This window comes from Pseudoflavonifractor sp. 524-17, from assembly GCF_009935845.1.
In the GTDB taxonomy this organism is placed as follows: Bacteria; Bacillota; Clostridia; order Oscillospirales; family Oscillospiraceae; genus Pseudoflavonifractor_A.
Genome location: NZ_QWEK01000014.1, coordinates 1 through 55,754, shown reverse-complemented (window position 1 = coordinate 55,754; position 55,754 = coordinate 1). Strand labels below are relative to the sequence as shown.

At 52.0% G+C, this 55,754-nt stretch carries 69 protein-coding genes (1 of these 69 running past the window's edge); 66 read left to right on the top strand and 3 right to left on the bottom strand.

Translation table 11 applies throughout. From position 1 onward, the window contains the following. The 24 genes from D1159_RS20180 to D1159_RS05760 form a co-directional block, all read left to right on the top strand. Nucleotides 1-79, top strand: the 3' portion of a protein-coding gene (locus D1159_RS20180) for an N-6 DNA methylase (RefSeq protein WP_347563640.1). Its footprint begins 842 nt before the window's first position; the window shows 79 of its 921 coding nt (coding positions 843-921); its start codon lies beyond the left edge, outside the window; the stop codon is at nt 77-79. Between the two features lie 136 nt (nt 80-215). After that, on the top strand, nt 216-1,469 hold the full coding sequence (locus D1159_RS05870) for a hypothetical protein (protein WP_161844744.1): 1,254 nt from the start codon (nt 216-218) through the stop codon (nt 1,467-1,469). 82 nt (nt 1,470-1,551) lie between these two features. Further along, nucleotides 1,552-2,520 (top strand): hypothetical protein, encoded by a 969-nt coding sequence (locus tag D1159_RS05865; protein ID WP_243152136.1) that lies wholly within the window; start codon nt 1,552-1,554, stop codon nt 2,518-2,520. Continuing rightward, entirely contained in the window at nt 2,517-2,846 is a 330-nt protein-coding gene (locus D1159_RS19535; protein ID WP_243152135.1) for a hypothetical protein, read from the top strand. Before D1159_RS05865 ends, D1159_RS19535 begins: the two co-directional genes overlap by 4 nt. Then, complete coding sequence (locus tag D1159_RS05855) at nt 2,833-3,153, top strand: hypothetical protein (RefSeq protein WP_161844743.1); 321 nt, start codon at nt 2,833-2,835, stop codon at nt 3,151-3,153. Before D1159_RS19535 ends, D1159_RS05855 begins: the two co-directional genes overlap by 14 nt. Then, entirely contained in the window at nt 3,140-3,847 is a 708-nt protein-coding gene (locus D1159_RS05850; RefSeq protein ID WP_161844742.1) for a hypothetical protein, read from the top strand. The genes D1159_RS05855 and D1159_RS05850 overlap by 14 nt, the downstream gene beginning before the upstream one ends. Before the next feature lie 27 nt (nt 3,848-3,874). Then, the gene (locus tag D1159_RS05845; RefSeq protein ID WP_161844741.1) at nt 3,875-4,096 is read left to right on the top strand and encodes a hypothetical protein; all 222 of its coding nucleotides are present in this window, start codon (nt 3,875-3,877) and stop codon (nt 4,094-4,096) included. 110 nt (nt 4,097-4,206) lie between these two features. Beyond that, complete coding sequence (locus tag D1159_RS05840) at nt 4,207-4,407, top strand: hypothetical protein (protein ID WP_161844740.1); 201 nt, start codon at nt 4,207-4,209, stop codon at nt 4,405-4,407. Nucleotides 4,408-4,530: 123 nt separating this feature from the next. Continuing rightward, complete coding sequence (locus tag D1159_RS19135) at nt 4,531-4,845, top strand: hypothetical protein (protein WP_202620953.1); 315 nt, start codon at nt 4,531-4,533, stop codon at nt 4,843-4,845. Between the two features lie 104 nt (nt 4,846-4,949). Continuing rightward, complete coding sequence (locus D1159_RS05830) at nt 4,950-5,141, top strand: hypothetical protein (RefSeq protein WP_161844739.1); 192 nt, start codon at nt 4,950-4,952, stop codon at nt 5,139-5,141. A 117-nt stretch (nt 5,142-5,258) separates the two neighbouring features. Next, entirely contained in the window at nt 5,259-5,714 is a 456-nt protein-coding gene (locus D1159_RS05825) for a nucleoside triphosphate pyrophosphohydrolase family protein (protein ID WP_243152134.1), read from the top strand. Between the two features lie 115 nt (nt 5,715-5,829). After that, complete coding sequence (locus D1159_RS05820; protein ID WP_161844738.1) at nt 5,830-6,018, top strand: hypothetical protein; 189 nt, start codon at nt 5,830-5,832, stop codon at nt 6,016-6,018. A gap of 67 nt (nt 6,019-6,085) precedes the next feature. After that, entirely contained in the window at nt 6,086-6,493 is a 408-nt protein-coding gene (locus D1159_RS05815; protein WP_161844737.1) for a hypothetical protein, read from the top strand. A gap of 13 nt (nt 6,494-6,506) precedes the next feature. Beyond that, the gene (locus tag D1159_RS05810; protein ID WP_161844736.1) at nt 6,507-6,833 is read left to right on the top strand and encodes a DUF1599 domain-containing protein; all 327 of its coding nucleotides are present in this window, start codon (nt 6,507-6,509) and stop codon (nt 6,831-6,833) included. Nucleotides 6,834-7,073: 240 nt separating this feature from the next. Then, a complete protein-coding gene (locus tag D1159_RS05805) occupies nt 7,074-7,337 on the top strand; it encodes a hypothetical protein (RefSeq protein ID WP_347563639.1) in 264 nt (87 codons plus the stop codon). 271 nt (nt 7,338-7,608) lie between these two features. Next, complete coding sequence (locus D1159_RS05800; RefSeq protein ID WP_161844734.1) at nt 7,609-8,034, top strand: NADAR family protein; 426 nt, start codon at nt 7,609-7,611, stop codon at nt 8,032-8,034. A gap of 45 nt (nt 8,035-8,079) precedes the next feature. Next, nucleotides 8,080-8,751, top strand: coding sequence for a DUF3990 domain-containing protein (locus D1159_RS05795; RefSeq protein ID WP_202620952.1), 672 nt, complete (start codon nt 8,080-8,082; stop codon nt 8,749-8,751). Next, nucleotides 8,732-9,172, top strand: a complete 441-nt coding sequence (locus D1159_RS05790) for a transcriptional regulator (RefSeq protein ID WP_161844733.1) — start codon at nt 8,732-8,734, stop codon at nt 9,170-9,172. The genes D1159_RS05795 and D1159_RS05790 overlap by 20 nt, the downstream gene beginning before the upstream one ends. 535 nt (nt 9,173-9,707) lie before the next feature. After that, nucleotides 9,708-10,736 (top strand): hypothetical protein, encoded by a 1,029-nt coding sequence (locus D1159_RS05785; protein ID WP_161844732.1) that lies wholly within the window; start codon nt 9,708-9,710, stop codon nt 10,734-10,736. Nucleotides 10,737-10,987: 251 nt separating this feature from the next. Continuing rightward, nucleotides 10,988-11,287, top strand: coding sequence for a hypothetical protein (locus D1159_RS05780; RefSeq protein ID WP_347563638.1), 300 nt, complete (start codon nt 10,988-10,990; stop codon nt 11,285-11,287). Continuing rightward, nucleotides 11,259-11,816: a DUF2800 domain-containing protein gene (locus D1159_RS05775; RefSeq protein WP_161844731.1), complete on the top strand. Its 558-nt coding sequence runs from the start codon at nt 11,259-11,261 to the stop codon at nt 11,814-11,816. The genes D1159_RS05780 and D1159_RS05775 overlap by 29 nt, the downstream gene beginning before the upstream one ends. A gap of 3 nt (nt 11,817-11,819) precedes the next feature. Next, entirely contained in the window at nt 11,820-14,513 is a 2,694-nt protein-coding gene (locus D1159_RS05770) for a winged helix-turn-helix transcriptional regulator (RefSeq protein ID WP_161844730.1), read from the top strand. A 16-nt stretch (nt 14,514-14,529) separates the two neighbouring features. Beyond that, complete coding sequence (locus D1159_RS05765; RefSeq protein WP_161844729.1) at nt 14,530-14,793, top strand: hypothetical protein; 264 nt, start codon at nt 14,530-14,532, stop codon at nt 14,791-14,793. 411 nt (nt 14,794-15,204) lie between these two features. Then, entirely contained in the window at nt 15,205-15,525 is a 321-nt protein-coding gene (locus D1159_RS05760) for a hypothetical protein (RefSeq protein ID WP_161844728.1), read from the top strand. A 52-nt stretch (nt 15,526-15,577) separates the two neighbouring features. Here the strand turns inward: D1159_RS05760 and D1159_RS20175 are convergent, their stop codons facing one another. After that, nucleotides 15,578-16,093: a hypothetical protein gene (locus D1159_RS20175; protein WP_161844727.1), complete on the bottom strand. Its 516-nt coding sequence runs from the start codon at nt 16,091-16,093 to the stop codon at nt 15,578-15,580. A gap of 114 nt (nt 16,094-16,207) precedes the next feature. Here D1159_RS20175 and D1159_RS05750 point away from each other — a divergent pair, with 114 nt between their 5' ends. From D1159_RS05750 to D1159_RS05735, 4 genes are all read left to right on the top strand, one after another. Then, on the top strand, nt 16,208-16,510 hold the full coding sequence (locus tag D1159_RS05750; protein WP_161844726.1) for an SH3 domain-containing protein: 303 nt from the start codon (nt 16,208-16,210) through the stop codon (nt 16,508-16,510). Beyond that, nucleotides 16,500-16,856: a hypothetical protein gene (locus D1159_RS05745; protein ID WP_161844725.1), complete on the top strand. Its 357-nt coding sequence runs from the start codon at nt 16,500-16,502 to the stop codon at nt 16,854-16,856. Before D1159_RS05750 ends, D1159_RS05745 begins: the two co-directional genes overlap by 11 nt. A 116-nt stretch (nt 16,857-16,972) precedes the next feature. Continuing rightward, the gene (locus D1159_RS05740) at nt 16,973-18,853 is read left to right on the top strand and encodes a recombinase family protein (protein ID WP_161844724.1); all 1,881 of its coding nucleotides are present in this window, start codon (nt 16,973-16,975) and stop codon (nt 18,851-18,853) included. A gap of 19 nt (nt 18,854-18,872) precedes the next feature. Beyond that, nucleotides 18,873-19,229, top strand: a complete 357-nt coding sequence (locus D1159_RS05735) for a TnpV protein (RefSeq protein ID WP_161844723.1) — start codon at nt 18,873-18,875, stop codon at nt 19,227-19,229. Between the two features lie 57 nt (nt 19,230-19,286). On the opposite strand, the gene D1159_RS05730 is transcribed toward D1159_RS05735, so the two are convergent. Then, nucleotides 19,287-19,613 (bottom strand): helix-turn-helix domain-containing protein, encoded by a 327-nt coding sequence (locus D1159_RS05730; RefSeq protein ID WP_161844722.1) that lies wholly within the window; start codon nt 19,611-19,613, stop codon nt 19,287-19,289. Between the two features lie 192 nt (nt 19,614-19,805). Here D1159_RS05730 and acgA point away from each other — a divergent pair, with 192 nt between their 5' ends. The 18 genes from acgA (at nt 19,806) to D1159_RS05645 (ending at nt 31,420) form a co-directional block, all read left to right on the top strand. Beyond that, the gene (gene acgA / locus D1159_RS05725) at nt 19,806-19,967 is read left to right on the top strand and encodes an ACGX-repeat peptide (RefSeq protein WP_161844721.1); all 162 of its coding nucleotides are present in this window, start codon (nt 19,806-19,808) and stop codon (nt 19,965-19,967) included. A 91-nt stretch (nt 19,968-20,058) separates the two neighbouring features. Continuing rightward, entirely contained in the window at nt 20,059-21,093 is a 1,035-nt protein-coding gene (gene acgM, locus D1159_RS05720) for a radical SAM/SPASM domain protein, ACGX system (RefSeq protein ID WP_161844720.1), read from the top strand. Further along, nucleotides 21,090-21,674 carry a nitroreductase family protein gene (locus D1159_RS05715; RefSeq protein ID WP_243152132.1) on the top strand — a complete coding sequence of 195 codons (585 nt, stop codon included), beginning with the start codon at nt 21,090-21,092 and terminating at the stop codon, nt 21,672-21,674. The genes acgM and D1159_RS05715 overlap by 4 nt, the downstream gene beginning before the upstream one ends. 2 nt (nt 21,675-21,676) lie before the next feature. Continuing rightward, nucleotides 21,677-22,294 carry a 4Fe-4S binding protein gene (locus tag D1159_RS05710; protein WP_161844719.1) on the top strand — a complete coding sequence of 206 codons (618 nt, stop codon included), beginning with the start codon at nt 21,677-21,679 and terminating at the stop codon, nt 22,292-22,294. A 1-nt stretch (nt 22,295) separates the two neighbouring features. Further along, nucleotides 22,296-23,075 carry a protein-ADP-ribose hydrolase gene (locus D1159_RS05705; RefSeq protein ID WP_161844718.1) on the top strand — a complete coding sequence of 260 codons (780 nt, stop codon included), beginning with the start codon at nt 22,296-22,298 and terminating at the stop codon, nt 23,073-23,075. Then, a complete protein-coding gene (locus D1159_RS05700; protein WP_161844717.1) occupies nt 23,020-23,892 on the top strand; it encodes a Sir2 family NAD-dependent protein deacetylase in 873 nt (290 codons plus the stop codon). The genes D1159_RS05705 and D1159_RS05700 overlap by 56 nt, the downstream gene beginning before the upstream one ends. Nucleotides 23,893-24,270: 378 nt before the next feature. Next, the gene (locus tag D1159_RS05695) at nt 24,271-24,672 is read left to right on the top strand and encodes a sigma-70 family RNA polymerase sigma factor (RefSeq protein ID WP_161844716.1); all 402 of its coding nucleotides are present in this window, start codon (nt 24,271-24,273) and stop codon (nt 24,670-24,672) included. Nucleotides 24,673-24,782: 110 nt separating this feature from the next. After that, nucleotides 24,783-25,235: an RNA polymerase subunit sigma-24 gene (locus D1159_RS05690; RefSeq protein WP_161844715.1), complete on the top strand. Its 453-nt coding sequence runs from the start codon at nt 24,783-24,785 to the stop codon at nt 25,233-25,235. Nucleotides 25,236-25,242: 7 nt separating this feature from the next. After that, nucleotides 25,243-25,704 (top strand): sigma-70 family RNA polymerase sigma factor, encoded by a 462-nt coding sequence (locus D1159_RS05685; protein ID WP_161844714.1) that lies wholly within the window; start codon nt 25,243-25,245, stop codon nt 25,702-25,704. A 5-nt stretch (nt 25,705-25,709) separates the two neighbouring features. Next, complete coding sequence (locus D1159_RS05680) at nt 25,710-25,979, top strand: DUF3847 domain-containing protein (protein ID WP_161844713.1); 270 nt, start codon at nt 25,710-25,712, stop codon at nt 25,977-25,979. 161 nt (nt 25,980-26,140) lie between these two features. Beyond that, entirely contained in the window at nt 26,141-27,601 is a 1,461-nt protein-coding gene (gene mobQ / locus D1159_RS05675; protein WP_161844809.1) for a MobQ family relaxase, read from the top strand. Then, complete coding sequence (locus D1159_RS05670; protein ID WP_161844712.1) at nt 27,598-27,948, top strand: cysteine-rich VLP domain-containing protein; 351 nt, start codon at nt 27,598-27,600, stop codon at nt 27,946-27,948. Before mobQ ends, D1159_RS05670 begins: the two co-directional genes overlap by 4 nt. A 119-nt stretch (nt 27,949-28,067) precedes the next feature. After that, nucleotides 28,068-28,802, top strand: coding sequence for a replication initiator protein A (locus D1159_RS05665; RefSeq protein ID WP_347563637.1), 735 nt, complete (start codon nt 28,068-28,070; stop codon nt 28,800-28,802). Further along, nucleotides 28,799-29,626: an ATP-binding protein gene (locus D1159_RS05660; RefSeq protein ID WP_161844711.1), complete on the top strand. Its 828-nt coding sequence runs from the start codon at nt 28,799-28,801 to the stop codon at nt 29,624-29,626. The genes D1159_RS05665 and D1159_RS05660 overlap by 4 nt, the downstream gene beginning before the upstream one ends. Nucleotides 29,627-29,671: 45 nt before the next feature. After that, on the top strand, nt 29,672-29,842 hold the full coding sequence (locus D1159_RS05655; RefSeq protein ID WP_243149417.1) for a transposon-encoded TnpW family protein: 171 nt from the start codon (nt 29,672-29,674) through the stop codon (nt 29,840-29,842). 184 nt (nt 29,843-30,026) lie between these two features. Further along, nucleotides 30,027-30,863 carry a hypothetical protein gene (locus D1159_RS19130; RefSeq protein WP_202620951.1) on the top strand — a complete coding sequence of 279 codons (837 nt, stop codon included), beginning with the start codon at nt 30,027-30,029 and terminating at the stop codon, nt 30,861-30,863. Nucleotides 30,864-30,902: 39 nt separating this feature from the next. Beyond that, entirely contained in the window at nt 30,903-31,163 is a 261-nt protein-coding gene (locus D1159_RS05650) for a hypothetical protein (protein ID WP_161844710.1), read from the top strand. A gap of 59 nt (nt 31,164-31,222) precedes the next feature. Further along, a complete protein-coding gene (locus D1159_RS05645; protein ID WP_161844709.1) occupies nt 31,223-31,420 on the top strand; it encodes a hypothetical protein in 198 nt (65 codons plus the stop codon). Nucleotides 31,421-31,509: 89 nt separating this feature from the next. Here D1159_RS05645 and D1159_RS05640 read toward each other — a convergent pair whose 3' ends face one another. After that, entirely contained in the window at nt 31,510-31,803 is a 294-nt protein-coding gene (locus tag D1159_RS05640; protein WP_161844708.1) for a hypothetical protein, read from the bottom strand. Between the two features lie 219 nt (nt 31,804-32,022). On the opposite strand from D1159_RS05640, the gene D1159_RS05635 reads away from it, so the two are divergent. The 20 genes from D1159_RS05635 to D1159_RS05540 form a co-directional block, all read left to right on the top strand. Then, nucleotides 32,023-32,223 carry a hypothetical protein gene (locus D1159_RS05635; protein WP_161844707.1) on the top strand — a complete coding sequence of 67 codons (201 nt, stop codon included), beginning with the start codon at nt 32,023-32,025 and terminating at the stop codon, nt 32,221-32,223. Between the two features lie 87 nt (nt 32,224-32,310). Next, nucleotides 32,311-32,712 (top strand): hypothetical protein, encoded by a 402-nt coding sequence (locus tag D1159_RS05630; protein WP_161844706.1) that lies wholly within the window; start codon nt 32,311-32,313, stop codon nt 32,710-32,712. Between the two features lie 107 nt (nt 32,713-32,819). Continuing rightward, on the top strand, nt 32,820-34,466 hold the full coding sequence (locus tag D1159_RS05625; protein ID WP_243152131.1) for a terminase TerL endonuclease subunit: 1,647 nt from the start codon (nt 32,820-32,822) through the stop codon (nt 34,464-34,466). 11 nt (nt 34,467-34,477) lie between these two features. Next, complete coding sequence (locus D1159_RS05620; RefSeq protein WP_161844704.1) at nt 34,478-34,945, top strand: polymorphic toxin type 50 domain-containing protein; 468 nt, start codon at nt 34,478-34,480, stop codon at nt 34,943-34,945. Then, the gene (locus tag D1159_RS05615) at nt 34,946-35,176 is read left to right on the top strand and encodes a hypothetical protein (RefSeq protein WP_161844703.1); all 231 of its coding nucleotides are present in this window, start codon (nt 34,946-34,948) and stop codon (nt 35,174-35,176) included. A 90-nt stretch (nt 35,177-35,266) separates the two neighbouring features. Beyond that, the gene (locus tag D1159_RS05610; protein ID WP_161844702.1) at nt 35,267-36,523 is read left to right on the top strand and encodes a phage portal protein; all 1,257 of its coding nucleotides are present in this window, start codon (nt 35,267-35,269) and stop codon (nt 36,521-36,523) included. Further along, nucleotides 36,507-38,384, top strand: a complete 1,878-nt coding sequence (locus D1159_RS05605; RefSeq protein ID WP_161844701.1) for an HK97 family phage prohead protease — start codon at nt 36,507-36,509, stop codon at nt 38,382-38,384. Before D1159_RS05610 ends, D1159_RS05605 begins: the two co-directional genes overlap by 17 nt. A 14-nt stretch (nt 38,385-38,398) precedes the next feature. Further along, nucleotides 38,399-38,791, top strand: a complete 393-nt coding sequence (locus tag D1159_RS05600) for a hypothetical protein (protein WP_243152130.1) — start codon at nt 38,399-38,401, stop codon at nt 38,789-38,791. A 235-nt stretch (nt 38,792-39,026) separates the two neighbouring features. Then, a complete protein-coding gene (locus D1159_RS05595; RefSeq protein WP_161844700.1) occupies nt 39,027-39,713 on the top strand; it encodes a hypothetical protein in 687 nt (228 codons plus the stop codon). An 88-nt stretch (nt 39,714-39,801) separates the two neighbouring features. Further along, a complete protein-coding gene (locus D1159_RS05590; protein ID WP_243152129.1) occupies nt 39,802-40,227 on the top strand; it encodes a hypothetical protein in 426 nt (141 codons plus the stop codon). A 19-nt stretch (nt 40,228-40,246) separates the two neighbouring features. Beyond that, entirely contained in the window at nt 40,247-40,783 is a 537-nt protein-coding gene (locus D1159_RS05585; RefSeq protein WP_161844699.1) for a hypothetical protein, read from the top strand. A 32-nt stretch (nt 40,784-40,815) separates the two neighbouring features. Beyond that, on the top strand, nt 40,816-41,631 hold the full coding sequence (locus D1159_RS05580) for a peptidoglycan recognition family protein (protein ID WP_161844698.1): 816 nt from the start codon (nt 40,816-40,818) through the stop codon (nt 41,629-41,631). A 12-nt stretch (nt 41,632-41,643) separates the two neighbouring features. Further along, a complete protein-coding gene (locus tag D1159_RS05575) occupies nt 41,644-42,021 on the top strand; it encodes an HK97 gp10 family phage protein (RefSeq protein WP_161844697.1) in 378 nt (125 codons plus the stop codon). Further along, nucleotides 42,018-50,426: a tape measure protein gene (locus D1159_RS05570; protein ID WP_161844696.1), complete on the top strand. Its 8,409-nt coding sequence runs from the start codon at nt 42,018-42,020 to the stop codon at nt 50,424-50,426. Before D1159_RS05575 ends, D1159_RS05570 begins: the two co-directional genes overlap by 4 nt. A 1-nt stretch (nt 50,427) precedes the next feature. After that, nucleotides 50,428-51,189 (top strand): hypothetical protein, encoded by a 762-nt coding sequence (locus D1159_RS05565; RefSeq protein WP_161844695.1) that lies wholly within the window; start codon nt 50,428-50,430, stop codon nt 51,187-51,189. A 3-nt stretch (nt 51,190-51,192) separates the two neighbouring features. Next, entirely contained in the window at nt 51,193-53,493 is a 2,301-nt protein-coding gene (locus D1159_RS05560; protein ID WP_161844694.1) for a phage tail protein, read from the top strand. Then, entirely contained in the window at nt 53,490-53,861 is a 372-nt protein-coding gene (locus D1159_RS05555) for a hypothetical protein (RefSeq protein ID WP_161844693.1), read from the top strand. The genes D1159_RS05560 and D1159_RS05555 overlap by 4 nt, the downstream gene beginning before the upstream one ends. 11 nt (nt 53,862-53,872) lie before the next feature. Further along, nucleotides 53,873-54,802 carry a hypothetical protein gene (locus tag D1159_RS05550; protein WP_161844692.1) on the top strand — a complete coding sequence of 310 codons (930 nt, stop codon included), beginning with the start codon at nt 53,873-53,875 and terminating at the stop codon, nt 54,800-54,802. Nucleotides 54,803-54,805: 3 nt separating this feature from the next. Further along, nucleotides 54,806-55,378, top strand: coding sequence for a hypothetical protein (locus D1159_RS05545; protein WP_161844691.1), 573 nt, complete (start codon nt 54,806-54,808; stop codon nt 55,376-55,378). Beyond that, a partial coding sequence (locus tag D1159_RS05540) for a hypothetical protein (RefSeq protein ID WP_161844690.1) occupies nt 55,375-55,754 on the top strand: 380 nt, incomplete at its 3' end. The genes D1159_RS05545 and D1159_RS05540, both read left to right, overlap by 4 nt.

Here is a 55,754-nt window from a genome sequence, read left to right as displayed (position 1 = left end):
TTTTTCGGACGTTTGGGTCATGCGGCGAGCTATTCACCAGATGGATAGATTACTTCAGAAAGGAGAAGAGCCGGAATGATTGCACTTGTTTTATTGTACGGGATTGGAACCCAGTTGAGCGCTCCTACCTGGTACTTTGTACTCTTGGGTGTGTGTGGAATTATCAAGTTGATTGAGTTTGCCATTAAGGCGTTCAACTTGGGCCGGGAGTCCAAATGAGCATTACCCTTTTCGACCACCAGCAAAAAGCCCTCGCAAAAATGCACAATGGCTGTATCCTCTGTGGCGGGGTCGGTTCGGGTAAATCTCGGACTGGCCTCGCTTACTATTACCAGCAGCAGGGCGGAAATCTCGATGAAGCTGACAGCATCATGAAAAAGCCGAGAGACCTCTATATCATCACCACCGCGAGAAAACGAGATACCTGCGAGTGGGGAGAGGAGCTGGCACCGTTTCTGCTGTCGGTGCATTCAGAGGCCAACTACTACAAAAACACGGTGGTCGTAGACTCATGGAACAACATCGGCAAGTATAAGGGCATTAAAGACGCATTCTTTATATTCGATGAGCAGCGTGTTGTCGGATATGGTGCCTGGACAAAAGCATTCCTGAAAATCGCCAAGTCCAACAAATGGATACTGCTCTCGGCTACCCCGGGGGATACCTGGCAGGACTACATCCCCGTCTTTATCGCCAACGGGTTCTATCGCAACAAGACCGACTTCATCGACCAGCATGTTATCTATGACTGGCGGTCCAAGTATCCAAAGGTTGACCGCTATCTTAACACCGGCCGACTCATCCGACTCCGTAACCGTATTCTGGTGGAGATGAATTTCGAGCGCCACACGACGTCCAACCATCTGGACATTCCAGTCAGCTACAATATCTCGAATTACAAAGACATCACACGAAAACGCTGGAACATCTGGGAGGACCGGCCCATCGAAACCGCCGCTGAGTTGTGCTATTCACTTCGGAAAATTGTCAACTCCGATGAGTCCCGCAGCGTCGCAATTCTGGAGCTCATGGAAGACCATCCCAAGGTCATTATCTTCTACAACTTCGACTATGAACTGGATATTCTCAAATCTCTTGGTTATCCGGAAGGAACTGAAGTCGCTGAGTGGAACGGCCACAAGCACCAGGAAATTCCCAGCGGAGATAAATGGGTCTATCTCGTTCAGTACACCGCCGGGTGTGAGGGCTGGAATTGCATTACCACAGATACCATTATATTTTACTCTCAAAACTATTCCTACAAAGTTATGGTGCAGGCGGCCGGAAGAATCGACCGTTTGACAACACCGTATAGCAACCTTTACTACTACCATCTCAAGAGCTTTTCCGGTATCGACTTGGCTATCAGCAAGTCTCTCAAAGCAAAGAAGAACTTCAACGAGGGCAAGTTTGTTGGGTGGTCTACAAAACCCATACCTAAGATTACGTCGTTGCCGGAAGTCGCATAATTGAAAGGAGGACCTTATGGACTTGAAACAATTTTGTATTAACAACGGCATACCTACTGAGAAACTCGGCCCTATCGGTGAGGTGAGTGATGGCTTCCATACCTTTAACTCTCTCTATCACCAGCGGTTGATCCTCTTCGCCTCTTTGGTCAATACCTTCTCAGGCGCGGCATGGAAGTCTCACAAGCATTCGGACGGCGAGGTTCCGTTCGGCGGCGGGTGGTTTATCGTTGGTATCACCACACCTAAGGGAGCCTACGCCTATCACTATGAAGATAAGGACTGGGACCTCTTCCGCTGCCAGGAGGTCGAGAAGGCCCCTGAGTGGGACGGTCACACCGACAGGGATGTGGAGCGTCTCCTCTCTTTGAACGACGAACCCGTTGACTGGGCTGGCCGTGAGGTAACGCTGGCCTGCATCAGCGAAAAAGAGGGCGTTGAAAAACCGGAGGATGCTGGCTATGGCATCGCCTGCTACGAGAGTGCGCTGAGAGCCTACCGCTGTCTGTCACGGGATGGTCATTCTGGCTTCAGCATCCAGATCACGAAGAGCATCCTCAACCGTCTCATCGACGGTAAATGCCTGACGCCCATCGAAGACACCCCCGATGTTTGGGAGGATGTATCGGAGACTTTTTCCAAGGACGATCCCGTCAAGCATTATCAATGCAAACGCTTGCGTTCTCTGTTCAAAGAAATCGCTCCGGACGGCACCGTGACCTATAGCGATACCAACCGGGTTCAGGTGGTCAACGTGGACGAACCCGATATTGCCTACACTAACGGCTTTACCACCCGCCTCATTGACAAGCTGGCGCCTATTACCATGCCCTACTTCCCCGCCGACAGGAAATTCAAGGTGGTTCGAGAGGAGCTACTAACCGATCCCAAGAACGGCGATTTCGATACTGTGGCCTATCTCTACGTCATCACACCCGAGGGTAAGAAAGTGGAGCTCAACGGCTACTTTAAGGACGGCGAGAACGGCATGGTTCGCATCGACAAGGCTGAGTACGACAAGCGTAAGGCCAGGAAAATGGAGAAGAAATGATTAACAGGCCAAAGCATTCTCTGGAATATGCAGAGATACGTCGGAAGGCAGAGCACTGGCCGGACTGGAAGAAAGAGACATACAACTGCAATTTTGCGGTAGGAGTACATACCAAGAAGCTGAAATTGGAGGAAGTAATCGTGAAAACATCTGATACACTCCTGGTCGGGTTTGACCACGCCCATGGCGACATTGCTGTTCTCATTATTGGCCGCAAGGATGCCGGCGAGAAAGTCCAAATCATTAACCAGCTCCAAGGTGAGGAGGCCGAGGAGCTGTATAAGAAGCTGACTGAGAAGGAGGTTTCGGACGATGGCCAATCTTAACTTAACTGTCGAGCACCCAACCAGGCTTTGTGTCGTCCACGATGAAGTTGGATATTTCCATATGTGGGAGTATTACTCAAAGCCTATTCCTGCAAGTCCTCTTGTCGGCGGAGAACCTGCCGGAGTATTCAGTAAAGTGTTCGGAATCGTAGAGTTCAAATATGGCATCCAGAGGGTAGATCCAACCGAAATTGTCTTCCGGGACGAGACTACTGATATTCTCTACCAAATTGATAAGGATGAGGACACAAGGAAGCGGATTATCAAAGGTCCGTCTGCGAAAGGAGAACATCATGATCCTGATTGAGAAAACCAAAATCGTGGGCCTGGAGCCCGCTATCCGTGGAATGCGGAACCCGATGAACAGTTGGTACAAGTCCGATAGCGGCTTATGCGATATTATCGGAGATAACTATGGAGATGTTCTGCCCTCTGACTTCCGAGTTGGCGAGGCCGACTATGACCTCATGCTGCGGCTGGCTAAGGCCGGCTCGGTGGACGGAAAGTTCCGCCGGATGATTGCGGTATATGTAGATATCACAGCCCCGCTCTACTGGTGGAAGGAGTTCGACACCTATAAGGTGGGTACGGTCGCCAACTCCTGCTCTACCATGCACAAGATCCACGCCAAGGAGTTTACGCTGGAGGACTTCTCCTATGAACATCTGGTGAAGCGTTCTCTTGGAAAACTCACAGAGAAAATTGAAGAACTGAACTTCTGGCGTGATATTTATCTGAACGGTGGCCTTGTTGATAACGAGGATGGAACTGCTTGGGTATTTGAGTCTAATAACAAGGATGCCTGGTGGCAGATGATTCAGCTACTTCCCTCCAGCTACAACCAGAAGCGGACTGTCATGCTGAACTATGAAGTTCTGGCCAACATCTACCAGCACCGGCGCAACCACAAGCTGGACGAGTGGCGGGAGGTATGCCGCTGGATTGAGAGCCTGCCTTACAGCGAGATCATTACCTGCAACGTGGAGAGCCACCATGATTAAGCGGCCATCGAAGAAGGAGGCAAACAAATGTACGGAGGGGTAAAAGAAACTCGCTGCACCAACTGCGAGCATCGAAAAGTCTGTTCTTTCAAGGAACAATTCCTGAATGCTCAGAAAGCAGTCGATGCGGTTTCGGTTTCTATCGGGGACAAGAGCGTCAAATATCTCCGCGACTTCGACTGGATTAAAAGAGTGGATCTGGAATGCGTACACTTTGTTCCTACGAAATCCATGTTGCATGAGACCTGAGCTGATTGACACCTACCTTCCAAACATAGTATGATGGACTAAAACAAGCAGAAACCATTGGCCGTGCGCAAAAAATGCGGTTCTTATTGTGGAAGGAGGTTGTTAAGGCTATGGCTGAACGCGACAATTTACGCCTTCTGGATGGAGGTGATTCTGTAGGCATGACAGATAACCAGTACAAGGGTATGCTCCTCGACCAGTTGGAAGACTGGCAGGAAATCCTTGACCTGGCAATCGAGGCCGCGAATACCGAGATTCAGAAGAAGGCGGAGAAGCAGCTCGCAAAGATCAACGAGAAGCTGAAATTCTAATCTCAGGCCAAAGAGGAGAGCTTACGGAAACGTGGGCTCTTCTCTTTTATATTTTAAGACGGATAAAACCCCGGCAACTAACCAGAAGAGCAGCCTCTAAACTAAGAAAAAGGAGGGCCACAAATGACCAAAATGGAAAAAATCATCGTCTCGGCCTACACTGGTGTCTTGATGTGCGATTTTTCCGATCTCCACGAGTACATTGAAAAAAAACTTGGGCATCCAGTGTGGACGCATGAGCTGGCTTCTAAGGAAGTATGGGCGGAAATCAAAGAAAAAACTAAGGCCGATTTCATGACAATCTGTCAGACCGATTCCGATAATTTGATAAGTCGGTCTGCTCTTTTGAAAGAAATTGGCGACCCTGATGATGGAATGACCTGGCCGACAAAACACGGGTTTATTGATTTAGTCAAGAGGGCCCCTGCGATGACCTGATTGACACATCCTCCCCCAACGTGATATTATGAACCAAGTGAAGTAGTAACCGTCAGCCTGCGCAGAAAACGCAGCCCCTATTATGGAAAGGAGGACACTTTACGATGGAACATGGTTCTAATATCATCGAAGAGGAGGCGACGGAAATGATGAATGTGGTCGAAGTGGCAAGAATGACCGAATGTCTCAAAGCCTTGGGCTTGAGCGATGCGGAAATTCTCGTCGTTCAGAACTACATCGCAACCGGCGTTGGCTTGCCGACCAAGGAGCCGACCGGCGTAAACAAGACCAACTAACCAGCAAAGGGAGAGCTTACGGAAACGTGGGCTCTTCTCTTTTTATATTTTAAGACGGACAAAACCCCGGCAGCCAGCCAGCCAGTGGTTCCAACCAAATAGGAGGTAGACTACACAATGTCTTGTAGATACAAAGACCAGTGCCCTAACTACAGCGCTCAGTGCAAAAGCCCCATGCAGGATTTTTCTTGCTGCGTGTCTTTTCTCGTCGCAGCATATGAAAATGAAAAGAGGCGTATGACGCCAAATGAGTACCAACGCTTAGCGATGCGGACGTGCAATATTCCCCATGAGCAGAAGCAGGACATGCTTATGCACTCGGTTCTAGGACTTGCCTCTGAGGCCGGGGAAGTAGCCGGTATATTCCAGAAGAAATATCAAGGACACAAAATTGATCCTGAACATTTGGAGAAAGAGATTGGCGACTGTCTATGGATGATTGCGGAGGCATGTACTGCGTTGGGCTGGAAGATGGAAACTGTTATGCAGACCAACATCGAAAAACTCAAAGCGCGTTATCCAAACGGATTTGAACCGGAACGGAGCCTGTATCGCAGGGCGGGGGATGACTAAATTAAACTAATTGACACCTGCCAGTTTTACATGGTATGATGATCAAAAAGAAGCAGTAACGATCGGCTATGTGCATAAAATTCAACGCCTATTATGGAAAGGGGGATACTTTACGGTGGAACAAGGTTCTAATATCATCGAAGAGGAGGCGACGGAAGAGATGACCATTACTGAGGTCACGAGAATGAACGATTGGCTCAAAGCCATGGGCATGAGCGATAAGGACATTCTCGCCTGCCAAAGTTACATCGCAACCGGCGTCGGCTTACCGACAAGAGAGCCGGCCGCGAAAGAATCCGACTAACCGGCAAAGGGGAGAGCCTGCGGAAACGTGGGCTCTTCTCTTTTTATATTCTTTTTTTTAGGAGGAAATGATGGACTGCAATAATTGTGTTTGTCTTTTGTGCTGCCGGTACGCACAAGACAAAGAGCACCGCGAAAAAATTCGTGCCGGCAAAATTAGCTGCTGCGACTATTATCCGCGGCCCGACCACGCCCTGGAAAAGGCCATCAAAGCTGTGTCTGAAATGGACGTCCAGTCGGGTATTCCTCAGAGTGTCTATGTCATCGAGGAGTGCTCCGAGCTTATCAAAGAGCTCATGAAGAAGCAAAGGGGGAAGAGTTCCGAAAAGGACATCCTCGCGGAAGCTTGTGATGTGTTGACAACCACGTTTGTCATGCTCACCCAATATGGAGTTTCAAGAGACTATGTGAAAGCCCAAATCCTCTATAAATGCAACAGGGCGCTCGAACGGTATCGCAAAACCGGGGAAGTTTAAGGAGGGCGTCACCATGAATGAAAAAGTTGTCAAGCATAAGGCCATCTGCGATGAATTGAACGCCTTGTATGCTCGCAAGAACCATGACTACGGCGACAGCTTCCACCAGACCTTTGTTGAAGAGGGCATGGCGATGCCGCGCATCCGCCTGGGGGACAAGTTCAGCCGCTTCAAGACCCTGACTCAGTCTGGCGGCCAGCAGGTTACGGATGAGTCCATTCGGGACACGCTGATGGACCTGGCTAACTACGCCATCATGACCATTCTGGAGATGGAGCATGAAGAATATGTCACCCTGTGCGCCAACGGCGAATCCTACATATCTTTGAAGAAGGAGTGAAAGCCCCGATGTTCAAACCGGAACTGATCCGCAATAAGCTCTACGCTCTCCTGCTCATCGCCTGCACGCTGCCGGTCATGTTCTTGGAGGGCGATGCTACGGCCACGATCTTCATCGCAATGATCGCTGTACCGATGTTCTTCGCAAAGGAAAACTGGATTCTTGGAGGTTGCCATGAGAGTCAAGAAAGCGGGCGGAAGGATATTCGGAGGCGCAATGTCCGCTGCCGAGAAAAAAGCTGTGAACTTAGAAATACAGCGCCAGCTTGCCGAGTACGACCAAAAGCATCTGGCCGAAATCGACGCCATGATTCTGTGGGTGTTGCACGACCAGTTTGGGTTCGGTCCCAAAAGGCTGAGGAAATTTTATGACAGCTTCCGGGTCTGCATCGATGAGCTGGTCAAGCGGTATGAGATGGATGCCGGAGATGACGTCTGGCTCTGTACCAAGATGCTGAAGCAAGTCGGGGTGGATGTCGAGCAGTGGCATAAGGAAACGGGGTGATTAACTTTTGGCCGCAAATGCCAGAAAAAACTCGGAGGGTTATTCCGATCCGACTGTTTATGCAGCCATGAGGAACATCGCCCGAGATGAAGCGCGTTTTCTGAAGCTACGCAAGGTCATTCTGAATATCTGTGACGTGGCGGGTTTCGAGATTCGTGGTCCTATCGTTTTAGTGGATAAGAAAAGTGGAAAGGTCTGGAGGTGAGAGGGTAGACATTAGGGCCGGTTAATGGTATAGTTGCTATAAAAACCGATTACAGGAGATATCGATATGGTTAGAGCAATCAAAGAATTCAAAGGGGAGTACTTTTTCCTCAGTAATTTTTATATTGCGCCTGTTATTTATCAGGGTATTCGATTTGAAAATAATGAAGCCGCTTTCCAGGCGGCAAAATGTCCTGAAAGAATGCAGGAGTTCCGTGATTTGGACCCAAGAAGCGCAAAAAGACTTGGTCAGAAAGTAAATCTTCGGCCTGACTGGGGGACCATAAAGTATGATGTAATGTATCAAGTCTGTAAAGAGAAGTTTTCTCAAAATCCCGATTTGCTTAGCAAACTCCTTCAGACTGGTGATGCAGAACTGATTGAGGGAAATACCTGGGGAGATAGAGTATGGGGAGTCTGCCACGGTGTCGGAGAGAATCATCTTGGGAAGATTCTGATGCAAGTCCGGCGTGAACTGATGATGACGAGTTGAAAAATATGCTTGTGTCCGGTATAATAGCCATGGAGGTGTATAAGAATGATTGTATATCATGGCTCGACAAGCATTATCGATCTACCTATCCTTGGAAAGGGAAAAACTACAAATGATTACGGGCGAGGTTTTTATTGTACGGAAAACCCTGAGCTTGCCAAGGAATGGGCCTGTGCCAAGGGTTCGGATGGATTTGCAAACATTTATCAACTTGATCTTTCTGGACTCAGAGTTCTTGATCTAAACTCAGAGGAGTATGGAATTTTGACATGGCTCGCCATTTTAGCTAGATATCGTTCTTATTGGGAAAACGGAAGTATATCAAAAGAGGCAAAGGATTACTTGAAAAGAAATTTCTTTGTTTCGCCAGAGAAGTATGATATCGTTCGTGGATATCGAGCCGACGATTCCTATTTTACCTTTGCGAAAAATTTCGTAAGCAATGGAATCTCTTTGGAACAGCTGAAAAAGGCGATGTACCTTGGTGCTCTTGGTGAACAAATTGTGCTGAAGAGCGAAAAGGCTTTTAAGCAAATAGCATACACTGGTAATCTCCCTGCACAATCAAAGCGATATACTAAACAAGCCAAAGAACGTGATAAGGAGGCCAGAAAAATATACCAGGAATTATCAAAAGATGCGACCTACAGCACAGGTATCTTTATGATCGATATTATTAGGGAGGGAATGACTGCAAGTGACCCGCGCCTACAGTAAACTATATCTTGATTCGGCGCAAGATGTTTTAGGACATGCGTTTGATTGGGTGTCCAACACTTGTAATGAGGATATTGCATCATTTTGCGCTCTATTTGCCAAATCTAGAGTTGCTTTAATGTTTGAATCTGGCTACCCTAAATATGTGGCTGGATGCAACGGAGCAGAGTTGGTGAACTTCGTCCTTGAGGACTTATGTCTTCCGGAATATGAATATCCCCATGAATTCTATGCTCAAAAATCACCGGAGTATTGGGCTGGTTGGGTGCTTGCGTATTTTCAATGGAAGAGTAGCATTTCCTTTATGCGAATATTGAAGAAGATTTCAGTTGAACGGATTTTAGCCCTATATCCAGTTGGTCATGAGCAAGATGTCAGGAATGTCGCAGATATTTTTGAAGAATGGATGAATTCCACTTGATAAAGGGCGCAATTTTGGCCCGGTTCTATCTTAGGTTAGATAGAACTGGGCCGCTTTTATGTCTGAAAGTTAGGAAAATTTGTGGCCACTTTTACTGTCCGAAAGTGGGCTTTGGCCAGTTTGTTTTGGCCACTTACTTGAAATTGAGGCGTTTTTGGAGAGTGTACGGATGTTTTTGGCCAAAAAAAGTGGGCTTTTGGCCAGTTTTATTTTAAAATTGGCCAGCCCGAAACCCTTGCGCCACAACGGCTTGCTGGGTTTGTGGCCACTTTCCCACTTTTTTCTTTATTTAATACGAAGAAAAAAGTAATAATTATATATAATTAGCGAAAAAAAGTGGGCTTTTGGCCAGAGAGGCATTTTTAGCAAAAATTTACGGCTCCGCGAGATCTGCTCTTTCTTTTCTTTTGCAAATGTGGTATACTCGAAATACAAGGCTCAAGGAAAGTTTTCGGCAAGGGTACCCTTGCCGTGTGGATTGGGATCAATCCACAAACTCTTTTGGTGATCTATAAGTTTAAAAGGTGGTGCTGAAATGGACGAAAACACTTTCGGCGTAGTTCCATGCAATGCTCCTGTCGATGTTTCTGAAGCAAATGGGTTTCGTAAACTAGAACTTGCCCCAGATCAACAGATGCAAGTTGGAGCTTTGTTGCAACACTTGCCGTCCGTAGCAGCTGCTGATGTTATGACACAGTTTTATACAATTAGCTTTCCCAAAGGTATCTCTGGAAAGCTGATGGAATTGAAGCGCGGCGGATTCACCACCACAATTATTGGTGAGAACAGCCAGATTGCTGGAACAGCTTCGCTTCAATCTCTTGCGCCTCAGGCTATGGTCTTGGGCTGTTTTACAGCAATGTCTATTGCGTCAAGCCAATATTTTCTCAAGCAGCTTCATGATGAAATGAAAATGATGCGGATGGGCATAGATAAAATATTGGAATTTCTGTATGGGGATAAGAAAGCGGAACTGATGGCCGAAGCAAATTTTGTAAAATATGCCTATCGTAATTTTAGTTCTATCATGACGCATGAACATCAGCGAGCTGCGATGATTGGGAGTCTCCATAATTCAAAGAAGATTGCTATGAAAGACATTGAGTTCTATATGAGAGATTTGGACTCGACTATCGGGATTAAGGACGGAAAAGACATCAGCGGCTTAGTGGAAAAAGCGTTTCAAATTAGAGAGAGCCTTGAATTTTCCATACAACTTTACGGTATGAGCAGTTTGCTCGAAGTGTACTATGCACAGAACCACGATGATGAATATCTTAAGTATGTCGAAAATGATATTTCAATCTACATTGATAAATGTGAAAAGCGAATGTTAAGCAGCTTCTCTGCACTTAAGGTTTTGGTTGATAGTGCGAAAGGACCACTATTTAAGAAATTAGACAAAACGGTTATTGAGAAACAAATCAATGATTTAATGGAGTTGCTAAACCGTGGAGAAGAGTCGGAACTAAGAAGGTCATTACGAACAGCTCTAAATGCATCAATACAAAAGGCTGAGTACTACATGACGGCCGATGGGGCTATATACTTAAAAATAGCTTAATAGAGTTTTAATCTGCCGAGATGCTTAATAGTATCTCGGCTTTTTTTGCGCGTTTGACCAAATAGAAAGCGGAGAAATAAGGAAAGATTACGGAAACTGTTACATAACATTCAGAAAAGTTGGGAGTTTGTTAAACTCTTTTTTCTTCCGCGAAAAAAACAGCCTCTTTTATGGAGAGGAGAGAGATGTGTCGCACATTTTCTATTCTTTCTATTATCTTTATCAGGAAAGGAAGGAAGGGAGGCTGTTTCGTGGCCAGAAGTAACAAGCTGGAGAGCGGATTTCAGGACAGGCTCATTGAAACCCTGAAGAAGCTCTTTCCCGGCTGTATGGTTTTCAAGATGGATCGGATTCAGGGCATCCCCGATCTGCTCGTTCTCTACGGAAAGAAATGGGCCTCCCTGGAATGCAAGAGGTCTGCAAAGGCCAAGAGGCAGCCGAACCAAGAATACTATGTTGGGAAGATGGACGAGATGTCTTTCTCCAGGTTCATCTCTCCTGAAAATCAAAAGGAGGTATTGGATGAACTTCAACAGGCATTCAAACCTTGAGGGACAGCACGCATTTCTTGGTGCAAGTAAGTACCATTGGATCAACTACAGCGAGGAAAAGGTAGCAGATGCCTACGCAAAATTTCTGGCAACACAAAAGGGCACTATGCTCCATGCGTTTGCCGCTCAGTGTATCACCCTCGGACAAAAACTGCCCAAATCTCACAAGACACTCAACATGTATGTGAACGACGCTATCGGCTTCAAAATGACGCCGGAACAAATCCTTTACTACTCGCCAAACTGTTTTGGAACCACGGACGCGATATCCTTCCGAAACAATATGCTTCGTATCCATGATTTAAAGACCGGCGAGACAGCCACTCACATGGAGCAGCTAATGGTCTATGCTGCTCTGTTCTGTCTAGAGTATCATATCAAACCTAGTGAAATTGAGATGGAACTCCGCATTTATCAGAACGATCAAGTCCTGTTTCACAATCCAACGGTTGCCGATATTCTTCCTATCATGGATAAGATTGTCACATTTGACAGAGTTATAAACAAAGTCAAAGACCAGGAGGAGTAAGCCATGAATCCCATTCAGGAAGATATTCTGATTCACTACGGTGTTAAGCGGCGTTCTGGGCGTTATCCCTGGGGCTCTGGCGAGAATCCTTACCAGCATGGCGGTGACTTCCTCAGCCGTGTGGAAGAGCTCCAGAGACTTGGTAAGAGCGAGAAGGAAATTGCCCAGGAAATTGGTCTCTCTACCACCGACTTGCGTATGCAGGTTCGCGTCGCTAAGCATGAGCGCAGAGCTCTCCAAGCTGACCGGGCCAGGTCGCTGCGGGATGATGGGAAGACCCTTGATGAGATCGCGTCCATCATGGGATTCAAGAACGACTCCTCTGTTCGGGCCCTGCTGAATGAGAGCACTGCCGAAAACAAAAACAAGGCTCGTGCTACGGCTGAAATTCTAAAGAAAGAACTTGCTGAGAAAGGGGCATTGGATGTGGGAACCGGTGTTGAGCGCACACTCGGCGTATCGACTGGTGTTCTACAAGAGGCTCTTTTTATTCTGGAAACAGAAGGCTACAACCGTTATGGTGTCGGTGTTCCGCAAGTCACGGATCCGAAGAAGAGGACCATTACACCCGTCATCTCCGTTCCTGAAATTGACCAGAGGGAGGTCTACCAGAACCTTGACTTGGTGAAGTCCATCGGTGAGTACCATTCGGCTGATGGCGGAGACTCCTGGGACAAGCGAGAGTATCCAGCCAGCATTGATTCCAGTCGGGTGAAGATCCTCTATGGCGACGAGGGAGGAACACTGAAAGATGGCGTCATTGAGATTCGGCGCGGCGTGGCCGACCTGGATCTGGGCGACTCCCACTACGCTCAGGTCCGTATCCTTGTTGACGGGACCCACTACCTCAAGGGTATGGCGATGTACTCCGATGAGATGCCTGACGGCGCTGACATCGTGTTCAACACCAACAAGCGGTCTGGAACTCCGAAGATGGATGTCATGAAGCCAATCCAGGATGACCCGGATAATCCGTTTGGCGCACTTATTAAAGCGAATGGGCAGAGCCACTACATCGATGCGGATGGAACGGAAAGGCTGTCGGCGATCAACAAGTTAAAAGAAGAGGGCGACTGGGATAAGATGAGCAAAAACTTGTCTTCCCAGTTTCTTTCTAAGCAGCCGATTCAGCTCATTCGGAAGCAGTTAGACTTGACCTATGCGGATGCCGCCGATGAGTTCGCTGAGATCTGCGCCCTGACTAACCCGACCGTTAAACGAAAGCTGCTGTTGGACTTCGCCGATGAGTGTGATTCCGCCGCCGTACATCTGAAAGCTGCCGCTCTCCCCAGACAGAGCACCCAGGTTATTCTTCCACTCAACGCGATGAAAGAGACTGAGATCTTTGCCCCTAACTATCGAGATGGCGAGCAGGTCGCTTTGGTTCGCTATCCCCATGGCGGCACGTTTGAGATTCCTGTTCTTACCGTCAACAACAAGAACCCCTCAGCAATCTCTATTCTTGGCAAGAACATTCGCGATGCCGTGGGAATCAATCCCAAGGTTGCGGAACGGTTGTCCGGTGCGGACTTCGACGGCGACCAAGTCGTTGTCATTCCTACTGGTAGAGGGGTGAAGATTCAATCAACTCCCGCCCTGAAAGATTTGGAGGGCTTCGACCCAAAGACACAGTACTCCACTGAGGGAAAGACTGGAGTCCGGCTACTCTCCAAAGGCGCCGCTACACAGCGTCAGATGGGGGAGATTTCAAACCTTATCACCGACATGACCCTGAAGGGGGCTCCCGAGAGCGAGATTGCCAGAGCGGTCAAACACAGTATGGTGGTCATTGACGCGGCCAAGCACAAGCTGGACTACCGGCAGTCAGAAAAGGATAACGGTATCCCCGAGCTTCGCAAACGTTACCAAGGGTATACCGGTGAGGATGGGAAGGAACGGGGTGGGGCCTCCACGCTGCTGTCCCGTAGAAAGCAGACCATTGACGTGCCGGAACGGCGGGGGAGCGGTGTGATTGACCCTGTTACCGGCAAGGTAATCTATAAGGAGTCTGGCAGAACCTATATTGACCCAGAAAGCGGAAAAACGGTCAAGGCCACCACCAAGGTCAACCGCATTGAGATGCTGGATGATGTCCGTAAACTGTCCTCTGGTACACTTCAGGAAGAGGCCTATGCGGAACATGCCAATCGAATGAAGGGCTTAGCCAATCAGGCAAGGCGTGAGTACAAAGCAACGCCCACGTTGAAGCGTTCTGCCAGCGCCGCCAAAGCCTTTGAACCTGAGGTAACCCGGCTTACATCGGCGCTTCGTGTGGCTCAGCTGAATGCGCCTCGTGAGCGTGAGGCACAACGGATTGCCAACGCCCGTGTCAAGATAAAAGTGCAGGACAACAACATCACCGACAAAGACGAAATCGCCAAGATTCGCCGTGCTGCCATCAATGACGCAAGAGCTGCCACCGGCGCAAGCGGCAAACGAACTCGTATTACCATCAGCGACGGCGAGTGGACAGCCATTCAAGCAGGCGCGATTTCTGACACAACATTAAGCGAGATTCTACGTTATGCGGAGCCAAAAACGGTCAGAGAGCGCGCCACACCAAGAGCAACGACACAGTTGTCACAAGCTCGTATCAACCGCATCAAGGCTTTGGCAAACTCTGGTCACACAAATGCGGAGATCGCTGAGACTTTAGGAATTTCGACTTCTGCCGTTTCAAAGTATCTGAATGAGTGAAGGGAAGTGAGAGTAAATGACGCAATGTGCGCTGACCACAGTAGATAATCCGTATGACCCTTTTACACAGCCAGAGGCCTGGTATCGCTTTGATGAGGATAAAGGCTACCACTCGTGCTCGTATTTGGCCCGTATCGCCCGCACTTCCGATCAGCTCTCTGATGCTGAGAACGAGCAGGAAATGGAACGTGCCATTGATGATATTATCAAGTACAATCCTCTTGGCATCTACAAGAAAGTGAAAAGCAGTTCTAATTCTGGTATTGCCACAGCCACTTAGTGAGAACTGGTGCCCACATTTGGAATCTGAGATTGCTTTGTGACAAACAAAACCGAATGTTTCAGGTTTCAATGATGTGCTGCGCTGATGGTATACGGTGCTTTGTTCCATAAAGAAGGGAATAGGGGGGGGGGCAACAAGAAACACACCCCCCATTCCATCGCGGCGGTCCTCGAAAATTCCCCGGGGGATATTTTTGGAAAATAGTTTCACGCAGAGCGGCGTTTGAACGAGCCCACAAGGTTGATATTTTCTCGTTGGGACCTTTCGTTACCTCCACGAAGGCTCTCCTTTCTGCCCAGCCGGTTTATCAGCTTATGCGGGCTCCTTCAAACGCCGCCCAAACAATTGCAAAACCCTGTGAAATACAGAAGTGGTCGTCATCAATCTTAGCAAGAGGAGGCGGTAAGGATGGCTAAAGCTGTAAGGAAGGTGCGAGCGGCTTTGACGCCGGAGGCCCGAGAAAACCAGCTGATTTCATTGGCGGTTGACCTTGCCGAAAAGCAGCTCATTGAAGGGACGGCTTCCTCTCAAGTAATCTCCCATTTTCTCAAACTGGGCTCAATGCGGGCCCAAGTCGAAAAAGAACTGCTTGAAAAGCAGCGGGATTTGGCAGCGGCAAAAGCGGAGTCGATTAAATCCGAGGCTCGTATGGAAGAGCTGTATCTTAATGCTGTAAACGCAATGAAGCGCTATAGCGGACAAGAAGGGAGACCGGATGGAGAGAATTAGATGTTACTCTGAACTGGTTCTGTTGCCAACGTTTGAAGAGCGTTTTCGATATTTACAACTTGGCGGAATAGTTGGCCAGGAGACCTTCGGATTTGACCGGCATATGAACCAGTTCTTTTATCGCTCCCCAGAGTGGAGGCAGGTGCGGGACGTTGTCATCGCCAGAGATGCTGGCTGCGATTTGGGAATTGCGGGGCGAGAGATATTTGGCCGGGTCCTGATCCACCATATGAACCCAATCAGGCCGGAGGACATTCGGGAGCGAAATGATATTTTGCTGAATCCTGAGTATCTGATTACAACCGTCCATGAAACCCATCAGGCGGTTCACTATGGAGATGAAAGCCTTTTGATTATGGTCCCTATCGAAAGAGTAAGAAATGATACCTGCCCCTGGAAAACGTAAGAAAAGAGAGACGACGTTCCGCCCCTCTTTTCTGGCTTGCCGAGTTTTAGCCGAAGCCTTGGCAGTCAGACTGGATTTCCCAGCTGTCGCACGGATCGTCGCATTCTTTACACTGCCGGCATGACTTATAGACTTGGAAGCCTTTACAGGTGTCCGCTTCATACTGTGTTCCTCCTTTCGCAGGGATGAAAGAATCATATGGTCCGGGAGCAGTATGGGCGGGCATCTGCTATTATAGTACGCCACCGAATGTTTTGATAAGGAGGAAGCAAAGATATGCAAAACAATTCTAAGAATCGAGCACCGCGTTCCAACGCAAAGGAAGCGCCGGTAAAGCCGCCTGTTCCGGAGAAACTGTTCACCGGTGTCGTGACCGACTGCCTTCGCCTCAACGTGCGCAAGGAGCCCAGGGCCGGCGCCGAGGTTGTAGCCGTCATTAACGCCCTATCCCAGGTGGCGATTGACATGGAGGGCTCTACAGAGCTTTTCTGTAAGGTTCGTACTCCTGATGGCATCGAGGGCTTCTGCATGAAGAAGTACATTCAGCTTCGGCGTTCGGAGAAAGACCATGGAGCTTAACGAGAGCATCCTGACGTCAGTTAAGAAACTGTTGGGTATTGATGAGAGCTATACTCATTTTGACCCGGACCTCATCATGCACATCAATTCTGTGCTCTCTATCTTGACGCAGATTGGCATCGGGCCAGACAACGGTTTCTCCATTTCCGGTGCAGACGAGACTTGGTCAGACTTCGTCAGGACGGACGCCAACCGCTTCTCATTCGTGAAGTCTTACACACATCTCAAAGTCAAGCTGCTGTTTGACCCGCCGCTCAGCTCGGCCGCTATTGAGTCAATCAACCGGCAGATCAGCGAGTTTGAGTGGCGGCTTTCTGTTGCGGCGGAGAAGGAGGAGAAACTATAAATAAGTATTGCCGAGCAGGAGGTGATATATGCTCTAAGTGACTTGTTAATCAACTGATTTTTCAGTGATTGGTGAGGACAGCTTAGAGCATATTTCATTTTGAGGAGGTCTGTGCTATGGCAAAAACCAAGATTGTGTTGCTGTACGAGAGGTTGAGCCGCGATGACGAATTGAGCGGGGAGAGTTTTTCAATCCAGAACCAAAAAATCATGCTGGAGGACTTCGCCCGCCGGAATGGGTATCTCCGTTTCAAACATTTCACTGATGACGGCGTTTCTGGAACCCGCTTTGACCGGCCCGGCTTTATGGCGATGATGGAGGAAGTCGAGGGTGGCAATGTGGAGGCCATCATCGTCAAGGATATGTCCAGAATGGGCCGTGACTATCTGAAAGTCGGTCAGGTAATGGAAATTCTTCGCCAACGAGGAGTGCGGCTGATTGCCATTAACGACAATGTAGACACCGAAAAAGGGGACAATGACATGACCCCATTTTTGAATATCATGTACGAGTTTTACGCCCGTGACACGAGCCGCAAAATCAAGTCGGTATTCAAGGCCAAGGGCATGAGCGGCAAGCACCTGACCGGCTTTGTCCCCTATGGCTACCTGTGGGACGAAAAGCGGGAAAACTGGATTGTGGACGGCGAGGCCGCTGACGTGGTACGGCGTATCTACGCTATGACATTGGAGGGCTATGGGCCTTTTCAAATTGCCAGCCGCTTGACCGCTGATAAAATCGAGATGCCCGCCGTCCACATGGCGCGGCATGGTGAGGGCTTGCACAAGACCAGGGATATTAAAGACCCCTGCCAATGGTCTACCTCCACTGTTGTCAATATCCTTAAACGGCGGGAATACCTGGGCCATACCGTCAATTTCAAGACCCGTAAGCACTTCAAGGACAAGAAAAGCCACTATGTTGATGAAAGCGAATGGATAATTTTCGAGAATACCCATGAGGCCATCATCGACCAAGAAACCTTCGACAGTGTGCAGCGCATCCGGGGCAACGCTAAACGCTATGCGGACGGTTTTGGTGAGGCCGCACCGCTGACCGGGCTGATCTACTGTGCCGATTGCGGCGGCAAGATGTATGTTCACCGCACCTACAACGGCAAGCGTACCCCACAGTACACTTGCTCCCAATACAGCAAAGTCCCCGTTGGCACTCTCTGTCCTACCCAGCATCGTATCGCGGAAAAGATAGTCTTGTCCCTGGTATCTGATATGCTCCAAGCCATCAGCGATTACGCCAAGTCCGACCGGGCGGCGTTTATCCGAGAAGTGCAGGAGGCCCAGGCCAGCCAGCAGGACAGCGACATCAGGAAAAAGCGGCGGCGTTTGGCGGCGGCGCAGAAACGGGCCGGGGAATTGGAGCGATTAGTCTGTAAAATTTATGAGGATAACGCATTGGGCCGTTTGCCGGATGCCCGGTATGCCGCGCTGGACGCACAGTACGCCAAGGAGCAGGAGGAACTTGCCGCTGAAATCACGCAGTTGGAAAAGGCCGTCAGCAGTTACGACCAGGGCAAGAAATCGGCGGAAAAGTTTATCGCTCTGATTGACAAATATCAGGGCTTTGACACCATGACAAACACCATGCTCAATGAATTTGTCGATAAAATCCTTGTCCATGAGCGCGACCGAAAAGGATGCCAAGACACCACGCAGACCGTTGAAATCTACTTCAATTTTGTGGGCAGATACATACCGCCATCTTTCCGGGAAGCGGAATTGACCCCGGAGGAACAGGAGGCGTTTCGCAGACGGGAGGAACGGCGGGACAAGCTGCATCAGGCATATCTTCGCCGCAAGGCCAGCGGCAAGCAGCAGGAGTATGACCGGCGGTACAGCATCAAGCGCAAGCCCGTCATGGACGCAAAGAGGGCCGCTTTACGGGCCGAGGACATGGAGCGTGGTATCTTCACCACCGCCGCCAGCCTGCCCCGCCAAGAGCCGCAGAGGGCCACTGTCCAGACCCGTCCCACGCTTTGAGAGAAAGGAGAGCGCCGACATGAAAATTGAACTGGACTATGTGAAGGTGGGCGATTACTACCTCCCCGATCTGACGATAGAGCCGCCGCCTGACCGCAGTTTGGGCAAGTATGGCCTGTTGCGGTTGCGGTATCTGAAAGAGCATCGCCCCATCGTTTGGGCCGAACTGGTGATGGCGGACAAGCTGTACGCCCATCTGCTGGAAACCGAGGATGCCGCCAATGGCCTGTTGGACAGCATTATGCCGGGAATGGCAAAGGAGGCCGGGGCCACCGAGGAATTGAAAGCCTGTGACCCCATGCGTTGGGTGGGATTGATGAATTGTTGCAAGGCCCAAGTAGAGGAAATCATCTTCACGGAACTGATATATTGCTGAAACAGAGAAATCCCGGTGCAGAAGATGTACCGGGATTTTTCTATGTAAAGAATAAATTCACTTTACCAAACTTTTATAAAGAAATCCCCAATCCTCCATAGCTTTCATAACTGGCCGAAGTGTTTCGCCCAAATCGTTCAAGGCATACTCCACACGGGGCGGAACCTCCGCATAAACGGTGCGGCTGATAATACCGTCGGCCTCCATAGACCGCAGGCTGTCGGTAAGGACTTTCTGGCTGATACCCTCCAAATCCTTTCGCAACTCGTTAAACCTCCATGGGCGTTGTAGCAGATTACGCAAAATCAGCAATTTCCATTTGCTCCCAATGATTTGTACGGTGGTAGCAACTGCGCACTCTGGCAATTCTTCTTTTGTCAGCATAGTGATGTACTCTCCTATAGGTTCAAATTTGAATGTTACATTCCAATTATAATGCAAGAACAATATTTACGCAATAGGTTACAAAAAGGTGACTGAGTAATAAAATTGTGCCTACTTGTTTTGATTTCCAGGCTACGCTATTATGAACTTGCGAACAGAAAAGTTCGACAAACATACCTGGAGGTAATCATTATGGCACTCTCTAATCTGTCTGGCTGGGCCGGTTCTGCCTGCGGCGCTGCCGACAAGCCGGAGGAAAAGCCCGCCGCTTGTGGCTCCGCCTGCGGCGCGTCCGGCAAGCCGGAGGAAAAGCCTGCCGCCTGCGGCACTGCCTGTGGCGCTGACGACAAGTAACTCCACGCTGACCCCCGGCAAGGCCAGCCCTTGCCGGGGGATTTCTAAATGCAATCGGCTTCTGCCGGTTTTCATACAAGGGGAACACGATATGAAACAGTATTTTTCTTTCCAATGGCACATTACGGACGAATGCGACCAACGGTGCAAGCACTGCTATATTTTCTCGGAGGACAATGGCAAAAAGCTGGATGCCATGACCTGGGCGCAGATGCAGGACGTTGTTGACAACTGCTGTGATATGTGCGAAATGTACGACCGCCTGCCCTACTTCTACCTCACTGGCGGCGACCCCATTCTGCACCCGGATTTCTGGCAGCTGCTGGCCCTGCTGAAAGAGAAGAATATTCCCTTTACCATCATGGGAAATCCCTTCCACCTGAACGATGAAGTATGCAAAAGGCTGAAATCCTACGGCTGTCAGAAGTACCAGCTCTCCCTGGACGGAATGCGGGAAACACACGACTGGTTCAGAAAACCCGGTTCCTTTGACTGCACCCTTGAAAAAATCGCCTGCATCAAAAATGCCGGTATCCGCAGCGTAATTATGACTACGGTATCAGGAACGAACATCAAGGAGGTTCCCGCCATCATAGACACAGTGGTAGAATACGGAGTGGACGTGTTCGCCTTTGCCCGGTACTGCCCCACCAGCGGGGAAAAGGATACCGGCATGACACCGGAGGAATACCGGGAACTGCTGTCCGTATGCGATACAAAGTTCAAGGCATACGAGGCGGCAGGCTGTCAGACTTACTTCAACAAAAAAGACCACCTCTGGACATTGTACGAATATGAAGCCGGGGCGTTCAAAATCCCCGAAGGGACGGAGGACGGGGTGATTTACGGCGGTTGCAACTGCGGTAACTGCCACCTGACCATTTTGCCCACTGGTGATCTCTACGCCTGCCGCCGTGTTCAGAACAGCAGGGTTGGAAATGTCTTTGAGGACAGGATTGCGGATGTGTGGGTCTGTGAGATGGAGACTTACCGTGACTATACAAAGTTCAAGAAATGCGCCAAATGCGAGCTGTTGGCTTGGTGTCGGGGATGCCCTGCCGTTGCCAGCGGCGCACATGGAGATTTCTATGATGCCGACCCCCAATGCTGGAAAGAGGTGGAATGATGGAACTGCTGGAACTGATGAAATACCGCCGCTCTATTCGCAAGTATCAGGATAGGCAAATCCCAAAAACTGACCTGGAAAAAATCATTGAGGCTGGAACTTATGCGCCCAACGCCGGAGGCGGTCAGCGGAGTATGGTTGTAGGCATCCATAATGCGGCACTGACAGAGAAGATTGGGAAAATGAACCTTGCCTGTTTTGACCGGAGCAAACTGGCTGGTTCTTATGTGTCCAAGGAACAGCCCAGCACCATAGATGACCCTACCATCAAAAATGGCTTTTATGACGCGCCCTCGGTCTGCATTGTTTTCGCGCAAAAGAATTTTCTTTACAGCATTCCTGATGCTTTCTGCTGTGCCGAAAATATGGTGCTGATGGCAACAGAACTGGGCATTTCCTCCTGCATTGTGGCAAGGGGCGAGGAAACCTTTGACAATGAGATCGGGGCGGCTATGCTCCAAGATTGGGGCGTTCCCGAAAACTATATTGCCCGCTGTTTTGTGCTGCTGGGCTATGTGAGCGGCGAATATCCGGGGGAAAAGCCCCGCAAAATGGGCCGCAGTAAAATTGTGGAGGGGTAAGGGTGGACGCAAAAACCTGTTTGCAAAAGCTGCAATATGTGGGCGTGCTGGCCTTTGCCACAGTGGATGAGCATGGCGCACCGCAAATTCGCAACATCAGCGCCATTCATTATGAGCCAGAGGCGATGTACTTTTTTACGGCCAAGGGTAAAGACTTCTGCCGTCAACTGCTGGCTGACGGACGTGTGCAAATCCTGGGCTACACAAAGTACAAAGAAATGATCCGGCTGTCCGCTCATGCAAAACCGGTCTGCGAAACAGAGCAACAGAAATGGATTGATACGATCTTTGAAGAGCAGCCCTATCTGTCCAACGTATATCCGGGCGATACTCGAAAGCTGGCTGGGATTGTATTCGAGATTACAGATGCGGAAATCGAATATTTTCATCTCGGTGTCAATCCGATTTTCCGGGAGAGCTATATCATCGGCAGCGGGATTGTCAAAGAAAAAGGTTATCAAATCACAGATACCTGTATTGGCTGCGGCAACTGCGCCGAACATTGTCCCCAGCGGTGCATTGAGCCGAGGACGCCTTATCAAATCCAGCAGGAGCATTGTCTGCACTGCGGCAACTGCCACACTGTTTGTCCTGTCCAGGCAGTAGAAAAGCGAGGATAATATGACCCACGCAGATCGTAGAATATATCTGATAAAGGAACTGCTTGCTGAACAGCCCCAATATCAAAGAATGTCTGTTCCGACAGATGCCACAGAACAAAAAAGGCTTCTCCGCTCCCTGATGAATGTCCGCATTCCTTGCCCAACCAGCAAAAATTTCCTTGCAGCGCAGGACGAATATCTCCGAGAAGAACTGGTTCAAAAGGGTGTTACTGATTTCGCAGCTCTGATGCCCATAGCAAAGGGGATATATCTCTGGCAGGGGGACATTACCACCCTGCGCTGTGATGCCATCGTCAACGCCGCTAACAGTGGAATGACTGGCTGTTACATCCCCTGCCATAGCTGCATCGACAACTGCATCCACACCTATGCCGGGGTGCAACTGCGGCAGGAGTGCGCCGCCATCATGCGGGAGCAAGGCCGGGAAGAAGAAACGGGAAAGGCGAAAATCACCAGGGCCTATAATCTCCCCTGCAAGTACGTCCTGCATACTGTTGGTCCTATCATTACCGGGCCGCTGACAGGGCAGGATGAAAAGCTGCTGGCTTCCTGTTACCGCTCTTGCCTGGAATTGGCGGAGCAGTATGGCATCGAAAGCATCGCCTTCTGCTGCATTTCCACGGGGAAATTTCACTTTCCCAACGATAGAGCAGCAGAAATAGCGGTGCAGACAGTAAAAGAATACCAGACAAATCAAAACAGCAATATACAGGTGATTTTCAATGTTTTCAAGGATGTCGATTACCAAATCTACCGGAACCTACTCGCAACAAATTGAGCGGTTGAAAGCTGCCCTGGAAACTGCCGATGCTGTTATCATCGGGGCGGGTGCTGGCCTTTCGACCTCGGCAGGATTTATCTACACTGGGGCGCGGTTTGAACAATATTTTTCAGACTTTGCCCCAAAATATGGTTTCCAAGATATGTACTCCGGCGGGTTTTATCCGTATAGCACTCCGGAGGAATACTGGGCCTACTGGAGCCGCTACATCACGGTCAACCGCTATACAGACCCACCAAAGCCGGTCTATCAAAACATGCTGAAGCTGGTAAAGGACAAAGACTATTTTGTTCTGACCACAAATGTAGACCACTGTTTCCAAAAGGCTGGTTTTGACAAAAAGAAGCTGTTCTACACCCAGGGGGACTACGGACTGTTCCAGTGCAGTGAGCCTTGTTGTCAGGAAACCTTTGACAACGAGAGTGTCATAAAGGCCATGATGAAACAGCAAAGGGATATGCGCATCCCATCTTCCTTAATCCCCCGCTGTCCCCGCTGTGGCAAGCCTTTGACAATGAACCTCCGGGCGGATGATACGTTTGTGGAAGATGAGGGTTGGCATTCTGCCGCCGAACGATATTCCGATTTCCTGCGCCACCACGAGAAAACAACCGTTCTGTTTTTGGAACTGGGGGTGGGATACAATACGCCAGTCATTATAAAATACCCCTTCTGGAGAATGACTGCTTCAAATAATCAGGCCACATACGCCTGCATTAACTTCGGTGAGGCGGTCTGCCCGCAGGAAATCGAAACGCAAACCATTTGTATTGACAAAGACATAGGACAAGTACTACAAGACCTGCTGAAATAGTCCGATATCCCATCTGCCGCACGACGGCAAAAGAAAAAAAGCCGTCGTGCAGCACAACTTATCGCGCCCTGAAACGGCGGCTTTTGAGAAATCGAAAGCCGTCATTTTTATACTCACTGGCGGCATATAGGAGGATACCGCCATGCGATTACAGGTAGATAGGCACTTGTCAAAAAAAGCCTGCCTCCCGCAGCGGCATCCCCTACCCATGTTTGCGAAAACAGTCGTTTTCTGACGGCTCATACTGTTATGTCCCGCGCCCGAATGGTCTTGCACCATGCGGGCGCTTTTCTGTTTCTGGGCCAACGATACCGACCCGGTTGCCGCTCTCCGCCCCCCTCCGTTCAGACCCCAAAAATCTGAACGGAGGAAAGGACGATGGAAATTACCATCAAAATCAACGGGCGGTTTGTGTCTGTGGAGGTCAGCGCCGAGGTTGCCGACTATCTGGAACAGGCCAAGCGGAACAATCGGAAACTCTACCGTGAGCGTCAGCGGTATTGGGATGGGCGCGAATATGACGAGTACATAATCAGCACCGAGGGCCGCTTGCCCTACTGTGCCACGCCGGAAGAATTGGTCTGCCAGCGGGAAACGCTGGATGAAATTCTGGCGGTGCTGACGCTCTGTACCGACACCCAGCGGGAGCGGTTCTTGCTCTATGCGCTGTACGATTTCAGCTATGTGGAGATTGCTGAAATGTGCGGTTGCTCCAAGTACGCAGTACGTGACAGCATCATGGCGGTGAGGAAAAATTTCAAAAAGTTTTTCCAAAACTGACCCCACGACCGACCCCCTAAGTGGGCTATAAGGTGAGGGGCATTTGCTCCATCACCGGGAGGGACAAGCAGTTTCGGCTGCTTGTCCCTCCTGTTATTTAGGAGGTCAAAATGAAAGTTATCAATTTGCGGCTCTACTATCCCCATTACGAGCAAGACAAGCTGGTGGAGGTCAGCGAGGAAGTCTTTGACGTGCTGTGCCAGTCCGTCCGGGAAATGCGGAACCATGAGCGCCGCAAACGGTATCACCGGGCGTTCTATTCCCTGGACGCTTACGACTGGACGGAGAACTATGCTTTGGAACACAGCCCGTCCCCAGAGCAGCTTGTCATGCTGGCGGAGGAAAGGGCCGAGCGTGACCGGCTGGCCGCTGCCTTGCGGGATGCTCTGTCCTATGCCACCCCCGCCCAGGCCCGCCGTGTCTGCGCCTACTATCTGGGAGGGCTGACCCAGCAGCAGATCGCAGACCGGGAGCGCGTCCACAACAGCAACGTGTGTCTGTCCATCCGCCGTGGCCTGTGCAATCTCCGCCGCTACTACGCAGACCACCCCCAGGGAAAGTGAGGGTAGCATGGCAATCATCAATTTACGCAAGCACTATTACCCGCTCTACACCAAGGACACATTTGTGGAAGTTCCGGACGAAGTTGCCGCCGTCATGGAGGAATGTCGGCTCTACGAGAACCGGCAGGAGGGCAGGAAAAGTTACTACCATGTTTACAGCATGGATTGCAGTCCCGGCATTGAGAACCACACTATGTTCCTGGTGCAATCCCCGGAAGATTTGATAATCCGGGAAATTGACGAGGCCGCTGAAGAACTGCTGCTGGAACATCTGGCGGAGGCTATCTCCCACCTGTCCCCCACCCAGGCGAGGCGGCTCCATGCCCGGTATGCCTTGGAGAAAAAGTTTCGAGAGATTGCGGCGGACGAGGGCATCAGCGGGAGCTGTGCCTGTGACAGCGTGACCGGCGCACTCAAAAAATTGCAGAAGATTTTCGCCAAAAATGGCTGGCTGGAAAAGGAGGATTGACAACTATGGGCAAGCACCAGGAGGAACAGGAGGTCGAAAAGAAAATCGGCCAGTTGCAGAACCGACAGAAGATTTTGCTGAACCGAAAGCGCAGCGAGGAACACCGGGCCAGGACACACCGGCTTATCGGACACGGGGCCATTTTGGAGGCCGTTTTCCCCGCTGTTGTCGGTATGGAGGGCGATGAAGTCAAGGCGTTCCTGATTGCCCTCTCCCGCCTGCCAGGAGCGCAGAAGTTGGCGGAAAAAGCGTCCAAAAATGAGGTTGCGGAGTAATCCTCAGTCCGAATGGCGCACTTATACACCGTCCCGGTGTCGTGCGCCCTGCCGGGGGCTGTTGCGTCCTACGGACGCGATGGGGGTTGACACCCCCAAACCCCCGCACCCCCGCCGGAAAGTGACACCCGCTTCGCGTCTGTCACTTTCCGGCGGGGCCAATATCCGTTGCCGGTAGGAGGTGCGTTTTTACGGCAATTTTTCATTGTCCCATCCAAATCATCCAGCGGAGCCGGGGCAAGTCCGCTGTGGCTGCTGCCGCCTATCGGAGCGGTGAAAAGCTGGTGAACGAATGGGACGGCCTGACCCACGATTACACAAGAAAGCGTGGTGTCGTTCATACTGAAATCATGCTGCCAGCTCACGCCCCGCCGGAGTTTCAAGACCGCTCCACCCTCTGGAACAGCGTGGAGGAAATCGAGAAATCCAGCACCGCCCAGCTTGCCAGGGAAATTGAAGTGGCCTTGCCGGTTGAGTTGTCCAGGGCGGAGCAGCTTGCCCTTGTCCGCTCTTTCGTGAAAGACAATTTCGTTGACGCTGGAATGTGCGCCGACTTCGCCATCCATGACAAGGGAACCGGCAACCCCCACGCCCATATTATGCTCACCATCCGCCCCATTCGGGAGGACGGCAAGTGGGGCGCAAAGTGCCGCAAGGTGTACGATCTGGACGGCCAGGGCCAGCGTATCCCGGACGGCAAAGGCGGCTGGAAGAACCATCGGGAGGACACCACCGACTGGAACCGCCGAGAGAACGCCGAGAAGTGGCGGGCGGCATGGGCCGCTTATACTAACCGGGCGTTGGAGGCCGCAGGAAGGCCGGAGCGCATCGACCACCGCAGCTACAAGAGGCAGGGCGTTAACAAAATTCCAACCGTTCACATGGGGCCTGCCGCCAGCCAGATGGAGCGCCGGGGCATCGCCACCGAGAAAGGGAACATCAACCGGGAAATCGCCGCCGACAACAAGCTGCTGAAAGAAATCAAAGCCCGCATCACCCGGCTTTACAACTGGAGCAAGGAGCAATCCACCCAGCCCCAGAGCCGGGAGAGCATCATGGATTTTCTTTTCCAGGCGAGGCAGGACACCGCTTCAACTTCCCAATATGCCAGGGTCAGGGCGCTCAAAGAAAATGTTGCGCTGTTCAATTTTTTGCAGGCAAACGGTATTTCGTCCATGCCAGAACTTTACGAAAAAGTTTCCGCTATGAACAGCGGCTATTATGATTTGCGCGGCAAAATTGTCAAGGCCGAGCGCCGGTTGTCGGTGCTGGATGAACGACTGGAAATGTGGGCGCAGTATGAAAAATATAAGCCCGTCCGCCAAAAGCTGGACAAGGTTGCCCCAGCCAAACGGGAGCAATTCGAGCAGCGCCACAGCGCCGACCTTGCCCTGTTCGATGCCGCCGTCCGCTACCTGGACACGCTGAAAGCATCCGGCGAGAAGATTACCCCCAAGGCGTGGAGGGCTGAGGCCAAAAGGCTGACTGCCGAGAAAGACGCAGATTATTTGAAAATGCGTGATATGCGGGAGGACATTAAGGCGGTTGAGACTTTGAAAAAGACCGCCAAGCGTCTTGCCAGTGAGGGCCAGCCCCAGCGCAGGGAGGAACAGGAGCGATGATACCCCACATGACCTATCCGCAGTACCGCACTGTCCAACGGCTGGTACATAGTTGCTGTAACTACGACCAGGGGAATTGTCTGCTGCTGGACGATGGGGAGGAATGTGTCTGTCCACAAAGCATTTCCTACTCACTGATCTGCCGCTGGTTCCGGGCCGCTGTGCTGCCGCTGGATGAAAGCCTGTGCGCCGCTCTGCTCTACCGGGAGGACATGAAGAAATGCGTCCTGTGCGGAGGCCGGTACATTCCCAAGTCGAACCGGGCCAAATACTGCCCTGATTGCGCCGAACAGGAGCGGCGGCGAAAGACCCGTGAACGGGTGCGCCGTCATAGGGCTGGTATGTAACGCTTTAGGCCCAAAACGGCCCTGATTTTTCAAGGCTTTCCGGGCGTGGTCGATAGGGGGGCTGTATGTTATCATTCCGAACCCCTAAAACGGCCCTCTAACGGTCCACAAATCGGGAGGTGAACACGATTGCTGACTACATGACCGCCGACACCAAAATGCCGCCCTATTTGCCATACCCCCGTTTTCTGATGGAGGCGGATTTGGCGCTGGCTACCAAGCTGGTCTATGCCGTTCTGCTGGACAGGGCGCAGCTCTCCCAGGCCAACGGCTGGGCCGATGATAACGGCCAGATTTACATCGTCTTTCCCATCGTTGAAATTGCCAACGCCATTGACCGCAGCCCCATGACTGTCAAGAACGCATTGAACGAACTGGAAACTGCTGGTCTGATTGAGCGCCAGCGGCGGGGTCAGTCCCAGCCAAACCGCATCTTTGTTAAGATACCTGATGGACAGGATATTGTCCGCTTGATGGACAAAAAATTATCCCTCAGACGGACAGAAAATTGTCCTCCTGATGGACAGAAAACTATCCCTTTGATGGACAGAAAATTGTCCACTAATAACCTTACGAGTAACCTGAGTGAATTACCTTACGGGAGAGAGGGCGCGTGCGCCCGCGCGCGAGGCCGCTATGAGAATGTCTTTCTGACGGAGGATGAGGTTGCCGAACTGCAAGCCGACTTCCCCACCGTCTGGCAGGAGTACATTGAGCGATTGTCTGAATACATGGCCTCCACCGGCAAGACCTACAAGAGCCACGCCGCCACCATTCGCCGCTGGGCCAAGGAGGACAGCCGAAAGGGCAAGGGCGTGTCGGACTATTCGTGCAAGGAGGGCGAGAGCCTATGAATGATTTTGACAGCATCATCAAGCGCATCACCGTGACCCGGCTGGAACCGGGGGACTACACCGGCGAGGATGGGCTTTTGTACTGCGGCAAGTGCCGCACCCCGAAACAATTCCGCATGGAGGCCCCGCCGTTGGAGGGCCGCTTGCTCCCCCACCCCTGCCGCTGTGAGCAGGAACGCCTTGACCGAGAGGCAGCGGAGCAGGAGGCCCGCCGTCACCGTCAGGCCGTGGCCGATTTGAAACGCCGGGGTTTTACTGACCCCGCCATGAAAGATTGGATATTTGCCAACGACAACGGGAAATGTCCGCAGATGAAACACGCCCGGTTCTATGTCGAGAATTGGTCGGCCATGCAGGAGGAAAACATCGGCTATCTGCTGTGGGGCGGCGTGGGGACTGGCAAAAGCTATTTTGCGGGCTGTATCGCCAATGCCCTGATGGAACAGGAAGTGGCCGTCCGCATGACAAATTTTGCACTGATACTGAACGACCTGACCGCCAATTTTGGGGGCCGCAACGAGTACATAGCCCACCTCTGCCGCGCCCCGCTGCTGATACTGGACGATTTCGGCATGGAGCGCGGGACGGAGTACGGATTGGAGCAGGTCTACAACGTGATTGACAGCCGCTACCGCAGCCGCAGGCCGCTGATCGTCACCACGAACCTCCCCCTTCAAGACTTACAACACCCCCAGGACACCGCTCACGCCCGTATCTATGACCGGCTGTTGGAGATGTGCGCCCCCATTCGCTTTTCGGGAGAGAATTTTCGTAAAGCCACAGCGCAGGACAAGCTGGCACGTCTGAAAAATCTAATGGACTGAAAGGAGCCGCCTATGGCAAATAAACTTCCCAACGCTACCGCAGGCATGACCTTCCCCCGGCCCAAGCCGGACACCCCGCCCTCGATGGTAAAGAAAATCGGCAAGACCACTTATCTTGTGTGGGCGCATTTCAGTGAAACCAGCACCGAGACAATGGAGGACAAAATCAAGCGGATGCTCCGCGAGGAAGTCCGCCAGATGATGGCACAGGAGTAAGCGCCGCACGAGCAGGCCGGGAGCCATAAGGCCCCCGGCTTTTGCTGTGTCGATTTTTTGAATATTTTGTGAACAGTATTAAAAAGTCCTTGACAACTCGTTACAGGAGGTGAAACCCATAGACTTCTACAATAAGCCGCCGCCTCAGACGATATTATATCTAGCTCACCACGGCATTCTCGGTATGAAATGGGGTGTGCGCCGGTTTCAGGAGAAGAATGGCCGCTTGACACAGGCGGGAAAAGAACGGTATAATTCTGGTGAAAAGGGAAAACCTGAAAAGAAGGGCTTGACCTCCAAACAGAAGAAAGCTATCGCCATCGGCACCACCGCAGCCGCTGCGGCCCTGGCAACCTACGGAGTCTATAAGCTGGGCACTTTTGACAAATTCAAAAGTAATGGACAAAGTCTGGCCGGAGATATTCTAAAGGATATCGGCAGCAAACCCGTCAGCAGCCTTGGCCCCACCCCGGTGCAGAAAGCCGTTGAGACGGTCAAGGGGTTCAAGAAGCTCGCCCAGCCAGAATCCTTTGAGGATACGTTGAGGAAGACGAATCCGCTGAGAGGAAGCCGTGATGGCGATAATAATTGCGTCCTATCCGCTATTGCGGGATTTATGCGACAGGCGGGTTACGATGTTACTGCTGGAAGCACACCAGGACAGAAGCCTCTAAATCCCGCAGGTGTTGTGGAAGAATGTTTTAAGGGGGCGAAAATTGTTGAGGGATCGGCGGCTAAGTTTGGTCGCTCCCAAAAGGATGCAGCAGAAATGCTCGTCAAACGATTTGGGCAAAATGCGTCAGGGCTTTGTGGCGTCCAGTGGAAAGGCGGTGGCGGAGGCCATACCTTTAGCTGGAAAATCGTTGACGGTGTGGTGTCGTTCTTTGATGTTCAAGCGGGAAGTAGCAATGTATCAAGTTACTGGACTGGAATTGACCTTTCCAGGAATTTAACTCTTGCTCGTTTGGATGGCTTAGAAATCAATCTTGATACAATCTCCAAATACGTACGCAAAGGTTGACGCAAATTATTCCAAGGCTTTTATGAAAGGAGGATTTGTATGCATAAATGTAAGGCAAATGGTTTAACAATATATGAAAACCTGACCGAGATGCTTAATGGCCCCATTCTGTTTATTAGTGAATATGATGGGTTTTACTACGTTCGTATGAAACCCGAGGAGTTCTACGATAATGGAATGTATAAAGTGAATAAGCAAACAGGTGAGGTTTCGCTCATGTATTTCACAGAGTACCTTATTGAAGGCCTTATGGACAAAGCAAAAGAAATCGACCCTGCAACATTGAGAAGAGGAGCTTGACGGCTCCTCTTGCTTTTTATTCCGCAGTTTTGGCATGTTCTTTTATGGAGGTGATTTCTATGAAGAAAATTATCACGGATGAGCAGAAAAAAGAGATTGGGAAGCTGATGCTGTCGGATCACGCCGACGCCATATGTGCCTATGCTACTGAACGATTCAGTAAGGGGGTTACTAAAGGTATATTGGTGGCAGGTTTGAGTTTGCTTGTCTCTTATGGAATCAACGCCGTGTTGGATTATCTTCAGACAAAATACTAAGCAAGTTCCAAGGGCCCTATAACAGGGCTCTTGGTCTTTGTAAAACGAAACCGATAGCACACGATGACTGGCTGCGAGTAGCAAGGTGTTCACGCAGTAGGTGCAACTGCTTGTGAAATGGACATTGTAAATTTGAGGGGGTTCAGTGATCCGCTCAACTTCAGATTTCGCCCTCTTGTTCCGAACACGATGAAACCAGCCACGACACAAACTCCAACAGTGTGTATGGCGTGTCTGATTGTCATCCATTTCCCATCCGGCGGTGTTTGCGGCACTGCCGGATCGGAACGTTCTTGTGGTAGAACCTCTATGGTCTGATTCGGGACATTGTTATCTTTTGTCAAGATGGTGGATTTGCGTTCCGCCAATTGGATTTCGTTCATACAAAGCCTCTCCTTTCCAAGATTCGCAGCCAGTCATCGTGTGCTATCAGTATTGGAACACAGCCTCCTTATATTAGCACTCTACACAATTGAGTGCTAATTGTCAAGAGGTTTCTACAAAAAAGAAATCGACCCCGCAACAGAAAACACCCGGCGGCGTTGCCAGAGCTTCTGATCCGCACATTTCACAGCTCCTTTTATGGAAAGGAGTGTGTAATTATGACACGCAAACAATTAGATACTATGAGAGAGGTACGTTTATGGATTGGCCAAATGGTGGTTCCCGGAGTGACACTGGGAGCAAGCCTGATGGCGATTCCTGAGGTACGCAACGCAGTGTATTGGAAAGCGCAGCAGATGAAATATTCCATCCGAGACAAGAAGAACAAAATCAAAGAGAAAATTGAGAAAAGGGTCTGAACTGACCCTTTTTTCTTTTTTGCGCAGGCTGGACCGAATTCTTCTCTTTTTGTCCCGGAAGTCGTTGAAAAGAGGTGACAATTCAAAATGGATGAACTTGAACTCCGTCACTACGGTATCAAAGGGCAGAAATGGGGGGTTCGGCGTTTTCAGAACGCAGATGGCAGTCTGACCGCGGCTGGAAAACAGCGTGTGTCTGAAGCGAAGAAACGAACCGATGCCAAAAACCGTGGAACCCTGACCAATGCCCAGCTGAAGAAAAAGATCGAACGACTTCAGTTGGAGAAGCAGCTTCGAGAATTGACCAACCAAGAGGTAAACTCAGGGCGTGTCTATGCCCAGAAAATTCTTAAGGATGTTGGCAGCAGAGTTCTGACAACCGCCGCTACCGGAGCTCTGTTGTACGCTGGAAAAGCCGCAGCCACCAAATCATTCAGTCCACAGGAATTCGCAAACGCCATTTTTAATGGCGGGCCCAAAAAGAAGTAGGTGATCCGATGGCCTTATCAAACACTGCGGTCCCCAAATACTACGGCCAATTCCGAGAAAAGGTGATTCGAGGCGAAATCCCGGTATGCAAAGAAGTCTCAATGGAGATGAACCGAATTGATGATCTCATTGCAAACCCCGGAATTTACTACGATGATAAGGCGGTTGAGGGGTGGATCAAATACTGTGAGTCTGAAATGACTTTGACTGACGGTTCCGATCTTCATCTCCTTGACACCTTTAAGCTGTGGGGAGAGCAGGTGTTTGGCTGGTATTACTTCGTAGAGCGGACGGTTTACGAGCCTAATTCCGATGGCCACGGCGGCCACTATGTCAAGAAGATGATTAAGAAGCGGCTTATCAATAAGCAGTATCTGATTGTCGGACGGGGGGCCGCTAAATCGGTCTACGACTCGTGTATTCAATCGTTCTTTGAAAATGTCGATACCTCGACCACCCATCAAATTACAACGGCTCCAACAATGAAGCTGGCCGAAGAGGTCATGTCTCCTATTCGCACCGCCATTACAAGAGCCCGCGGCCCGTTGTTCCAGTTCTTGACCGAAGGGTCTCTCCAGAATACCACTGGATCCAAGGCCAATCGCGTAAAACTGGCCTCGACCAAAAAGGGGATTGAGAATTTCCTGACGGGTTCGCTGATTGAGATTCGACCCATGTCCATCAATAAGCTCCAGGGGCTTCGATGCAAGATTGCCACCGTTGACGAATGGCTCTCCGGCGACATCAGGGAAGATGTAATAGGCGCAATCGAGCAGGGCGCCTCAAAGGTAGACGACTATCTTATTGTCGCTACCAGTTCCGAGGGTACTGTACGAAATGGAGCGGGCGATACCATCAAAATGGAGCTGATGAGTATTCTCAAAGGGGATTACTTTAATCCCCATGTTTCCATTTGGTGGTACAAGCTGGACTCTGTTGACGAGGTGGCCTATCCCGAGATGTGGATGAAAGCCAATCCCAATATTGGGAAAACAGTCACCTATGAAACCTATCAGTTGGATGTGGAGAGAGCCGAGAAAGCTCCTGCGGCCAGGAATGATATTTTGGCAAAGCGTTTTGGGCTGCCCATGGAGGGCTATACCTACTACTTCACGTATGAAGAAACACTCTGTCATCCTCATCGGAGCTTTTGGCAACTGCCATGTGCTCTTGGGGGAGACCTTTCTCAAGGCGATGACTTTTGTTCCTTTGCATTTCTCTTTCCGTTGCGAAATGGACGTTTTGGGGTAAAGACTCGGAACTACATTTCTTCCCGCACACTGAATAAACTCCCGGTGGCCATGCGAATTAAGTATGAGCAGTTCATGAACGAAGGCAGTCTTATTGTTCTTGAGGGAACAGTTCTTGACATGATGCAGGTCTACGAGGACCTGGATAATCACATCGTTCAATGCGGTTATGACGTTCGGTGTTTTGGGTATGACCCATACAACGCCAAGGAGTTCGTGGAACGCTGGGCCGCTGAGAATGGGCCTTTTGGCATCGAAAAGGTCATTCAGGGCGCAAAGACAGAGTCTGTGCCTCTTGGCGAACTGAAGAAGCTCGCCGAAGACAGATTGCTCATTTTTGACGAGGAGCTTATGACCTATGCCATGGGAAACTGCATCGCCATGGAAGACACCAATGGAAACCGAAAGCTGCTGAAAAAGCGGTATGAGCAGAAAATCGATGCCGTTGCGGCTGTGATGGATGCCTATATCGCCTATAAGCATAATCCGGAAGCATTTGAGTAGGAGGTGAAACTTTGGATTTCTACAACAAACCTCCTCTGAGTAAGTTTCTGATGCACTACGGCGTCAAAGGAATGAAATGGGGTGTTCGCCGCACGCCTGAGCAGTTGGGCCATAAGAAAGCTGTTGCAAAACGGAGCGGAAGTGATACAATCGTAGCAGATGCAATCGCTTCTGGTTTGGTATCCAAAACAGTCAATCGTGAAAAACAAATGCGGCACACCCGAGAAGGTCACGCTCCAGGCAGAAGCTACATAGACGGCGGCCTTGACTTTGCTCAGACTCTCGTAGACCGGCTGAGCGGAACTGGCGATGCTGTTACAACCAAGGCAGGGGAATGGCTTAGAAAAGAAAAAGTTGAAAACCCATATATTATTGGTACGCATGTTGGCCGCGATGGGATGGAAACCAAAACCAACAAAGCTATGATCGTCTATTCCAAAACCGGAACGCATATTTATCCGCGAAAGGAGGAAGATTGAATGGAACTCAGCGAGGAACTTGAGGGTAAATTAGTTCGCTTGATTGATATGGATGGCGATATTTTTGAGGGCATTGTCGGCGACTATGTCGATCCGTATTACAATGAGCCGGAGGGTATTGCGGCGGTCATCCTCGACTATCCCGTGAGGGGCGACGGCTACCAATACGCCAACCCGGTTCAGCTCAACGCCCCTGAAATCAAATCCATCGAGATCATTGGCGAGAGCTGACAATCTTCAAAATGGAGAATGCCTCATAACCCGTAGACCTTAACTGGTCTGCGGGATTTTTTATGTCATGAAGGAGGTGATGAATTCCGAATGGAACTGGCACTTGGCTCCAGACTGCGGCACGCATGGAATACGTTTCTCAACCGCGACCCGCTCAATTACCGCCATTCCTTTGGACCCAGCTATTCCTACCGTCCGGACCGGCCTGTTTTCAGCCGGGGAAACGAGCGCTCCATTGTGACCTCGGTTTACAACCGCATTGCTTTAGATGTTTCTTCCATGACAATTCAGCACGTCCGCTTGGACGAGAATGACCGGTTCAAAGAAGTCATCGACAGCGGTCTGAATAACTGCCTGACCGTTGAGGCGAATCTTGACCAAGCAGGCCGGGCTTTTGCCCAGGATATCGCCATGTCCATACTGGATGAGGGCTGTGTCGCGATTGTGCCGGTGGATACAACATTCAATCCCAAAGAGACCGGCGCCTTTGACATTGTGACAATGCGGACGGGGAAGATCCTGGAGTGGTATCCGCAGCATGTAAAAATCCGCGTTTATAATGACCGTAAAGGGGAGAAAGAGGATATTCTCGTATTGAAAAGTACGGTAGGCATTGTAGAAAATCCTTTCTACGCGGTTATGAATGAGCCAAACTCTACTATGCAGCGATTGATTCGGAAGCTTAACCTGCTGGACGCAATTGACGAACAAAGCGGTTCCGGAAAGCTCAATCTTATCATCCAGCTCCCTTACGTCATTAAGACGGCGGCGAGGCGTCAACAGGCGGAAGAACGCCGTAAAGATATCGAGGACCAGTTATCCGGCTCCAAATACGGCGTCGCGTACACCGACGGGACGGAGCGTGTGGTTCAGCTGAATCGACCCGTTGACAACAATCTTATGGGCCAGATCGAATACCTGACGAGTATGCTTTACAGCCAGTTAGGGTTGACCCAGGGCATCATGGATGGTTCCGCCGACGACAAGACGATGCAGAACTATTACACCAGAACGATTGAACCCATCCTTTCCGCCATTGTTGACGAGATGAAGCGGAAATTCCTCACTAAAACCGCTCGGTCACAGAAGCAGTCCATCTTGTTCTTCAGAGATCCGTTCAAGCTGGTGCCGGTGGACAAAATTGCCGAGATGACAGACAAGTTCACCCGTAACGAGGTTATGACATCGAACGAAATCAGACAGAAGATCGGCATGAAGCCCTCGACTGACCCGAAAGCGGACGAACTCCGGAACAGTAATCTGAGCGCGCCGGCGGAGAACACACCGCAATCGCAGCCTACCACAACATCAAAGGAGGACAACGTTCAAAATGGAACTGAAGTATGACTTTAGTGGCTGGGCAACCCGAAACGACCTTGTCTGCGCCGACGGACGTACGATTCGCCGCGACGCTTTCAAGCACTGCGACGGGATGTCGGTTCCCATCGTGTGGAACCACCAGCACAATGACCCCGCTAACATCCTGGGACACGCTATCCTGGAGAATCGTCAGGACGGTGTGTACACCTATGGCTTCTTCAACGACACCGACAGCGGCAAGGCGGCCAAGCAGTTGGTGCAGCATGGCGACGTACAGGCGCTGTCCATCTATGCCAACGGCCTGAAGCAGCAGCCCAACGGCCACGGCAGGGATGTTATTCACGGCGATATCCGGGAAGTCAGCCTGGTCGTTGCAGGGGCAAACCCCGGGGCCTTCATTGACTTCGTAGACTTGGCCCATGGCGACGGCGCGGAGCAGGAGGTCGTTATTGGAACCGGCGAGCCTATTGCGCTTTGCCATTCCGGCGAAGATGACGGCGGCTCTGGTTCCACTCCGCCCAAGAGCGCTCCGAAACAGGAGCCCAAGTCTGCTGATAAGGGCGAAGACAGGGAGACAGTTGAAGAGGTATTCGACACCCTTACCGATAAGCAAAAGACCGTGGTATATGCCATGATTGGCCAGGCTCTTGAGGAAGGCGGAAAACCTGACGCCAAGCCTGACGGACCTGACGGCACCGTCCAACATTCTGACAATCCTGAAGGAGGAGACAACATCATGAAGCACAACGTTTTCGACAAGCCTGACGAGGCCCAGGACTTTACCCTGAGCCACTCCGCCCAGATGGAGATTATCGCCAGCGCTAAGACGAAGAGCGTCGGTACCTTCCAGGGCGCCTTGAAGCTTTATGCCGAGCAGAACAGCGATACCCTCAAGCACGGCTTTGAAGACATTGAGGCCCTGTTCCCTGAGTATAAGGATCTGAAGACCGGCGCGCCCGAACTCATCACCCGGGACCAGGGCTGGGTCGGGGTGGTTATGAGCAAAGTTCATAAGAGCCCTATCAGCCGCATCCGCACTAAGAACATGGACGCCCGGGGCGACGACATCCGGGCCCATGGTTATCAGAAGGGAAAGCGCAAGACGCCCTCCGGCAACATGAAGCTTATGAAGCGCACCACTGATCCGCAGACCATCTACATCCGCGACTCTATGCACCGGGACGATATCATCGACATCACCGATTTCGATGTGGTTGAGTATCAGTACGGGGTTATGCGTATGGCCCTCAATGAGGAAATCGCCATCGCCATCCTGATCGGCGACGGCCGGGATGAGGCGGACGAGCAGAAGATCTCCGAGGAGCATATCCGCTCTGTCTGGAACGATGATGATCTCTACACCATCCACTACGATGTGGACATTGAGGCCGCTCGGAAGGAGATCCAAGGGTCTGGCACCGAGGCGAATTTCGGCGAGAACTACATCTACGCTGAGGCCCTCATCACCGCCGCCCTGTATTCCCGGGAGAAGTACAAGGGCACCGGCACCCCCGATCTCTTCTGCACGCCCCATCTGGTTAACGTGATGCTGCTGGCCCGGGACATGAACGGCCGGCGCATCTATAACTCCAAGGCGGATCTGGCCGCGGCTTTGAATGTCAGCAACATCTACACCGCTGAGCAGTTTGAGGGGCTGGCCCGTACAGATAAGGAGAACATCCAGCATAAGCTTCTGGGCCTCTTTGTCAACCTGGCCGACTACACCGTCGGCTCCACCAAGGGCGGCGAGATCACCCGCTTCAATCAATTCGACATCGACTTCAACCAGGAGAAATACCTGATTGAGACCCGCCTGTCGGGCGCCTTGACCCGCCTGTGGTCGGCTATCGCTTTGGAGGAGCCTGTAAAGCCCGTTGCCAACGGTTAAGGAGAACATCCAAAATGGCAAAATTTTATGGACCGGTGGGCTATGCTGATACGGTTGAAACGCAGCCCGGAGTTTACGAAGAGCAGATCACCGAACGGATGTATTACGGTGAACTGATTCGGAACACCAGACGTCTTCAATCTGCCGAAACGCTCAATGACAACGTCAATGTCGCAAATGAGATCAGCATAGTCGCCGATCCATTTGCCTGTCTGAATTTCTACCGAATGCGCTATGTCGGGTTTGCGGGCGCTAAATGGAAAGTCACCAATGTGGAAGTCCAGTATCCCAGGCTGATTCTGACGATTGGGGGTGTTTACAATGGGGCGGAGAACGGCGCTTCAGACGATCTTGGAACAGCTTCTCGGCTCTCGGAATGTCTACTTTCAACCCCCGACCGGCTTTAAGATGCAGTACGACTGCATTGTTTATGAACGAAAGCTCATAAAGCCGGTATTTGCCAATAATCGGCCGTATTTACTGGACAACGGCTATCAAGTGACTGCTATTTATAAAAAACCCGACAGCGACCTGCCAAAAAAGATTGCGCTGCTGCCCATGTGCGCCCACGAGCGGCATTTTACAGCGGACAATCTGAACCACGATATATTTACCCTATATTTTTAAAGGAGGCAATTGATAATGAGCAGAATGAAATGGGACCAGATCGGCGAGCGTCTATTTGAGACTGGCCTGGATCATGGCGTCCTGTTCCCCATGGGCAGCGATGGCCAGTACACGAAGGGCGTGCCCTGGAATGGCCTGTCCGCAGTCAACGAAAGCCCCTCCGGCGGCGAGCCCAATGCGGTTTGGGCCGATAATATCAAGTACCTCAACCTGATGTCCGCTGAGGATTTCGGCGCCACTGTGGAGGCCTATACCTATCCCCCTGAGTTTGAGGAGTGCGACGGCTCCGCTGAGGTGGCCCCTGGCGTAACCATCGGCCAGCAGACCCGCAAGATGTTTGGTATGGCTTACCGTACCTTAATCGGCAACGACGTGGTTGGGCAGAACTACGGCTACAAGCTCCATCTGATCTACGGGGCGCAGGCCTCTCCATCTGAGAAGAATCGCCAGACAGTCAATGACAGCCCAGAAGCCACTTCCATGAGCTGGGAGCTGACCACGACCCCTGTGGATGTCCCTGGCTTCAAGGCCACCGCCCATATGACCATCGACTCCACCAAGACGGACAAGGCTAAACTGGCCGCTTTTGAGGACATTATCTACGGCAAGGACGCCGTTGGTGATGTCAAGGCCGCCGAGTCCCGGCTGCCCCTGCCGGCCGAGGTAATCGAGTTCTTCAAAGAAGTCCAGACCGCCGGCTGATTTTCTGTGTGGCGCCTGTAATCCTGCGAAGCGGAGCTCTCTTCACCGAGGGCTCCGTTTTCTTTAATTTTTGAAAGGAGAATCTTCCATGCTGAAAAAGACGTTTGATTACATTGATTACAATGGCAATCCTCGCAAGGAGGAGCACTATTTCCACCTGACTCAGGCGGAGGTCACCGAACTGGAGCTTTCTGTCGACGGCGGTCTTACAGAGATGATCAGGCGCGTCGTCGCGGCCCAGAATGGCAGGCAGATCGTCGACACGATGAAGGATATCATCATCAAGTCCTACGGTGTGAAGTCTCCCGACGGCCGCCGGTTTATCAAGAACCAGGAGGTTCGCGACGCCTTTGTCCAGACGGAGGCCTACAGCCAGTTGTTCATGGAGCTGGCCACCAACGCCAAGGCCGCCAGTGACTTTGTCGCCGGAATCATCCCGGCCAAGGCCGATGAGGCTTCTGCTGATAAAGGCGCAGATCTTCCCGCTGGGACCTCCGAGCTGACCCTGGTCTGATGCCATAAGGAGACCGGAGATGCTGGAAATTACGATTCCTGAAACTGAGCTGTTTGACGGCGTCGAAAATTTCATCTATGCAAAAGGGCAGACGCTTCGACTGGAGCATTCACTGGTCTCACTTTCAAAATGGGAGTCGAAATGGCATAAGCCGTTCCTGTCAAAAAAGAAGACAAGGGAGGAGTCCATTGACTACGTTCGCTGCATGACGTTGACGCAGAATGTGGACCCATCTGTTTATAAAGCGATTACGCCGGCAATTCTGCGAGAGGTGAACGCTTATATCGACGCCCCAATGACGGCAACAACGGTTCGCAATACCAAGAAAGGCGGCGCGAACCGCGAAGTTGTTACAGCTGAAATTATTTACTACTGGATGATCTTCCATAATATCCCGTTTGAGTGCCAGAAATGGCATTTGAACCGGCTGCTCACGCTCATCAATGTCTGTAACGCCAAAGGACAGAAACCGCAAAAGATCCCCCGGTCCGAGCAGTTTGCCCAGAACCGGATACTTAACGCCGCCAACAAAAAGAAATGGAATACAAGAGGATGACGCAGTATGCGCAGAAAGGAAGTGGAAATTATATGGAATTCTCGAACAGCCCTCTGGCAACGGTGAGAATGATTTCTCCAAACCGGACGGCAAACCGAAACCACGCCATTGATACCATCACCATTCACTGTTTTGTCGGTCAGGTGACCGCCAAGCAGGGGTGCGAGGTGTTCCAGTCCCGCTCCATGCAGGCGTCCTGCAACTATGTCGTTGGCTGCGACGGCTCAATTGGCCTATGTGTTGAGGAGAAAGACCGCTCCTGGTGTACCGGCGGGAAGGACAAGAAGGGCAACCCTATCCGTGTGAACGGCATTTCCGGCGCGTCCAATGACTACCAGGCTGTTACCATTGAGGTGGCCTGTGACGGTACGCATCCCTACGCCATTACTGAGAAGGCGATGGCCAGCTTAATTGAACTGTGCGCAGACATCTGCCGGCGCAACGGCATTAAGAAGCTGCTGTGGTCTGGAGACAAGAAGCTGGTAGGCAACCCCGGCAAGCAGAATCTCACGGTCCACCGCTGGTTCGCCAACAAGGCGTGCCCAGGCGATTACATCTATCAGCGGATCGGAAGCATCGCAGCAAAGGTAAACGCCAAGCTTGGTGCTGACGTGACGGGACAGCATCCAGGCATCTCTGTGAGCAAGGTGCCGTATCAAGTACGCATCACCGCCGCGGATCTGCGTGTGCGCAGAGGCCCTGGAACCGATACCGCCATCGTCCAGAACGGGATCAAGCCTGGCGTCTATACCATTGTCAGCGAGGCGGCAGGGAAGGGCGCCTCTATGTGGGGCAAGTTAAAGTCTGGAGCGGGCTGGGTCTCTCTGGATTACTGCACTAGGGTGTGACGGGAGAAAGAAATGGTTACGTTCAGGCAAAAGGGCGACTTCTCTAAGCTGACCCGATTCTTAGAAAAAGCGAAAGAGGTTGTTCATCTGGGCGATCTCGATAAGTACGGCCGGGCTGGAGTGGCCGCCCTTGCGTCTGCAACGCCGGTTGACTCTGGAGAAACTGCCGGTTCATGGTACTACAAGATCACCAATAAAAGCGATTCGGCTGTTATCTCCTTTCGCAACTCCAATATTCAAAATGGAGTCCCAATCGCCATTATCCTGCAATACGGACATGGTACGGGGACCGGGGGCTGGGTACAGGGAAGAGATTACATCAACCCTGCTATCCAGCCTATTTTTGACCAGATTGCAAATAACGCATGGAGGGAGGTTACGAAGCTATGAGTACGACAATCGACGAGAGAGTCGTAGAGATGCGGTTTGACAACAAGCAGTTTGAGGAAAATGTTCAGACCAGCTTGACCACGCTGGGCAAGCTCAAACAGGGGCTGGATCTGAACGGCGCCGCGAAGGGGCTGGAAGGTCTTGGCGACGCCGCCAAGAAGTGCAGCTTATCTACCCTCAGCAGCTCTGTCGAGGGGGTAAAAGCGAAGTTCTCAGCACTTGAGGTCATGGCGATAACCGCTCTTTCCAATATTACCAATTCTGCGGTGAACGCTGGAAAGAGGATGATTGCTTCCTTTACGGTTGAACCCGTCTCCTCCGGCTTTGATGAGTATGAGTTGAAAATGGGCTCTATCCAGACCATTATGGCCAGCACCGGCGAGAGCTTGGATAAGGTAAACCAGAAGCTGGACGAGCTGAATACATATTCCGACAGGACGATTTACTCATTCGCGGATATGACCTCCAACATCGGCAAGTTTACCAACGCCGGGGTAAAGCTGGATGACGCTGTGGCCGCCATCCAGGGCGTCAGCAATGTGGCCGCGGTTTCCGGAGCCAATGCCAACGAGGCCTCCCGGGCCATGTATAATTTCGCCCAGGCCCTCTCCGCTGGTTATGTAAAGCTGATCGACTGGAAGTCTATTGAGAACGCCAATATGGCTACAGTGGAATTCAAAACGCAGCTCTTGGAGGCGGCGGTAGCGGCAGGCACATTGACTAAAACCGCCGACGGTATGTATCAGGTGCTCACCAAGAACGGCCAAGGCGCGTTGATGAAAGAGACAATCGACGCTACGCATATGTTCAACGACAGTCTGGCCTATCAATGGATGACCACCGAGGTACTCACCGAGACGCTGAAGGACTACGCCGATGAGACGACGGAGATTGGCAAGAAGGCATTTGCCGCCGCGCAGGACGTCAAGACCTTTTCTCAGCTGTTGGATACCCTAAAGGAGAGCGCACAATCCGGCTGGGCGGAAACCTGGCAGCTGATCGTGGGCGATTATGAGGAAGCAAAGGTTACGCTGCGGGAGTTCTCTGAATTCTTCAGCAGTATCATCGATGGCTCTTCCGAGGCCCGAAATTCGCTCCTCGGCGGCGCGTTGATGTCCAGCTGGGGGCAGCTCAAGAACAAGGTGGGGGAAGCCGGCTTTTCTGTAGACGCGTTTCGCGACACGCTTCGGGAGACGGCTTCCGAGTCTGTCGAAGGCCTTGACAAGATGATTGAGGAGGCCGGTTCCTTTGACGCAACGCTGTCACAGGGGTGGCTGACCACTGATATTTTAGCCGAGACATTGGACAGACTGGCGAATGAGGCGACCGGAACAACCGGCGGCATTTCTGCCCTGAGCGATGAGCAGCTAAAGAATATTGGATATACCGAGGCGCAAATCGAGGCGCTTCGTTCTCTCAGCAGTCAGGCGAATTCCTCTACAGGAGAGCTGGCCGACCTTGTGCAAAATATGACCCGCAAAAGCGGCAGAGAGCTTCTTTTTGACTCAATCCTGAACAGCGCCAAGGCAATCCAAAAGGTGTTCGGTACGCTGAAGGGGGCATGGGACGAGGTTTTTCCGCCTGTCACTTCGGAACGGCTCTATGGGCTGCTGGAGGGACTGAACAAGTTCACTCAGGGACTGATTCTCTCGGATGAGACGGCGGATAAAATTGGCCGGACATTCAAGGGACTGTTTGCCGTCCTTGACCTTATCCGTCAGGGGTTTTCCGCGGCATTCAAGATGCTGAGCCCTCTTCTTGGGGGGATTGGGACCTTGAGCGGCGGCATTCTCGATGCGACAGCCTCGCTGGGCGATTGGCTGGTCGGGATCGATGAGGCGGCCAAGAAAGGCGATATCTTCAACAAGGCGTGCCAAAGCATCTCGGAGTTCATCAGAACCGCCGGGCTGAGGGTAAAGGAATTCATTCAGGCGGTCAAAGAAGATTTCAAGCTGCCTGGGTTTGAGATGTTCCAAAGCTTCCTTGGCCGTGCGCAGGCCCGGATAGGACAGCTGATCGACGCCATAGGCGGGATGGGGTCCGAGGTCACCGCAGCGGTTGGGTCCATGAGCGCCGCGTTCGCGGATACAAAGTTCTTCCAGGCGCTTCAGAAGCTGTATAACGGAGCCAAGACCATCGGAAGCGCGATTGTCAGAGTAATTGGCGGGCTTGCGGCCAGTATCACAGAAAAACTGGGGAACGCGGATTTCAACGGCGCCATTGACCTGTTAAACGGAATTTCCTTTGGCGCGATTGCGGCTGGGCTTATAAAGTTTCTGGGAACGATAAAAGAGTCTTTCGATGACCTCGGCGGGTTCCTCGATAACGTGAAGGGGATCTTAGACGGGGTGAGAGGGTGTCTTGAGGCCTATCAGACCCAGCTGAAGGCGGGCGCCCTGCTGAAGATTGCCGGCGCTATCGCCATTCTCGCCGCTGCTATCGTAGTTATTTCTCTCATTGACAGTGATAAACTGGCGGCGTCACTTGCCTCTGTAACCGTATTATTTGCCGACTTGATGGGTTCTATGGCGATTTTTGGGAAAGTTGGCGGTGAGATAAAAGGGGTAATAAAGGCCTGCGCGGCGATGCTGGCGATTTCCACCTCTGTCCTAATCCTGGCGTCAGCGCTGAAAAAGATTGCCAGCCTTGATGCGGGACAGCTTGCGGTTGGCCTGACCGGCATTGGCGGACTGATGGCGGAGCTGGTGGCGTCGGTCAAGGTAATGGGCAGCGGCTCCGGTTCCGTCGTCAAAGGCGCGGCGCAGATGGTGATATTTGCGGGGGCGATTAAAGTTCTCGCCTCAGTTTGTGCTGATTTGGCCGAGCTGGAGTGGGAGCCGCTGGCGAGAGGGCTTACCGGTGTGGGTGTTCTGCTGGCAGAGGTTTCCCTGTTTCTGAACACCGCGAAATTCAACGGCAAGTCCGTCGCCACCGCCGCAGGGATTGTTATTCTGGCTGGGGCGATGAAGATCCTGGCGTCCGCCTGTAAGGATTTCAGGCAAATGAATTGGGACGAGCTGGCCAAAGGCCTTGCCTCTATTGGGGCCCTTCTCTTGGAAGTCGCCGCCTTCACAAAGCTGACCGGAAACGCCAAGCATGTTGTTGCGACCGGCTTTGCGCTTATCGAAATTGCCGCCGCCATGAAGCTCTTCGCTGCGGTAATGGCCAGCTTTGGCGGCATGAGCTGGGATCAGATCGCAAAGGGACTTACCGCCATGGGAATCGCGCTGGCGGATATCGCCGTCGCCGCAAATCTCATGCCCAAGAACATGGCAGGTGTTGGCGCTGGTATGATTGCCGTTGGCGCCGCCCTGGAAATCATGGCGCACTCCCTCAAAAAGATGGGGGGTATGAGTTGGGATGAAATCGCAAAGGGACTTGTCGCTATGGGGCTCGCCCTTGCGGAGCTCGCGGTCGGTTTGAACCTAATGAACGGCACGCTTGCCGGCTCCGCCGCTTTGCTGATTGCGGCTGGCGCGTTGGCGCTGCTCACTCCGACGCTTGTCGTTCTTGGCGCCATGAGCTGGGACGCCATCGCGAAAGGGCTGCTCACCCTTGCCGGGGCGTTTTCCATCATTGGTGCCGCCGGAGCATTGCTCGCCCCGCTCATCCCCTCTATTCTCGGATTTGCGGGGTCCGTTGCGCTGATTGGCGCTGGAATTCTTGGCATTGGAGCAGGACTGCTGGCCATTGGGGCAGGTCTGTCGGCCACCGCAATCGGCATTACTGCGCTGGCCACGTCGCTGGGCGCCGGTACAGCAATTATCGTGGCGGGCCTGACAGCTATTATTACCGGCATAGCCGCCGTGATTCCTGCGGTTGCCGAAAAGCTGGGCGAGGCGGTGATCGCCTTCTGCAAGGTTATCACAGAGGGAGCGCCGGCAATCGGAGAGGCAGTGAAAACCCTTGTACTGACCTGGGTTGACGTTATGGTGGAGTGCGTCCCGGCGCTGGCCGAGGGCGCGCTGGAGCTCCTTGCAGGCGTACTGTCGGCGCTGGTTGCTTATACCCCGCAGATCGTAGATTCCCTGATGCAGTTCCTGATTGAGGTGCTTGAGGGGATTGCGCGCAACCTGCCAGCGCTGATTCAGGCGGCAGTAGATGTCCTGATGGCGTTTTTCTCCGGGGTTATTGACGCTCTGTCCGGTATCGACACCGGCGTTTTGCTGAAGGGGATTGCGGGTATTGGGCTGTTGTCTGCGATTATGCTGGCGTTGGGGGCGACGGCCGCGCTGGTCCCTGGGGCCATGGCCGGCGTACTTGGAATGGGCGCAGTCATTACAGAGCTGGCCCTTGTGTTGGCCGCAATCGGTGGGCTGGCGCAGATTCCCGGCCTCTCCTGGCTTATCAGCGAGGGCGGAACGCTCCTTGAAGGGGTTGGAACAGCCATTGGATCCTTTGTCGGCGGCATCGTTGGCGGATTTATGAGCGGCGTATCCAGCCAATTCCCGCAGATCGGGGCGGATCTATCCGCTTTCATGACTAACCTTCAGCCATTTATTGAGGGGGCCGGAAGCATTACGCCCGATATGCTCTCTGGGGTGAAAGCCCTGACGGAAGTAATTCTGCTGCTTACCGCCGCTGATATTTTGGACGGGCTGACCTCGTGGCTCACAGGGGGAAGCTCTCTGGCCGACTTTGCAGACCAGCTGGTACCTTTTGGCGAGGCCATGAGCAGATTCTCTGAATCGGTGGCAGGGATGGACGCAGATCTGGTCTCCAAAGCCGCGATTGCCGGTAAGACCTTCGCGGAGATGGCGGCAACCCTCCCCAACAGTGGCGGTGTGGTGAGCTTCTTTGCCGGGGACAACGACATGAAGACCTTTGGCAATCAGCTGGGCGCTTTTGGCGACGCTATGGTAAATTTCGCAGATAAGGTCAAGGGATTGGACTCCGACACGGTGGTTAATGCGGCGACTGCCGGTAAAGCAATGGCGGAGATGGCGGCGACCCTCCCCAACAGCGGCGGAGTGGTAGGGTTCTTTGCCGGTGAGAATGACATGGCGGCCTTTGGTCAGCAGCTGACTGCCTTTGGAGTGGCAATCAAAAATTACTCCCTGACGGTCAAAGGCCTGGACGGGGACGCGGTGGCAAATTCAGCGGCGGCCGGAAAGGCCATGGTGGAGCTGGCAAATACGCTGCCGAACTGCGGCGGCGTTGTGGGCTTCTTTGCGGGAGAAAATAACCTGGACACATTCGGCACTCAGCTTCTCAGCTTTGGAACGTCTATCAAAGGATATTCTCAGGCGGTCAAAGGGTTGGACGCCGACACAGTGATGAATTCCGCTTCCGCTGGCAAAGCGCTTGTTGAGCTGGCAAATACGCTGCCGAACTGCGGCGGTCTGGTCAGCTTTTTTACTGGGGAAAACAGCATCGCCGCGTTTGGAGAGGACCTTGTTCTGTTCGGCGGCGGCTTGGCCGCTTATGCCAGCGCTATCAGAAATGTAAAACCCGACGCCGTAACCGCTTCGGCCAATGCCGCCGGCGCACTGTCTAATCTGGCGGCTGGACTTCCTGACAGCAGCCTCTTTGATCAATGGTTTGGCGGGGACCAGACTCTGGCCTCTTTCGGCGACGACATTGCTGTGTTTGGCGAGGACATGGGTTATTACTACGCCCAGATTTCCGGGGCCGACCCGGCAAAGCTTTCCGCCGTAATTACTCAGGTTTGGGCATTGGTGGATCTGGCCAAAGGCGTGAAAGACATTGATAGAAAAGCCTTTTCAAATTTCGGGAAATCTTTGAGGGAACTGGCGGATGTCGGGATTACCGGCTTTACCGATGCGTTCTGCCACTGTGACGAGAGCGTTGACAATGCGGTTGCCGGTATGCTGGATATGGTTGGAGCTTCCATATCCAGTAATAAAGCGGTCATTGCTCCGGCGATGGAAGAGGTTATGGGCTTTCTGGCGGAGACAATGAATGAGACGGCCGGCATTGTGAATACGGCAGCCGCACAAATAATGACTGGTTTCAGCGCAGCCATCCAAGATGACGGAAGGGCGGCCGAGTCCGCCGTGTCAACTGTCCTGACAGACATGGTAAAGACGCTCAATGGCGGGAAAGATTCGTTTGTCGATGCAGGCAAAAACGTATCCCAGGGGTTTATTAACGGCATTAACTCTAAGCTGATTGGCGCGTCTGCCGCAGGCCGCAGGCTGGGGCTGGCGGCCCTAAACGCAGCAAAGCAGGCGCTAGACAGCCATTCGCCTTCCCGTGAGTTTATTCACCTGGGAGAAAACATTGGCGAGGGCCTTGCCATCGGTGTTAACAATAGTATCGTTCCCGCAGCTTCCGCTACATCCGATATGATCGGTCAGGTCATCAAGGTCAGCCGCAAGGGCATCAAGGCGTTTAAGGAGTGGGCGGAGGAGAAGAAGTATTACGGCGAACTCAGTTTGAAGGATGAACTGGCCGGATGGGAAAATCTTCAATCCAAATACAAGGCCGGAAGTAAAGAACGCAAAGAAATCGACCGCGAAGTTTACCGGCTTCAAAATGAACTGGTTTCCTCCACTTACCAGAACTCTGTGGACTGGATTGAAGAGGAGAAATACTACAACCGCCTCAGTCTGGAGGAGGAGCTTGCCGCGTGGGAGCGCGTACAGGGGCGCTACATGGAGGGAACCGAGGAGCGCAAGAAGGCGGATCGGGAAGTATTCCGTCTTCGCAACGAGCTTGCCAGCGAGTCTTATCAGAAATCGCTGGACTGGATTGAAGAGGAGAAATACTACAACCGTCTCAGTCTGGAGGAGGAGCTTGCCGCGTGGGAGCGCGTACAGGGGCGCTACATGGAGGGAACCGAGGAGCGCAAGAAGGCGGATCGGGAAGTATTCCGTCTTCGTAACGAGCTTGCTGACGAATCCTATCAGAAATCACTGGATTGGATTGAGGAGGAGAAATACTACAACCGGCTTAGTCTTGCAGATGAGCTTGCCGCATGGAAGCGCGTACAAAGCCGCTGCGAGAAAGGAAGCGAGGCGAGGAAAAAAGCGGACCGGGAGGTATTTCGGTTAGAAAAAGACATCAGCGAGGCCCAACAGCAATACACCCGGGATATTCAGTCCGTTCAGGAGGAGAGCTGGCAGAAGCGGTTGGAACTGGAGCGGGACTATGCCAATCAGGTAAAGTCTATCAATGAGAAACTTGCCCAGGACATCAAAGCTCTGAATGACCAGTATGAAAGCGCCTTGAAATCCCGTGAAGATAGTCTTTACCGGTCTTATGGGCTCTTTGACAAGGTCAAGGAGCGGGAAGAAGTCAGCGGGGAGACATTGATGAAGAACCTGGAGGGTCAGGTCAAGGAATTTGGCGAGTGGCAGGATATTTTGGATAAGCTGTCCGCCAGGGGGCTTGACGCCGCGCTGATTGAGGAGCTTCAGCAGATGGGCCCGGATGCCATCTCGCAAATCAAGGCCTTGAACGCCATGAGCGATTCCGAGCTGGAGAAGTATGCGTCCTTGTGGTCGGTCAAGCACGGCCAGGCCCGGGAGCAGGCAGTGGAGGAATTGAAGGATCTTCGGGTTGAAACCCAGAATGGCATTGCGCAGCTCCAGATTGAGGCAGATAAGGAGCTGGAAGAGTACCGATCCATATGGCAGTCGAAGATGGCGCAGGTCACCGAAGAGACCAACGCCGAGTTGGAGCAGCTTCAAAAAGACTTCGGCGAAAAAGTCGGCCTTATCAAGACGGACACACAGGCTGAGCTGGCAGAGATGTCCGAGACCTCTCAGAAAATCCTTACAGAAGCCGGATGGGATGAGACGGGCCAGCGGATTGTAACTGAACTTACCACAGGCGTAACGTCCCAACGCCCCAGCTTTATTAACGAACTGACCAATATGGCGCTTGCAGGCGTTGCTGCGGTCAATGAGACGTTGGGGATCGGAGCGTCTTCCGGTGCATTTTCCGAACTGGGCAATGACGCAGGCCGCAATTTTATAGAAGGGCTGCATTATTATACAGACCAGTCCTATGACGCTGGAGCGGATATGGCTGAGTCTGCTAAGTCCGGCTTTTCCAATGCGCTCCAAATGGTCGCGGGCCTCGTCGATGACGGCGTTGACATGGAACCGACCATCCGGCCAGTGCTGGATCTGTCTGATGTATCAAGACAGGCGGATGAACTCAACGCTTTGTTTCATTCACAGCACACTGCCGCGCTGGCTGGTCAGGCGAGCATGACACTTCGCGCCTCTGCGGAAAAAAACGCGTCGAGCGACGCCGCAAATAACGAAAATGTTGTGCGGGAGCTGCGGTCTCTTCGCGGCGACATGTCTGCAATGCTTACGCGTATGGAAGGGATGCGGATTGTGCTAAGTACCGGTGCTCTCGTAGGAGAACTTGCGGAGCCCATGGATGCCGCGCTGGGACAGAGAGCAGCTTATAAGGGAAGGGGGATTTAGCTTGTACCATTCTATTACATTCGGCGAGAAAAACACCTGGGATGACTGGCGGCTGGTCCCCGCTTCCCGGCCTGTGTTCAATCCGCCGGCACAAAAAGTGAAGACACTGGAAATCCCCGGTGGGGACGGCGTCATTGATCTGTCGCAGGCCCTCACCGGGTATCCGGTGTATCAGAACCGGACGGGCTCGCTTGAGTTTATCGTTATGAACGACTTCAAGCCTTGGCACACGGCCTACTCTGACATCATGGATTATCTGCATGGGCAGAGGCTGCGGGCAGTGTTGGAGGACGACCCAGAGTATTTTTATGAAGGGCGTTTTACGGTCAACGCCTGGAAGTCGGAAAAGGACTGGTCCCGCATTGTGATTGACTACGATGTAGGGCCGTACAAATGGTCCGCATTGTCGTCCGTTGACGATTGGCTTTGGGATCCGTTCAATTTTCAAAATGGCGTCATTCGGACCACGCTGTTCAAGAACCTCTCAGTTACAACCACAGTGGAGTACCGGAAATTAGATGTAGTACTGCTGGGCAGGGCGCCGGTCTGTCCCAGATTTATTGTAGCCAGCACACAGAGACGGGGCGTATATATTCGCTTTGTCAACCCGCAGCTGGGGCTGGACATGACCAAGCTGCTTCCCGATGGTACAGTCCAAATTCCGGAGTTTGTGTTCTTTGGAGGTAAGGGAGCCGCCGTCTATCTTTGGTGTGACTATGGCACAGGGACTGTATCCATTGATTTCAGACAAGGGAGGCTGTGACAAGTGTATTCCATTTATGCCGGCGGCGTCTGTATCTACAGCGGCGCCTTTGCCCTCGATAGCATGAAAGTGATAAGCCCAAAGCTGACGTTAGAGGACAACGGCGCGGGCTCCTTGACCATGACGCTGCCGCCGCAGAACATCGCTTATAACACCATTGTCCGGATGGTCACTGATATTTCCGTAGAAAAGGACGGGGAAGAGATTTGGGCCGGGCGGGTTCTCTCGGAAAGCGAGGACTTCTACCGCAACCGGGTACTCTGCTGCGAGGGGGAGCTTGCATACTTCAACGACAGCACCCAACCCCCGGCGGAGTATTCCGGCTTGACGGTGCGGGGCTATCTGGAGCGGCTGATTGCCGTACACAACTCCAAAGCTGCCGCCAACCGGCAGTTCGCCATTGGCGCTGTGACGGTAGTGGACGACAGCTTTCCTACCTACTACACCAACTATGAGAACACCATGTCTATTATCAATGCCTTAGTAGAGCGGTACGGAGGGCACATCCGGGTGCGCAAGGTGGATGGGGTGCGATATGTGGACTATTTGAAGGAGTACCCAGACACGTGCAGCCAGGCCATCCAGTTTGGCGTCAACCTAATTGCGTTCACCAAGCGGTGGGATGCTGCGGAGTTTGCCACAGTTATTGTACCCCTTGGCCGCCGTTTGGAAAACAGTCCCATCGAGGCGCTGGACGCCTATCTGACGGTGGAGAATGTAAATCAGGGGAGTATGTACGTCCAGTCCAGCGAGGCTGTGGCTGTCTACGGCTGGATTGAGAAAACAGTTACCTGGGACGATGTGTCTGACCCCGCCGTTCTGCTGGAGAAAGCGAAAGCCTATCTGGCCGACGTTCAGTTCAACAACATGGAACTGGAGTTAAGCGCCCTGGATCTACACTACCTGTATGCTGACGTTGAGGCAGTGAAGCTCTTGGATGAAATTCGGGTTATCTCTCGGCCGCATGGTCTGGATCGGCTGTTCCCTGTGACCAGGCTGGAAATTCCGCTGGACAGCCCGGAGCAGACCCAATTTAAACTGGGCGATAGTGTGAAAAAGAGCCTCACCAGTGCGAACAACCAAATGAGCGCGGCCATTTTACAGAAGATTGAGGGGCTTCCGAAAGCCCACTCGATTCTCAAGGAGGCCAAGGAAAACGCCACTCATATCATGAACATGGCCACTACCGGCTACATTACCATCACTAAGGACCAGTACGGCTCAGACACGCTTTATATTTCCAACGTCCGGGACTATACCAAGGCCAGCAAGCTGTGGAAGTGGAACATGAACGGTCTGGGCTACTCCAATGATGGCGGAAAAACCTTTGGTCTGGCCATCACCATGGACGGATCCATTGTGGCTGACTATATCACCACTGGCGTGCTCAATGCCGACGTGATTCGGGCCGGAACGCTGCGGGATTACAGTGGGAACTTCATACTCGATATGGCCACCGGCAAGCTAACCATAAAAAAGGGTTCCATCGACATTGGGAATGGCAATTTCACTGTGGACGAGGAGGGCAACCTGTATGCGCGGCGGGGCACCTTTGCAGGTACACTGGCTGGGGCAAAGGGGACCTTTGGCGGTCAGCTTGTGGCGGCCAGCGGAGATTTCAAAGGGGTGGTACAGGCTTCCGACTTCCTGGACCGAGCCGGAAACAGTATGATGACCGGCAGTAAGTTTTCTTCTGGATATCTGGACTTGTATGGATTGGCGGTTACCAACAAAAACACCGGCGAGATCACGTTTGCGGTGAGCTCCACCGGAGTTGTCACCATCAACGGAAGGGTCACAATGGGCGCAGGCAGCACCATCAACTGGGCGGCGGTCGACAATAAAAATCTGGCCTACAACCCTGCGTATTCTCTGGCCTCAGATGCCTGCGACACCGCTGACGCGGCATATACCAAGGCAAATCGGGCCTATGAGCTGGCAAACTCGGTTGAACTGCCAAGCTACATTCAGTCCACCTATATCGACGCCACCACCATCAAGTCACCAGTCATTGAGGGCGGTGAGTTCTATGGCGGGAGATTTAATGTCATCGCCGGACGCAGCAACGGGAGCTTTAACCTATACGGCTCTTACGGCGACAGCCGTTATCATATGTTTACCATCGAATACTTCGAAAGCACGGCGCCCTATATCAATATTTATAGTCCTTGCGGAGGATTTATTACGATTGGCAGTCGAAAAGGTGTTGTCTATTTTAGCGGGACCGTCGATTTCAGCGGGGCAACGGTCAGAGGTCTCAGCATAGGAGGGGCAACAGGAGGAGGACAGGAGGATAAGTCATGAAGCAAAAGCTGAAAAATGCGCAGATGGCGGAACGGGTGAATCAACTCCGGCCGATTTTGTCTCACCGGGACAAGATTGGATATGTGGCCGCCCGTAATTTCCGGATTCTCTCCGAATGTCTCACCGAATATGAGGCGTTCCGAGACAGCCTCATTGAGAAGTACGGCGAGGAGACCAAGGACGAACAGGGGCGGCCCATCATCGGCGTCAAAATCGACTCCCCAAATTTCAAGGTATTTTGCGACGAAATGGCTCCATTCAACGAGATGGAGCACGAGGTGGAGCTTATGACAGCCAAGTACACCGATACCATCGGCTGTCTCACCGGGGAGGAAATTCTGGGGATTGAGTGGATGCTGGAAGATTAGAGGTGATTTCGTTGGCTACTATCAGTACATTCCTGCAAAAAATTCTGGACGCTGTCTATGGCGAAGAGGTGCGGGGCTCTATTCACGACGCCTTGGCGGCTATGAATGTGGAGTCGTCCAGCGCTATGGAATTTGCCGCCACAGCCAAGGACTCAGCCAAAGCTTCCGCTGACGCCGCCGGGGCGTCGGCGTCCACCGCTGCCCAAAGGGCCGATGAGGCGGTGGCTTCCGCGGGGGCGGCTCAAGTATCGGAAACCGAGGCGAAGAAGGCGGAAAACGCTGCTTTAGCGGCGAAAGCGGACGCCGAGCTTGCCAGAAAGGATGCCGAAGGGGCAAAATCAGCAGCCCAGACGGCGAAGAGTGATGCCGAATCTTCCGCAGATGCCGCCGCGGCAAGCGCCCTCTCCGCCCGGCAATACAGCGGCAAGCCTCCGAAGCCCCAGGATGGGACTTGGTGGGTTTGGGATGCCGAGCAGGAGAAATACATCAACAGCGGCATTGGGTGCGAACTAGTGGGTCCCGCAGGGAACGGTATCCACAAGATTCAGCTCACTAAGGGCGATCATACCCCCGGCACTACGGATATTTATACCTTGACTATGACGGATGGGACGGTTTACAGCATTCCCATCCATAACGGTCGGAACGGGACAGGTGCTGGCGATGTACTAGGCACTGCCTTTAACTTGGTCCTGCCGGCGGCAGGGTGGGTCAATGGGGAACTCACTGTGGCCGACAGCCGTTTGCTGGCCTTGGCGGCTTACAAGTATTTCCTCAGTGCGGATGAAGCCAGCAGCGAGGAGTACCTTGTGTGCAATGTGCGGCCCAAAGATATCTCAACAACCGGCTTTATCACGTTCAAGAATAACGCAGATCCAACAGAGGATCTGACGGTGAATGTGATTCGACTGGAGCTTTCGGCTAACGGCGAGGAGGTATGAGGCTTGACAATCAAAATCGAGGGGGCGTCTATCAGATTGGTCAGGGACGCCAGCTTGGTGCAGAACGCCAATACTCCTTACGATGTGGAATTTATATTTAATGAGGAGTGGGCGGGATTTGCCAAGACTGCGCGGTTTGAGGCCGGTGGTGTCAGCGCTGCCGTTGCTTTGACCGATAACCGATGCGCCGTCCCTGCTGAGTGTTTGAATGAGGGTGGGGTATGGCTCCGAGTTGCCATAGTGGGAGTGAAAGAAAACCAGCGCATTTCTACCGGCTGGTGCGTAACCGGAATGATTCTGCACAAGACGAGCCTTGATTTGGGCCAAAGTGTCAGCTTGAAGAATCCGCAAATCAGCTTCTATGTCACTTTGCCGGCCGCAAACTGGAGCAACAGGACTCAAACAGTTAAACATGAGTACTTCTTGGCAAATAATAACCATTGGTATGTCGTCTGCGGCGACACAGGCGTTAAGGCAGACAATGTCACAACAAATGGTGAGATTACGTTCCACTGTGAAATGTTGCCGGAGAAGGATCTTACCGTAAATATTCTTCGATTGGAGGCCGAGACATGAGTAACCCCAGTGAAATTGGAAAGGTGTTTAATCTGACTAAGGGCGATTCTGTAATCAGATTTAATGGCAGACAAGGGGCCGTAATACCTCAAGCAGGAGACTACACACCTGACATGGTCGGAGCTGCCGCGGCTGACCATACCCACGATGAGTTTTCAGCCAAGCAGGACAAGCTCTCCGGGATAGCCGGCCAGGCGGTGGGCTTCGACGCCTCTGGAGCCGCTGCGGCGGTGCCTGGCTGGAGCAACCCTAACATTTTAGACAACTGGTATTTTGCAGACCCCATAGACCAGCGGCAGGGGTACATGATCCCCAAAGGTGCAGTAATATACAGGGACTCAGGATTTACAGAGCTGATTGGCCCAGCCGCTGCTGC

Excerpts from the sequence above, each read along its gene's own strand:
- D1159_RS05650 (WP_161844710.1), top strand. The coding sequence starts at position 30,903 with ATGCATAAATGTAAGGCAAATGGTTTAACAATATATGAAAACCTGACC.
- D1159_RS05810 (WP_161844736.1), top strand. The coding sequence starts at position 6,507 with ATGAATGAAAAAGTTGTCAAGCATAAGGCCATCTGCGATGAATTGAAC.
- D1159_RS05800 (WP_161844734.1), top strand. The coding sequence starts at position 7,609 with ATGGTTAGAGCAATCAAAGAATTCAAAGGGGAGTACTTTTTCCTCAGT.
- D1159_RS05580 (WP_161844698.1), top strand. The coding sequence starts at position 40,816 with ATGGAATTCTCGAACAGCCCTCTGGCAACGGTGAGAATGATTTCTCCA.
- D1159_RS05690 (WP_161844715.1), top strand. The coding sequence starts at position 24,783 with ATGAAAGTTATCAATTTGCGGCTCTACTATCCCCATTACGAGCAAGAC.
- D1159_RS05855 (WP_161844743.1), top strand. The coding sequence starts at position 2,833 with ATGGCCAATCTTAACTTAACTGTCGAGCACCCAACCAGGCTTTGTGTC.
- D1159_RS05705 (WP_161844718.1), top strand. The coding sequence starts at position 22,296 with ATGACCCACGCAGATCGTAGAATATATCTGATAAAGGAACTGCTTGCT.
- D1159_RS05795 (WP_202620952.1), top strand. The coding sequence starts at position 8,080 with ATGATTGTATATCATGGCTCGACAAGCATTATCGATCTACCTATCCTT.
- D1159_RS05765 (WP_161844729.1), top strand. The coding sequence starts at position 14,530 with ATGACGCAATGTGCGCTGACCACAGTAGATAATCCGTATGACCCTTTT.
- D1159_RS05830 (WP_161844739.1), top strand. The coding sequence starts at position 4,950 with ATGGAACATGGTTCTAATATCATCGAAGAGGAGGCGACGGAAATGATG.
- D1159_RS05680 (WP_161844713.1), top strand. The coding sequence starts at position 25,710 with ATGGGCAAGCACCAGGAGGAACAGGAGGTCGAAAAGAAAATCGGCCAG.
- acgM (WP_161844720.1), top strand. The coding sequence starts at position 20,059 with ATGAAACAGTATTTTTCTTTCCAATGGCACATTACGGACGAATGCGAC.
- D1159_RS05695 (WP_161844716.1), top strand. The coding sequence starts at position 24,271 with ATGGAAATTACCATCAAAATCAACGGGCGGTTTGTGTCTGTGGAGGTC.
- D1159_RS05605 (WP_161844701.1), top strand. The coding sequence starts at position 36,507 with ATGGAACTGAAGTATGACTTTAGTGGCTGGGCAACCCGAAACGACCTT.
- D1159_RS05740 (WP_161844724.1), top strand. The coding sequence starts at position 16,973 with ATGGCAAAAACCAAGATTGTGTTGCTGTACGAGAGGTTGAGCCGCGAT.
- D1159_RS05735 (WP_161844723.1), top strand. The coding sequence starts at position 18,873 with ATGAAAATTGAACTGGACTATGTGAAGGTGGGCGATTACTACCTCCCC.
- D1159_RS05770 (WP_161844730.1), top strand. The coding sequence starts at position 11,820 with ATGAATCCCATTCAGGAAGATATTCTGATTCACTACGGTGTTAAGCGG.
- D1159_RS05870 (WP_161844744.1), top strand. The coding sequence starts at position 216 with ATGAGCATTACCCTTTTCGACCACCAGCAAAAAGCCCTCGCAAAAATG.
- D1159_RS05775 (WP_161844731.1), top strand. The coding sequence starts at position 11,259 with ATGAACTTCAACAGGCATTCAAACCTTGAGGGACAGCACGCATTTCTT.
- D1159_RS05595 (WP_161844700.1), top strand. The coding sequence starts at position 39,027 with ATGAGCAGAATGAAATGGGACCAGATCGGCGAGCGTCTATTTGAGACT.
- D1159_RS05635 (WP_161844707.1), top strand. The coding sequence starts at position 32,023 with ATGACACGCAAACAATTAGATACTATGAGAGAGGTACGTTTATGGATT.
- D1159_RS05815 (WP_161844737.1), top strand. The coding sequence starts at position 6,086 with ATGATGGACTGCAATAATTGTGTTTGTCTTTTGTGCTGCCGGTACGCA.
- D1159_RS19135 (WP_202620953.1), top strand. The coding sequence starts at position 4,531 with ATGACCAAAATGGAAAAAATCATCGTCTCGGCCTACACTGGTGTCTTG.
- D1159_RS05715 (WP_243152132.1), top strand. The coding sequence starts at position 21,090 with ATGATGGAACTGCTGGAACTGATGAAATACCGCCGCTCTATTCGCAAG.
- D1159_RS05585 (WP_161844699.1), top strand. The coding sequence starts at position 40,247 with ATGCTGGAAATTACGATTCCTGAAACTGAGCTGTTTGACGGCGTCGAA.
- D1159_RS05840 (WP_161844740.1), top strand. The coding sequence starts at position 4,207 with ATGGCTGAACGCGACAATTTACGCCTTCTGGATGGAGGTGATTCTGTA.
- D1159_RS05655 (WP_243149417.1), top strand. The coding sequence starts at position 29,672 with ATGACCTTCCCCCGGCCCAAGCCGGACACCCCGCCCTCGATGGTAAAG.
- D1159_RS19130 (WP_202620951.1), top strand. The coding sequence starts at position 30,027 with ATGAAATGGGGTGTGCGCCGGTTTCAGGAGAAGAATGGCCGCTTGACA.
- D1159_RS05575 (WP_161844697.1), top strand. The coding sequence starts at position 41,644 with ATGGTTACGTTCAGGCAAAAGGGCGACTTCTCTAAGCTGACCCGATTC.
- D1159_RS05730 (WP_161844722.1), bottom strand. The coding sequence starts at position 19,613 with ATGCTGACAAAAGAAGAATTGCCAGAGTGCGCAGTTGCTACCACCGTA.
- D1159_RS05590 (WP_243152129.1), top strand. The coding sequence starts at position 39,802 with ATGCTGAAAAAGACGTTTGATTACATTGATTACAATGGCAATCCTCGC.
- D1159_RS05615 (WP_161844703.1), top strand. The coding sequence starts at position 34,946 with ATGGAACTCAGCGAGGAACTTGAGGGTAAATTAGTTCGCTTGATTGAT.
- D1159_RS20175 (WP_161844727.1), bottom strand. The coding sequence starts at position 16,093 with ATGAAGCGGACACCTGTAAAGGCTTCCAAGTCTATAAGTCATGCCGGC.
- D1159_RS05640 (WP_161844708.1), bottom strand. The coding sequence starts at position 31,803 with ATGAACGAAATCCAATTGGCGGAACGCAAATCCACCATCTTGACAAAA.
- D1159_RS05785 (WP_161844732.1), top strand. The coding sequence starts at position 9,708 with ATGGACGAAAACACTTTCGGCGTAGTTCCATGCAATGCTCCTGTCGAT.
- D1159_RS05555 (WP_161844693.1), top strand. The coding sequence starts at position 53,490 with ATGAAGCAAAAGCTGAAAAATGCGCAGATGGCGGAACGGGTGAATCAA.
- D1159_RS05625 (WP_243152131.1), top strand. The coding sequence starts at position 32,820 with ATGAACCGAATTGATGATCTCATTGCAAACCCCGGAATTTACTACGAT.
- D1159_RS05845 (WP_161844741.1), top strand. The coding sequence starts at position 3,875 with ATGTACGGAGGGGTAAAAGAAACTCGCTGCACCAACTGCGAGCATCGA.
- D1159_RS05660 (WP_161844711.1), top strand. The coding sequence starts at position 28,799 with ATGAATGATTTTGACAGCATCATCAAGCGCATCACCGTGACCCGGCTG.
- D1159_RS05610 (WP_161844702.1), top strand. The coding sequence starts at position 35,267 with ATGGAACTGGCACTTGGCTCCAGACTGCGGCACGCATGGAATACGTTT.
- D1159_RS05700 (WP_161844717.1), top strand. The coding sequence starts at position 23,020 with ATGTTTTCAAGGATGTCGATTACCAAATCTACCGGAACCTACTCGCAA.
- D1159_RS05670 (WP_161844712.1), top strand. The coding sequence starts at position 27,598 with ATGATACCCCACATGACCTATCCGCAGTACCGCACTGTCCAACGGCTG.
- D1159_RS05570 (WP_161844696.1), top strand. The coding sequence starts at position 42,018 with ATGAGTACGACAATCGACGAGAGAGTCGTAGAGATGCGGTTTGACAAC.
- D1159_RS05645 (WP_161844709.1), top strand. The coding sequence starts at position 31,223 with ATGAAGAAAATTATCACGGATGAGCAGAAAAAAGAGATTGGGAAGCTG.
- D1159_RS05685 (WP_161844714.1), top strand. The coding sequence starts at position 25,243 with ATGGCAATCATCAATTTACGCAAGCACTATTACCCGCTCTACACCAAG.
- D1159_RS05760 (WP_161844728.1), top strand. The coding sequence starts at position 15,205 with ATGGCTAAAGCTGTAAGGAAGGTGCGAGCGGCTTTGACGCCGGAGGCC.
- D1159_RS05850 (WP_161844742.1), top strand. The coding sequence starts at position 3,140 with ATGATCCTGATTGAGAAAACCAAAATCGTGGGCCTGGAGCCCGCTATC.
- D1159_RS05750 (WP_161844726.1), top strand. The coding sequence starts at position 16,208 with ATGCAAAACAATTCTAAGAATCGAGCACCGCGTTCCAACGCAAAGGAA.
- D1159_RS19535 (WP_243152135.1), top strand. The coding sequence starts at position 2,517 with ATGATTAACAGGCCAAAGCATTCTCTGGAATATGCAGAGATACGTCGG.
- D1159_RS05600 (WP_243152130.1), top strand. The coding sequence starts at position 38,399 with ATGGCAAAATTTTATGGACCGGTGGGCTATGCTGATACGGTTGAAACG.
- D1159_RS05630 (WP_161844706.1), top strand. The coding sequence starts at position 32,311 with ATGGATGAACTTGAACTCCGTCACTACGGTATCAAAGGGCAGAAATGG.
- acgA (WP_161844721.1), top strand. The coding sequence starts at position 19,806 with ATGGCACTCTCTAATCTGTCTGGCTGGGCCGGTTCTGCCTGCGGCGCT.
- D1159_RS05745 (WP_161844725.1), top strand. The coding sequence starts at position 16,500 with ATGGAGCTTAACGAGAGCATCCTGACGTCAGTTAAGAAACTGTTGGGT.
- D1159_RS05825 (WP_243152134.1), top strand. The coding sequence starts at position 5,259 with ATGTCTTGTAGATACAAAGACCAGTGCCCTAACTACAGCGCTCAGTGC.